Below are 57,068 nucleotides of genomic sequence, written 5' to 3'. Positions count from 1 at the left end.
CTGGCGTATCACTTCAACGACCGTGTACAAGGCCCGTTCCGCCAGCACCTGGGCCGTGAGGTCGGCGACTTCGTGATTCGCCGTCGCGACGGGCTCTATGCTTATCAACTGGCGGTGGTGCTGGACGACGCCTGGCAGGGGGTCACCGATATCGTGCGCGGTGCCGACCTGCTGGACTCCACACCACGTCAGCTGTACCTGCAAGAGCTGCTTGGCTTGCCACAACCGCGCTACCTGCATGTGCCGCTGATCACCCAACCGGACGGACACAAACTCGGCAAGTCCTACCGCTCGCCACCGCTGGCGGCCGATCAGGCCACGCCATTGTTGTTGCGGGCACTGCGCGCGCTGGGCCAACAGCCAGGCCCCGAACGGGTCGACGCCAGCCCCCGGGACCTGCTGGACTGGGGCATTCGCCATTGGGATGCGGGGAAGATACCGCGCACTTTGACCCTGCCAGAGGCGCAAATACGTTGACGGCGCTTGCAGCTTGGCCCCCATCCGTTACCATCGCCGCACGTTTTCGGGCACGCGTTTAAAAAAGAGAGGCCGGGATGTACATCTATCGCTTGGTCCTGCTCCTGGTAGTGGGGATTTATCTGTTCTCCCCGGCCATCATGGATTGGTGGATCGACGCCACGGGTGCCTGGTATCGGCCCTATCTGCTTTGGCTGATCCTGATCGTCGTGACCTTCATCCTGCAGAGCCAAAAAGATGCCGATGAGCTTTAGCCTGACCCAGATGATCCTGATCAGCGCAGCCTACCTGGCAGTGCTGTTCGGCGTCGCCTGGATCAGCGAACGGGGCATGATCCCCCGGGCGATCATCCGCCACCCGCTGACCTACACCCTGTCGCTGGGCGTCTACGCCAGCGCGTGGGCGTTCTATGGCACGGTCGGGCTGGCCTATCAGTACGGCTACGGTTTTCTGTCCAGCTACCTGGGTGTATCGGGGGCATTCCTGCTGGCACCGGTGCTGCTCTACCCGATCCTGAAAATCACCCGCACCTACCAGCTATCATCCCTGGCCGACCTGTTCGCCTTTCGCTTTCGCAGCACCTGGGCCGGCGCGCTGACCACGATTTTCATGCTGGTGGGCGTATTGCCGTTGCTGGCCCTGCAGATCCAGGCGGTGGCCGACTCCATCAGCATCCTCACCCGCGAACCGGTGCAGCACCGGGTCGCACTGAGTTTCTGCGCGCTGATCATTCTCTTCACGATTTTCTTCGGTTCCCGCCACATCGCCACCCGGGAGAAACACGAAGGCCTGGTGTTCGCCATCGCCTTCGAATCGGTGATCAAACTGATCGCCATCGGCGGCGTCGGCCTCTATGCCCTGTACGGCGTATTCGATGGCCCGCAACAACTGGAGCTGTGGCTGCTGCAGAACCAGACCGCCCTCGCCGCCCTGCACACACCCCTGCAGGAAGGGCCGTGGCGCACGCTGTTGCTGGTGTTCTTCGCGTCAGCGATCGTCATGCCGCACATGTACCACATGACCTTTACCGAAAACCTCAACCCGCGCTCGCTGGTGAGCGCGAGCTGGGGCCTGCCGCTGTTCCTGCTGCTGATGAGCCTGGCGGTGCCGCTGATCCTGTGGGCCGGACTGAAGCTGGGAGCCAGCACCAATCCTGAGTATTTCACCCTCGGCATCGGCATCGCCGCCAACAGCAAGGCCCTGGCGTTGCTGGCCTACATCGGTGGCCTGTCGGCGGCCAGTGGCCTGATCATCGTTACCACGCTGGCGCTGTCGGGCATGGCCCTCAACCATCTGGTGCTGCCGCTCTACCAGCCGCCGGCCGAGGGCAATATCTACCGCTGGCTGAAATGGACCCGCCGCGCACTGATCGTCGCCATCATCATGGCCGGCTACGGCTTTTACCTGATGCTGGGCGACGGACAGGACCTGGCCAACCTCGGCATTGTCGCGTTCGTCGCCACCTTGCAGTTCCTGCCCGGCGTACTGTCGGTGCTGTATTGGCCAACAGCCAACCGCCGTGGTTTTATCGCCGGTCTGCTCGCGGGGATCCTGGTGTGGCTGGTCGCCATGCTGTTGCCACTGCTGGGCAACATGCAGGGCTTCTATATCCCGTTGCTGAACATGATCTACGTGCTCGACGACACCAGTTGGCACATGGCGGCCATCGCCTCGCTGGCGGCGAACGTGCTGATGTTCACCCTGATTTCACTGTTCACCAACGCCAGCAGCGAAGAGGCCAGCGCCGCCGAAGCCTGCGCGGTGGACAACGTTCGCCGCCCTCAGCGCCGGGAACTGCACGCCGCCTCACCCCAGGAGTTCGCCACGCAACTGGCCAAGCCCCTGGGCGCCAAGGCCGCGCAAAAAGAAGTCGAACAGGCCCTGCGCGACCTCTACCTGCCCTTCGATGAACGCCGTCCATATGCCCTGCGTCGCCTGCGGGACCGGATCGAAGCCAACCTGTCCGGCCTGATGGGCCCCAGCGTGGCCCAGGACATGGTCGAGACGTTCCTGCCCTACAAGGCCGGCGGCGAGAACTATGTCACTGAAGACATCCACTTCATCGAGAGCCGCCTGGAAGACTACCACTCGCGCCTCACCGGCCTGGCCGCCGAACTGGACGCCTTGCGCCGTTATCACCGCCAGACCTTGCAGGAGCTGCCGATGGGCGTGTGCTCCCTGGCCAAGGACCAGGAAATCCTGATGTGGAACAAGGCCATGGAGGAACTGACTGGAATCGCCGCCCAGCGCGTGGTCGGTTCACGCCTGAGTACCCTGAGTGAGCCGTGGAAAGGCCTGCTGCAAGGCTTCATCGACCTGCCGGATGAGCATTTGCACAAGCAGCACCTGGCCCTCGACGGCCAGACTCGCTGGTTGAACCTGCACAAGGCGGCGATCGACGAGCCGCTGGCGCCGGGTAACAGTGGCCTGGTATTGCTGGTGGAAGACCTCACCGATACTCAGATGCTCGAAGACAAGCTGGTCCACTCCGAACGGTTGGCAAGCATCGGTCGGCTGGCCGCCGGGGTGGCCCACGAAATCGGCAACCCGATCACCGGCATCGCCTGCCTGGCGCAAAACCTGCGCGAAGAGCGCGAGGACGACGGCGAACTGACGGAAATCAGCGGCCAGATCCTCGAACAGACCAAGCGTGTGTCGCGTATCGTCCAGTCACTGATGAGCTTCGCCCATGCCGGCGGCCACCAGCACAACGACGAGCCCGTCTGTCTGGCCGAAGTGGCCCAGGACGCCATTGGTCTGCTGGCCCTGAACCGGCGCAATTTCGAGGTGCAATTCTTCAACCTGTGCGACCCGGATCACTGGGTCGACGGCGATCCCCAGCGGCTCGCCCAGGTACTGATCAACCTGCTCTCCAACGCCCGCGACGCCTCACCTGCGGGCAGCGCGGTGCGGGTCAAGAGCGAAGCCAGCGAACACACGATCGACCTGATCGTCGAAGACGAAGGCAGCGGTATCCCCCAGAACATCATGGACCGATTGTTCGAACCTTTCTTCACCACCAAGGACCCGGGCGAAGGCACCGGTCTGGGCCTTGCACTGGTCTATTCCATCGTTGAAGAGCATTATGGACAAATCACCATCGACAGCCCGGCCGATGTACAAAGCCAACGCGGCACCCGTATACGGGTGACCTTGCCGCGTCATGTCGAAGCGACGTCCGCTGTGAACTGAGACCGTCGAGAGAATCGAATCAATGCCGCACATTTTGATCGTCGAAGACGAAACAATTATCCGCTCCGCCTTGCGCCGCCTGCTGGAACGCAATCAGTACCAGGTCAGCGAAGCCGGTTCAGTGCAGGAAGCACAAGAACGTTTCAGCATTCCAACGTTTGACCTGATCGTCAGCGACCTGCGCTTGCCTGGCGCCCCCGGCACCGAACTGATCAAGCTCGGCCAGGGCACGCCGGTGCTGATCATGACCAGTTACGCCAGCCTGCGCTCGGCGGTGGACTCCATGAAAATGGGCGCGGTGGACTACATCGCCAAGCCGTTTGACCACGACGAGATGCTCCAGGCCGTGGCCCGCATCCTGCGCGACCGACAGACGGCGGCCAGCCATGCGCCGGAACCGGCGAGCAAGGCGACAGCCTCCGCCAAAGGTGGCGCCGGCAACCATAACGGCGAAATCGGCATCATCGGCTCCTGCCCGCCCATGCAGGACTTGTACAGCAAGATCCGCAAAGTGGCGCCCACCGACTCCAATGTCCTGGTCCAGGGCGAGTCCGGCACCGGCAAGGAGCTGGTAGCCCGGGCGCTGCATAACCTGTCCCGACGGGCCAAGGCCCCGATGATTTCGGTGAACTGCGCGGCGATCCCGGAAAGCCTGATCGAGTCCGAACTGTTCGGTCACGAAAAGGGTGCGTTCACGGGTGCCAGCGCCGGGCGCGCCGGGCTGGTGGAAGCGGCGGACGGCGGGACGCTGTTCCTCGATGAAATCGGTGAACTACCCCTTGAAGCCCAGGCACGTTTGCTGCGGGTGCTTCAGGAAGGCGAGATCCGTCGGGTCGGGTCGGTGCAGTCGCAGAAAGTCGACGTGCGCCTGATCGCGGCCACGCACCGCGATCTCAAGAGCCTGGCGAAGATCGGCCAGTTCCGTGAAGACCTGTATTACCGTTTGCACGTCATCGCCTTGAAGCTGCCGGCCCTGCGCGAGCGTGGCGCCGACGTCAACGAAATCGCCAATGCTTTCCTTGCCCGCCAGAGCGCGCGGGTCAACCGCACCGATCTCAAGTTCGCCCCGGATGCCGAACAGGCCATCCGTCACTACGCCTGGCCGGGTAACGTTCGAGAGCTGGAAAACGCGGTAGAGCGAGCAGTGATCCTCTGCGAGAGCCCGGAAATCTCGGCCGACCTGCTAGGCATCGACATCGAGCTCAGTGACCTGGACGATGACGAGTTCATCGGCCTGGCCCCGCAACAGGGTGGTGCCAACAACTCCAGTCACGAGCCTACCGAAGACTTGTCCCTGGAAGATTACTTCCAGCATTTCGTCCTCGAACACCAGGACCACATGACTGAGACCGAACTGGCGCGCAAGCTGGGGGTTAGCCGCAAATGCCTGTGGGAACGCCGCCAGCGCCTGGGTATCCCACGCCGCAAGACCGGGGTCGCCAGCGAAAGCTGAGGTGCGCGGGTAACACCGCCCATTGTGAAAAAACTGTTACCTCAGCTTTTTCACGTAACAGAAGCCGGGGTTTACGGTAACGAAACCCCGGCTTTTTTTCGCCCCGAAAAAACCAGCAACCCCGCCAGCCCCCCGACTTTGCTGGGGTTCGCAAAAGTTGGCACGCACCCTGCTATAGCTTTGGTACAAGAACAATAACAAACCGTGTAAACGACAATAAAAATAAGACGAATCGACTCACGCACAATAAAAACAAGACGGCGAGAGGCGCAGCTAACTGATTCTTTTGGAGAGGCGTTGTATTTGGGGCTTGCCCCACAACCAGGCCGAGAACAATAAAACTGTCCCAAGACAGGTGCCTGAACTGGTTGGATCGATTGATCACTGCAACACAGCGACCAAAGCAATCCGTTTGCTCTTGACTCCCGAATGGGAGTGTCACGCAGGGAAAACCTCGTGGCGCGGGCACTCAACAAAAACAAGAAGCCCGAAATCAATAATAAAAACAGAGCACGCAACTAATTCTGGGGGAGCTTCGGCTCCCCCTGTGGTTTCCGCCATTCCCCTTCCCTTAAAGCCTACAAGGCTTGTCGCTCAAGCTTGCAGCTCAAAACTGCTCCGTCCTACACCATCCCTCGACTAAATGCTAGAATCCCCGCCCATCATGCGGTCACTCTTCGTTTTTGGCCGAATATTCCTTCAAACAGTGCATCCCATGCTGAAGAAGCTGTTCCAGTCATTCCGTTCTCCCTTGCGTCGTACGCAACACATTCGCAGCACGCCTGAAGTGCTCAACAGTGGCCAGCATTCGTTGCAAAAGGCCCAGTTCAGCCGTTACGCGGTGAACATCGTCGAACGCCTGCAGAACGCCGGCTACCAGGCTTATCTGGTGGGCGGATGTGTGCGTGACATGCTGCTCAACATCACGCCCAAGGATTTCGACGTCGCCACCAGCGCCACGCCGGAACAGATCCGCGCCGAATTTCGCAACGCACGGATCATTGGCCGGCGCTTCAAGCTGGTCCACATCCACTTCGGCCGCGAAATCATCGAAGTGGCGACATTTCGCGCCAACCACCCGCAAAACGATGAAGAAGAAGACAGTAGCCAGTCTTCGCGCAACGAGAGCGGGCGCATCCTGCGCGATAACGTCTACGGCACGCTGGAAGAAGACGCGCAACGCCGCGACTTCACCATCAACGCCCTGTATTACGACCCGGTCAGCGAACGCATCCTCGACTACGCCAATGGCGTACACGACATCCGCAATCGCCTGATCCGCCTGATCGGCGACCCCAAGCAGCGTTACCAGGAAGACCCGGTGCGCATGCTGCGAGCCGTGCGTTTCGCCGCCAAGCTGGATTTCGGCATCGAAAAACACAGCGCCACGCCGATCCGCGAATTGGCGCCGATGCTGCGGGAAATCCCGTCGGCCCGTCTGTTCGAGGAAGTGCTCAAGTTGTTCCTGTCGGGCAACGCGGCGGACACCTTTGAAATGCTGGTGGACCTGCAACTGTTCGACCCGCTGTTCCCGGCCAGCGCCGAAGCGCTGGAGCACAACCCGACCTACACCCACACCCTGATCAGCGAAGCGTTGATCAACACCGATCTGCGCATCAAGCAGAACAAACCGGTGACCCCGGCCTTCCTGTTTGCCGCACTGCTCTGGCCTGCCCTCCCGGCCCGGGTGCTGCGCCTGCAGGAGCGCGGCATGCCGCCAATCCCTGCCATGCAGGAAGCCGCCCACGAGCTGATCAGCGAACAGTGCCAGCGCATCGCGATTCCGAAACGCTTCACGATGCCGATCCGCGAAATCTGGGACATGCAGGAACGCCTGCCACGGCGCAGCGGCAAACGTGCCGACCTGCTGCTGGACAACCCGCGTTTCAGGGCTGGCTACGACTTCCTGCTACTGCGTGAAAGCGCCGGCGAACAAACCGATGGCCTCGGTGAATGGTGGACTGACTACCAGGACGCCAACGACAGCGAGCGCCGCGACATGATCCGCGAACTCAGTGGTAAGGACGACGGTGCCAGCGGCCCGCGCAAGCGTCGTCGCAGCAGCGGCGCCAAGCGTAAACGTGCCGGTGTCCCGAGCGCTTCGGACGAGTAATCGATGGAGCGCATCTACATCGGCATGGGCAGCAACCTCGCCGAGCCCGCCGAACAATTGCGCAGCGCTGTCCAGGCGCTGGCGCAACTGCCCGACACGCAACTGGCGGGCGTGTCAGCGTTCTACCAGAGCGACTCCCTGCTGCCCGGCCAGCCACGCTACACCAATGCGGTCGCGGCGCTGGACAGTCGCCTGGCGCCGCTGGACCTGCTCGATGCGCTGCAAGCCATCGAAACCGGGCAAGGTCGCGAACGCCTGGAGCGCTGGGGTCCGCGCACCCTGGACCTGGACATTCTCCTGTTCGGCGATCGCCTGATCGACGAGCCCCGCCTGAAAGTCCCTCACTACCACATGCACGCCCGGGCCTTCGTACTCTATCCCCTCGCAGAACTGGCACCCGCCGACCTGCGCCTGGCCGATGGAAGGCTGCTCAAGGACCTGCTTGCAGCGTGCCCGTTTGTCGGCCTGGAACGCTTGCCCTCCAACTGACGTAGATAGCCTGTGGGAGCGAGCCTGCTCGCGACAGCGGTGATTGAACCAATGCAAATGTCGACTGACACACCGCAACCGCGTGCAGGCTCGCTCCCACAAGATTCGGACCCTACAGTCACTTTCGAGACTCTCCCCCACGCTGAAACGCATCAGTAACCCCGGTAACACCCGGCGGTAACACATCCAATTGACTTCCCGGGTACTCCTCACGACTATAGGCGTCCCGTCGCCGCCAACGCGGCGCTAAAGGGCGCAATCCAGGCCTTACAAGCACCACGCATAGAGGGTGCGCCTGTATAAATGACGAATCATGCGCGTTACTCGCAGTAGTTCAAGGAGGTGTTCTCAGTCAGGGAAACCGATTGAGAACATCCCCTGGCGCCTAATGAGGACTTTTTCATGCCAGCTATTACCCTGACCACGCTGCAAGGTCTCAAGCAAAAAGGTGAAAAAATCACCATGCTGACCTGCTATGACGCAACCTTCGCCCACGCCTGCAATGAGGCCGGTGTCGAAGTGCTGCTGGTGGGCGATTCCCTCGGCATGGTGCTGCAAGGTCACGACAGCACGCTGCCGGTGACCACCGCCGAGATGGCCTATCACGTGGCCGCCGTCAAACGCGGTAACACCGATGCACTGATCCTTGCCGACCTGCCATTCATGGCCTACGCCACCCTCGAACAAACCATGACCAACAGCGCCATGCTGATGCAGGCCGGCGCCCACATGGTGAAAGTAGAAGGCGCGTTGTGGCTGGCCGATTCCATTCGCCTGCTGGCCGAACGCGGCATCCCGGTGTGCGCACACCTGGGCTTGACGCCCCAAGCGGTGAACATCCTCGGTGGCTACAAGGTTCAGGGCCGCAATGAAAACCAGGCCCGTCAGATGCGCGCCGATGCGATCGCGCTGGAGCAGGCGGGTGCCGCGATGTTGCTGCTCGAATGCGTGCCCAGCGAACTGGCGGAGGAAATCACCCAGGCGGTGAAGATCCCGGTCATCGGCATCGGCGCCGGCAGCGCCACCGACGGCCAGGTACTGGTGCTGCATGACATGCTCGGCTTGTCGATCACCGGTCGCGTACCCAAGTTCGTGAAGAACTTCATGGCCGGGCAAGCGACCATCCAGGCCGCCCTGGGCGCCTACGTTACCGAAGTCAAAGCGGCGACCTTCCCTGGCGTCGAGCACGGATTTTCTGCATGAACACCGTCAAAACCGTACGCGAACTGCGGGCCGCCGTGGCCCGCGCCCGCAGCGAAGGCAAACGCATTGCTTTCGTGCCGACCATGGGCAACCTGCACAGCGGCCATATGGCGCTGATCACCAAAGCGGCGCAGCGGGCCGACTTCGTGGTGGCGAGCATTTTCGTCAACCCGCTGCAATTCGGTGCCGGCGAAGACCTGGACAAATACCCGCGCACTTTGGCTGCCGATCAGGAAAAACTGCTCCAGGCCGGCTGCCATCTGCTGTTCGCTCCAACCGTCGAAGAGATGTACCCCGACGGCATGGCCGGACAGACCCGGGTCAGTGTCCCGCAACTGTCCGAAGGCCTGTGCGGCGCCAGCCGTCCGGGGCATTTCGAGGGCGTGGCAACGGTGGTCAGCAAACTGTTCAACATGGTCCAGCCTGACCTTGCGGTGTTCGGCCAGAAGGACTTCCAGCAACTGGCGGTGATCCGCGCGCTGGTCCATGACCTGAACATGCCGATTCAGATCATCGGTGAGCCGACCGTTCGCGCCGAAGATGGTCTGGCGCTGTCGTCACGCAACGGCTTCCTCAGCCCTGAACAACGCGCGGTGGCACCCGTGGTCTATCGCAGCCTGAGCCAGATTGCCGAGGCGATCAGGCTGGGGCGGCGGGATTTCCCGGTGCTGGTGGCCGAGCAGGTCAAGCAACTGGAAACTGCCGGCTTGCGTCCTGATTATCTGGAAGTCCGCCACGCCCGTACCTTGCGTCCGGCCACGGCCGAGGATCGTGATCTGGTGATTCTGGTTGCCGCTTTCCTGGGCACCACCCGGTTGATCGATAACCTGCACCTGGACCTCGACGCACTCGCCTGAACACCCTAGCCCAATGGGGGCCTTGTGGGAGCCAGGCTGAACTGGCCTAATGATTTTGGACACTTCAATCGGGCGCTATGATGGCGCCCAAATCTGAGGTGTTTGGATATGCGCAAATCTTATTCCAGTGAGTTCAAGCTCAAGGCTGCCAGCATGGTGCTGGACGAGGGCCAGTCCGTTCCCGAAGTCTGTGCCAGCCTGGATATTGGCCCTACCGCCTTGCGCCGTTGGGTCGACCAGGTTCGCAAAGAGCGCTTGGGTTCGACCCCCGAGGGGGCTAAGGCGATTACCGCCGATCAGCGAGAGATTCAGCAGCTCAAAGCGTTGCTCAGGCAAAAAGACCTGGACATTGAAATCCTAAAAAAGGCCAGTGCTCTCCTGCTTTTGGACTCCAAAGATCATTCTCGTTGATCAACGAGCTGGACGAGCAGTACGGCGTTAACAATTGCTGTCGGGCGTTTGGGGTCAACCGCAGCAGCTTTTACGCCTGGCGTCAGCGCCAAGGCAAGGTGAAGCCTGAGCGGGAGAAACTCAAAGCCGTGCTGGTCGAGCATCACAAGGAATCCAGAGCATCCGCCGGGTCTCGCACCCTTTCCAAGGAACTGCAAGCAAAGGGGCATCGTGTCGGGCGACATCTGGCTCGCAGTTTGATGCGCGAAGCCGGTGTTGCCAGTCATCAGCGGCGGCGGCACAAGTACAAATCTTCCGGCGTGGAAGCGCTGGTAGCGCCGCATGTGCTCAAGCGCAAGTTTGATGTCACGGCGATCAACCAGGTGTGGTGTGGAGATGTGACGTACATCAAGGTGGGTAAGCGCTGGATGTATTTCGCGGCAGTGTTGGATTTGTTTGCTCGCCGGATCGTGGGGTGGTCGTTTTCAATGATTTCCGATGCCACGCTGACCTGCGAAGCGTTGCGAATGGCGGTTCAATTGCGAGGCTGTCCAAAAGAGGTGCTGTTTCATTCTGACCAAGGTTGCCAATACACCAGCCACAAATTCAGGAATGAGATGCGCAAGCATGGACTCCTGCACAGCATGAGTCGTAAAGGTGAGTGCTGGGACAACGCCCCGATGGAGCGTTTCTTTGGGAGCCTGAAATCAGAGTGGGTGCCAGACGATGGCTACAGCTCGGAGCATGAAGCCCGCGTGGATGTGCAACGTTATGTGATGCGATACAACAACGTCAGGCTCCATAGCTACAACGACTACCGGTCGCCGGTAGCCATGGAGAAACTGGCGGCGTGAAACCTTAACTGGTGTCCAGAATTACTTGACCAGTTCAGGCTTGCTCGCGATAGCAGTCTAAAAGTCGACATATGTGTTGAATTTGACGGCGTCATCGCGAGCAAGCTTTGCTCCCACAGCCTTCGCTTCCACAAGGGATAGACGGTGTTTTACAGACTGCATTCTCACATCTCTTGTGTATTGCTGCCTCCAGAGCCTTCGGGCAAACTGCCCGCCGTTCGGACCCGACCAGAGGAAACATTCATGCACGCCATCATGCTCAAGGCCAAGCTGCACCGCGCCGAAGTCACTCACGCCGTGCTCGACTACGAAGGCTCCTGCGCCATTGATGGTGAGTGGCTGGACCTGTCGGGTATCCGCGAATACGAACAGATCCAGATCTACAACGTCGACAACGGTGAACGCTTCACCACCTATGCAATCCGTGGCGAAGAAGGCTCGCGAATGATTTCGGTCAACGGCGCTGCGGCGCACAAGGCCAAGGTGGGTGACCGGGTGATCATCTGCGCCTACGCCCATTACAGCGAAGCCGAACTGGCCAACTTCAAGCCCCGCATGCTGTACATGGCCCCGGGCAACGAACTGAGCCACACCAGCAATGCCATCCCGGTTCAGGTCGCCTGACCGAACCCTGTGCCGCTCCCTCGGTGTGCAAGCTTGGGGAGCACGCTTAGCTCCCACAGCGGGCATTCCCCAGAATAGGGACTTTGTGCCAGGGAACATCGCCGCGCTTCCGTCTGTCGGACCAATCCCGCCCCTGTTGTATAAAAAAGTACCGGGAAACGGTCTGACAAAGCCAAGACAGATCGCAACGCGAGGTTTACTGTAGTCGCCCTGTGCCCATAGATCGTGTCGACGCAGTTGTCCGGACGCCCCCAGAGGCCATGCCGGAATTTTTAGTGTACAAAAGGTCGTTCAAGTAAAAAGGAAACCCGCAGCGATGGCGTATTACCGAACCCCTCACGACGTGACCGCTCTGCCTGCCTGGCAAGCGCTGAATGACCACCGCAAAGCCATGCAGGATTTCAGCATGCGCGAAGCGTTCCATGCCGATCCGCAGCGTTTCAATCAATTCACTCTGTCGAGCTGCGGCCTGTTTCTCGACTACTCAAAGAACCTGATCAACGCCCAGACCCGTGACCTGCTGGTGTGCCTGGCCAATGAAGTCGACCTCAAGGGCGCGATCAAGGCGCTGTTCGAAGGCGAAATCGTCAATGCCTCCGAGAGCCGCCCGGCCCTGCATACCGCGCTGCGCCGCCCTGTGGGCGATAAACTGCTGGTGAACGGCACCGACGTCATGCCCGACGTACACAAGGTGTTGAACCAGATCACTGATCTGGTGGGGCGCATCCATGACGGCCTGTGGCGCGGCTACACCGAGAAACCGATTACCGACGTGGTGAACATCGGCATCGGTGGCTCTTTCCTCGGCCCGGAACTGGTCTCCGAAGCGCTGCTGTCTTACGCGCAAAAAGGCGTGCGCTGTCACTACCTGGCGAACATCGACGGCAGCGAGTTCCATGAACTGACCATGAAGTTGCGCGCCGAGACCACGCTGTTCATCGTCTCGTCGAAATCCTTCAACACCCTCGAAACCCTGAAGAACGCCCAGGCTGCCCGTGCCTGGTACCTGGCCCAGGGCGGTTCCGAAGCCGAGCTGTACCGCCACTTCATCGCCGTATCGAGCAATAACGCCGCCGCCGTGGCCTTCGGCATCCGCGAAGAAAACATCTTCCCGATGTGGGATTGGGTCGGCGGGCGCTACTCGCTGTGGTCGGCCATCGGCTTGCCGATCGCCCTGGCCATCGGCATGTCGAACTTCAAGGAATTGCTCTCCGGCGCCTATTCCATGGACCAGCATTTCCAGAGCGCGCCGTTCGAACAGAACATGCCGGTACTGCTGGCGCTGCTGGGCGTGTGGTACGGCAACTTCTGGGGCGCGCAAAGCCACGCGATCCTGCCGTACGACCACTACCTGCGCAACATCACCAAGCACTTGCAGCAACTGGACATGGAATCCAACGGCAAGAGTGTGCGCCAGGACGGCACGCCGGTGTCTACCGACACAGGTCCTGTGATCTGGGGCGGCGTCGGTTGCAATGGTCAGCACGCCTACCACCAGTTGCTGCACCAGGGCACCCAATTGATCCCGGCAGACTTCATCGTGCCGATCGTCAGCTTCAACCCGGTTTCCGATCACCACCAGTGGCTGTACGCCAACTGCCTGTCCCAGAGCCAGGCACTGATGCTGGGCAAGACCCGCGCCGAAGCCGAAGCGGAACTGCGTGACAAAGGTGCGAGCGAAGAAGACGTGCAGAAACTGGCCTCCCACAAGGTGATCCCGGGCAACCGTCCGAGCAACACCTTGGTGGTCGAACGCATCAGCCCACGTCGCCTTGGCGCATTGGTAGCGCTGTATGAACATAAAGTGTTCGTGCAAAGCGTGGTCTGGGGTATCAACGCGTTCGACCAATGGGGCGTGGAGCTGGGCAAGGAATTGGGCAAGGGCGTCTACAACCGTCTGGTGGGCAGCGAAGAAAGCGCGGCCGAAGACCCTTCGACCCAGGGCTTGATCAACTACTTCCGCGGGCGTCATCGCGGCTGATCCTCAAGTAGTTATCAAGGCCCGCGTTACCTTTGTGGGAGCGAGCCTGCTCGCGATGGCGGTGGATCAGTTGACACAGATGTTGACTGACACAGCGCCATCGCGAGCAGGCTCGCTCCCACAGTTGATTTGTACATGACTTGAACCCTCCGGCTACTCGGCGCATCTTTATGACTTGTCGCAAAAACAAGAATAAGGAACCGTCATGTTCGATATCAGCCAGTACCCCCAAGCCGATGCCGTCCGCCGGGCTGCGCAACTGAGTCAGGACGAGTACACGCGGCTCTACAAAGAATCCATCGAACATCCCAGCGCTTTCTGGGGCGAGCAGGCCACGCGCTTTCTCGACTGGATGACGCCTTGGCAAACCGTCCAGCGCTATGACCTCAAGATCGGCGACGCCACCTGGTTCGCCGGGGGCAAGCTGAACGTCAGCGCCAACTGCATCGACCGCCACCTGGAGACACGTGGCGACCAGACGGCGATCATCTGGGAAGGCGACAACCCCGCCGAATCGGCAGAAATCACCTACAAAAAACTTCATCACCATGTTTGCCGCCTGGCCAACGTGCTGAAAAGCCGCGGCGTGAAGAAAGGCGATCGGGTCTGCATCTACATGCCGATGATCCCTGAAGCGGCCTACGCCATGCTTGCCTGCACACGGATTGGCGCGGTGCACTCGGTGGTGTTCGGCGGTTTTTCACCGGACTCGCTGCGCGACCGGATTCTCGACGCCGATTGCCGCACCGTGATCACAGCCGACGAAGGCGTGCGCGGCGGACGATTCATACCGCTCAAACGCAACGTCGATAAGGCCCTGGAAAGTTGCCCGAACGTCAGCACCGTGCTGGTGGTCGAGCGCACCCAGGGCGAAGTGGCATGGGTCGAAGGCCGCGACCTGTGGTACCACCAGGCCATGCACGACATGAGCGACGATTGCCCGCCGGAACCGATGGACGCCGAGGACCCGCTGTTCATCCTCTACACCTCCGGCAGCACCGGCAAGCCCAAGGGCGTACTGCACACCACCGGTGGTTATCTGCTGCAAGCGGCGATGACGTTCAAGTACGTGCTCGATTACCGCGACAACGAAGTGTTCTGGTGCACCGCCGACGTCGGCTGGGTCACCGGTCACAGTTACATCGTCTACGGCCCGCTAGCCAACGGCGCCACCACGCTGATCTTCGAAGGCGTACCGAGCTACCCCAGCAGTTCGCGCTTCTGGCAGGTGATCGACAAACATCAAGTCAATATTTTCTACACGGCCCCGACTGCCCTGCGAGCGCTGATGCGCGAAGGTGCCGGACCGTTGCAGGAAACGTCGCGCAAAAGCCTGCGATTGCTCGGCAGCGTCGGTGAGCCGATCAACCCGGAAGCGTGGGAATGGTACTTCAACGTGGTCGGCGAACAGCGCTGCCCGATTGTCGACACCTGGTGGCAGACCGAGACCGGCGGCATCATGCTCAGCCCGCTGGTGAGTGCGCCGCGGCTCAAGCCGGGCTGTGCCACCCGACCGATGTTTGGCGTGCAACCGGTGTTGCTGGATGAAACCGGCAAGGAAATCCATGGCGCCGGCAGCGGTGTGCTGGCGATCAAGGCGAGCTGGCCGGGGCAGATTCGCAGCGTTTATGGCGACCACTCCCGCATGGTCGACACCTATTTCAAGCCCTACCCCGGCTATTACTTCACCGGCGACGGCGCCCGTCGAGACGAAGATGGCGATTACTGGATCACCGGGCGCATCGACGATGTGATCAACGTCTCCGGTCACCGCATCGGCACTGCCGAAATAGAAAGTGCCTTGGTGCTGCACGACAACATCGCCGAAGCGGCAGTGGTCGGTTACCCCCACGACCTCAAAGGCCAGGGCATCTACGCTTTCGTCACGCCGATGGACGGAATCGAGGCCAACGACGCGTTGAAAAAGGAATTGCTGGACCACGTCAGCAAGGAGATCGGCAGCTTCGCCAAACCGGAACTGATCCAGTGGGCGCCGGCACTGCCCAAGACCCGCTCGGGCAAGATCATGCGGCGCATCCTGCGCAAGATTGCCTGCAACGAGCTCGACAGCCTCGGTGATACCTCGACCCTGGCCGATCCAAGCGTGGTGGAGGGGCTGATCGACAAGCGCCTTAATCGCTGAGCGAATGACTCGGTTCCCCTGAGGCATCGAGTCCTTGCGTCGCTGGACTGTGGGAGCACAGCTTGCTCCCACAAATCCCCTCGCCACAGAAACTGCTAAACTCCCGCGCCTCATTTCCTTAAGGCGCGCCCGGCATGTCTTCCTTGAATCAGGCGCTGCGCGCCGCCCTCGATCAGCGTCAGGACCTGCTCAGCCAATTGCACCAGCAAGGCACCGATTGCTATCGCTTGTTCCATGGCAGCCAGGAAGGCGCCCCTGGCCTGACGGTCGACCGCTACGGCCCGCAATTGCTGGTGCAAAGTTTCCATCAGTCACTGGAACGCGATGCCTTGCTGCAATTGCACGGTATCGTCAACGAGTGCCTGGGCCTGGACACCCTGCTGGTCTACAACGATCGCGCCCGGGGCAATTCGCGCGTCGACCGCCAGGACACCGTTTACCAGGCTGACGAAACCGCCCTGCAAGACCTCGTCGGCCATGAATGGGGTCTGAACTACCGCGTGCGCGGGCGCCATGCCGGGCAGGATCCATTGCTGTTTCTCGACCTGCGCAACGCCCGGGGCTGGGTCAAGGAACACAGCCGTCACAAAAGCGTGCTGAACCTGTTCGCCTACACCTGCGGCGTCGGCCTGAGCGCCGCGGCCGGTGGCGCGCGCGAGGTGTGCAACCTGGACTTTGCCGAAGGCAACCTGGCGGTGGGGCGCGAGAACGGTTTGCTCAACCCTGATCTGCCGCCCATGGATTTCGTGCAATCGGATTACTTCCCGGCCATCCGCCAACTGGCCGGCCTGCCCATCAGTCAGCGACGCGGGCAGAAGCTGCCAGGTTATGTGCGCCTGGAGCAACGCCAGTACGACCTGGTGCTGCTCGACCCGCCCGCCTGGGCCAAGAGCGCGTTCGGCACTGTCGACCTCTTGCGCGATTACCAGAGCCTGCTCAAGCCGGCGCTGCTCACCACCGCTGAAAATGGCGTGCTGATCTGTTGCAACAACCTGGCAAAAGTCTCCATGGACGACTGGCGCGAGCAGGTGCTGCGCTGCGCGGAAAAGGCCGGCCGCCCGGTGCGCGAATGGAAAATACTGACACCCGGCAGCGATTTCCCCTCGCGGGACCAGCAGCCGCCACTCAAGACGTTGATCCTTCAGCTCTGAACCAGCGGTTCAACTCCTACGCCGAAAACGGACAAATCTGATAAATCACAGTGGCTTCGGAACCGTAAACGCATGCCATACTCCAAGGCACTCCGAATTCACACCAGATGAAGCCGCACATGCCCAAAGGATTGATTCGCGCTTTCGGCGCCCTGTTGACCGTACTGGCCCTCTACAGCCTGCTGGGTTTTCTGATATTACCCGGTGTCGCCTTGCGGATCGCCAATCAACAACTGGCCGACCATGCAACGGTGCCAGCCCAGATTCAGCGTATCGAGCTCAATCCCTTCAGCCTCGAAGTCACGCTTTGGGGCCTGAATGTCGGCGAACCGGGCAAGGAGCAGGTCGCCTTCGAACGGCTGTACACCAACCTGCAGCTCGACAGCCTCTGGTCCGGCGCCCTGCACCTGACCGATATCGAGCTGGACAAGCCCAAGACCGAGATCATGTTCGCCAAGGACGGTCAGTTGAACCTGTTGGGCCTGTTCAAGCTGCCGGCCAGCGAACCCACCCCGGCCGACCCCGACGCCAAGCCGTTTCCCCTGCGAATCGACCGGATCAAACTGGCCGGCGGTTACCTGCATTTTCAGGACCTGCGTCCCAGCGAGCCCATCGAGTTTCTGTACGACACCCTTGATTTCGAGCTCAAGAACCTCAGCACACTGCCCGATGACAACGCCGACATGACCCTGGTGGCCGTCAGCCCTCAAGGCGGCCGGGTCGACTGGACCGGCAACTTCAGCCTCACGCCGATCGCCTCCGAGGGCAAGATCAAAGTCACCGACGGCCAGATGAAAGTCTGGTGGCCCTACGTACGCGACGCGGTACCGCTGGTGCTGGAAAACGGCGTGCTGAACCTGAGTACCGACTACAAGCTCAACCTGGCCAAGGGCACCGAACTGCTGCTCAACAACGTGGCCGTCAGCGTGGCCCCCTTCTCCATCAAGGCGCCGGATGGCCGTCCATTGGCGAAGCTCGAACGCCTGGATGTGAGTGATACAACCGTCGACCTGGCCAAGCAACAAGTCATCGTCGGCAAGATCCGCAGCCAGAAGCTGGAAACCTGGGCCGCGCGCGAGGCGGATGGGCAACTGGACTGGCAAAAACTCTTCGCCAGTCAGCCGGCCAAACCGCAGGTCAAGGTCGAACCGGCGTCGGCCCCGGCAGCCGCCGATTCGCCCGAGCCTGCCCCCCAGGCACCGAGCAAGCCCTGGCAGGTGCTGTTGAAGGACGTGCAACTGCGCAATTACCAGGTGCACCTGGCCGACCGTCAGGCGCAGCCGGCGGTGGCCCTGGAGGTCGGCCCGCTGAACCTCGACCTGCAGAACTACGACACCCTCAACGGCTCACCCTTTACCCTCAAGCTGGATACCGGGATAGGCAAACAGGGCAAGATCCTGGCTGACGGCGAGGTCAACCTGAACCCGATCACCGCCCGGCTCAAGGTCAAGACCCAGGACATCGACCTGCGGGTCGCCCAGGCCTACATCAACCCGTTCATTCGCCTGGAACTGCGCTCCGGGATGCTCGGCAGCGACCTGGCGGTGGACCTCAAGAGCACCGAGCCACTGGCATTCGCCGTCACCGGTCGCGCCCAGGTCGATCAACTGCACACCCTCGATACCCTCAGGACCCGGGACTTCATCAAGTGGAAACAGTTGGTGCTCGAAGGGCTCAACTATCAGCACGGCGACAGCCTATCGATCGACAAGGTCAACCTGTACCAGCCTTACGCGCGATTCATGATCAACCCAGACCGCACCACCAACGTCGATGACCTGCTGATCCCGCAACCGGCCGACAGTGGTACGAACAACAGCCCGGCAAAACCGGCATCCCAGGAGAAACCGCTGGGCATCCACGTCGGCGGCATTGCCATCAACGATGGCTCGGCCAACTTCGCCGACTTCAGCCTGACGCCGAACTTCGCCACGGCCATCCAGCAGCTCAACGGCCAGATCGGCACCATCGACAGCCGCCAGGCCAAGCCGGCCACCGTGGACATCAACGGCAAGGTCGACCGCTACGCGCCTGTCACCATCAAAGGGGCGCTCAACCCCTTCGACCCGATGGCCAGCCTCGACATCGCCACCAGTTTCAAACGGGTCGAACTGACGACCCTGACACCCTATTCCGGCAAATTCGCCGGCTATCGCATCCGCAAGGGCCGACTCAACCTCGACCTGCACTACCGGATCACCAAAGGCAAGTTGCTGGCCGACAACAAAGTGGTGGTCGAGCAACTGCAGTTGGGGGAAAAGGTCGACAGCCCGGACGCCGTGAGCCTGCCGCTCAAGCTGGCCGTCGCGCTGCTGAAGGATTCCGAAGGCAGGATTTCCATCGAGCTGCCGGTTTCCGGCGACCTCAATGACCCGCAATTCAGCGTGATGCCGATTGTCTGGCAAACCCTGCGCAACCTAGTGGTACGGGCGGCCCAGGCGCCATTCAAACTCATCGGTGGGCTGGTGGCCGGGGGTGCCTCGCAAGACTTGGGCAGCGTGTCATTCGCCCCGGGCTCAAGCGAACTGAACCCGGACAACGAAGGCACGCTGCTCAAGTTGTCCGAAGCCCTCGGTAAACGTCCGGAGTTGCGCCTGGAGATCGAAGGCACCGCCGCCCAAAGCAGCGACGGTCCGCTGCTCGCCGCCCAGCGTCTGGAACGCGAATACCAGTACAACTACTACAAGATGCTGCAGCGCAGAGGCGACAAAGTCCCTGCCAAGGCCTCGCTGCTGGAGGTGCCCGAGGATGAAAAGGCACCGCTGCTCGAAGGCATCTATCGCACCCGTCTCAAGACCCAGCCACCGGTCGAATGGACGCAACTGGATAAAAAGGCGCGCACGGAAAAACTGCGCGAAGGCGTGATCTCGTTCTGGAGTGGCAACGAAGTGCTGTTGCGCCAGCTGGGACAGGAGCGCGCCAGCAGCATCAAGGATTTCCTGGTGGACAAAGGGCAATTGGCCGATGACCGTGTGTATTTCATCGACGCCAGCCTCGGTCAGGCCGAAAGCGACGGGCGCGTGATCACCCCCATGCATCTGGATGCCGAATAAGATGAAACGTCTGTACGGGCTTAGCCTGATCTTGCTGCTCGCCAGCGGCCAGACGTCGGCAGCCGATACATTGCGCTGTGGCAGCCAGTTGATCAGCGTCGGTGACCGCTCCAGCGAAGTCCTGCAAAAATGCGGGCAACCCGCGGCGCGGGATGACCTGGGCTACAAACGCAGCGTCAATCGCCGGGAAGAATACCCGGTGGAAGAATGGACCTACGGCCCCAACAGTGGCATGTACCAGTACCTGCGTTTCGAGGGGAATCGGTTGGTGCAGATCACCAGCAAGCGGGGGCGCTGAGCGGTTCTGTCATTCAGTTGAGATGGCGTGGGATGTGCTGCCGCCAATCGCGAGCAGGCTCCCTCCCACATTCGAACGCATCTTGCCGAAGAAGCTCGTCCACTGTGGGAGCGAGCCTGCTCGCGAAATCGGCCAGTCGATTTCCCAGATGGGTCCCTGAATACTTTTCCATTGCGCAATAGAACAGGCCCCCGGCACGAATGCCGGGGGCCTGTAATGGCCACTTCCGTGTGGCCTTCGCATGAACTCCAAAGCAACGGCAAACGTATGTCTCAGCCCGCTTGCCGTGCCTTCTCCCGGTCCAGGCGAGAAGCCTTGAGTCTTACTCGGATTTCAGGCCGTCAGCCGAAACGTCTCGGACGCCTTTGATTTTCTTGGTAATCGCCACGGCGGTGTCTTTTTGCGCGTCGGTCAGGACAGTAGTCGACGACAGCGACACTACGCCTTTATTGGTTTCTACCTTGATATCGGAACCTGGGATGCCTTTTTCAGTGACCAGATCGGCTTTGACCTTGGTGGTGATCCAGGTATCAGAAACATCTTCTTTGGCTTCTGTCACTTCACCAGCAGCCAGCATCATCGGAGCCTGAGTTGCTTGAGTGGTCTCGGCGAAAGCGCTAGCCATGGTCAGAGTCAGGGCGGTGGCAGCTGCGGCAGTGATAGCGAACTTCTTCATACGAGTAACTCCTGTTTTTCTCAAAAACTGCCGGAGGTGTTTCCCGGCAGGGTTATCAGGAGTAGTGCGAAGGCTGTGCCAGTTTTCACGAATTAATTAATTCTTTTAAAATCAACCAGTTAAGCGAAACGGCAATTTTCACAATCATGCAAAATGCATGGCCTGCTGATTTGGGACATGCAAGTTGCGGCTTTTTCGGCGCTCCCTAAGTTTATGAATTGTTGAGGTTTTCCTGGGCAAGGGGAAAAGCCCCTCGCCACCGGCTCAACCAGACCCAAAATCAGGGTGCAGCGGCCCCCGTGCAACCAGCGGGCAAGAATTCCTGGACGGCCGTCGAAGCGCAGGTCCAGACACCGGCTGCTGAACGGGAAAGGGTGATTGCCTTGCCGAGAACGGGAGCTGGCGCATTCAGCAGGGTGCATGCAATGGTTCCGGTTCCGTCCGCTGCAGTACCTGAAGCGGTCAGGGTGCAATTGCTGGTGGGCGATGTTCCGCCGATGTTGGCTAACGTCGGGTTGGTTCCCTGGTTCATGACGTCCTCGAACGGCACCTTCAACGCGGAGACTTCCGCCAGCCCCGCCGTAGCTTTCGCCCGCGCTTGATACTTGGAATACTGCGGCAACGCAAACGTCGCCAGGATGCCGATGATCGCCACAACGATCAGCAACTCGATCAAGGTAAAACCGTTTTGCTTATTCATAGATAATCTCCAAAGCATGAGGTGGAGTCTCATGACCTGAGGAGGCCATTGCATGGCATGTGCCAACCCTGTCGCGCCCGCAGGCAAGGGACTTCGACCCGCAGCGCCCCTATGTCCTACCCCAACAAGCGCACTATCTGACGTTTTTTGTCACTGCGCCCCGCTGGTTTGGTCTGGATGCTTGACTAGGCTATAAGTCATGAACTGTCCGCGTCCGGGATTCCCATGAATGACATCGCCTTAAGCGGTCTGGCCAAGCAATTGGTGCTGGCCGAACTGATCACCGAGCAAAGTGCGCAGCAGGCGTACCAACAAGCCCAAAGCAGTCGCATGCCCCTGGTCAGTTACCTGGTGCAGAACAAACTGGTCCAGAGTCGCCAGGTGGCGGAAATTGCCTCGGAGCATTTCGGCGTGGCCCTGCTGGACCTCAACAGCCTGGACAAGGAAACCCAACCCACCGGCCTTGTCAGCGAAAAACTGGTGCGCCAGCACCACGCCCTGCCGCTGTGGCGGCGTGGCAACAAGCTGTTCGTGGGCATCTCCGACCCCACCAATCACCAGGCCATCAATGACATTCAGTTCAGCACCGGCTTGACCACCGAAGCCATTCTGGTGGAGGACGACAAGCTCAGCGACGCCATCGAAAAGTTTTTCGAATCCACCAGCACCGGCCTGGAAGGCATGGGCGATGTCGACCTCGACGGCCTGGACATCGAGTCGATCGATGATCACAAGCAAGACTCCATCGCCGGCCAGGACACCGACGATGCGCCGGTGGTGCGGTTCGTCAACAAGATGCTGCTGGACGCGATCAAGGGCGGCTCCTCCGACCTGCACTTTGAACCCTATGAAAAAATCTACCGGGTGCGGGTGCGTACCGACGGCATGCTGCGAGAGGTGGCCCGCCCGCCGATCCAGTTGGCCACCCGCATCGCCGCGCGCCTGAAGGTAATGGCCAGCCTTGATATTTCCGAGCGGCGCAAACCCCAGGACGGGCGCCTGAAAATGCGCCTGTCGAAAAACAAGTCCATCGACTTCCGGGTCAACACCCTGCCGACGCTCTGGGGTGAAAAAGTGGTGATCCGGATCCTCGACCCCTCCAGCGCGCAGATGGGTATCGATGCCCTGGGCTACGAGCCGGACCAGAAAGAGCTGTACATGGCGGCGCTCAAACAACCACAAGGGTTGATTCTGGTGACCGGGCCCACCGGCTCTGGCAAAACCGTGTCGCTCTATACCGGGCTCAATATCCTCAACACTGTGGACATCAATATTTCCACCGCTGAGGATCCGGTGGAAATCAACATGGAAGGCATCAACCAGGTCAACGTGAATCCGCGCCAGGGTCTGGATTTCGCCCAGGCCCTGCGCTCGTTCCTGCGCCAGGACCCGGACGTGATCATGGTGGGCGAGATCCGCGACCTGGAAACCGCCGAAATCGCCATCAAGGCCGCCCAGACCGGACACATGGTGCTCTCCACCCTGCACACCAACAGCGCCGCCGAAACCCTGATCCGCCTGCACAACATGGGCATTCCCGGCTTCAACATCGCCACGGCGGTCCACCTGATCATCGCCCAGCGACTGGCGCGCAAGCTGTGCCCGCATTGCAAAAGGGCCATCGAGATTCCCGAGGAAACCCTGCTCAAGGAAGGCTTCCCCCGGGAACGCATCGGCTCGTTCACGATCTATGAGCCGGTCGGTTGCGAACAGTGCAACAACGGCTACAAGGGGCGCGTGGGGGTTTACGAAGTGGTCAGGAATACGCCCGAGCTGCAACGGCTGATCATGGCCGAGGGCAACTCGTTGGAAATCGACCTGCAAATGCGCAAGGACGGTTTTAATGACCTGCGCGCCTCGGGACTGCTCAAAGTGATGCAAGGCATCACCAGCCTCGAAGAAATCAACCGGGTCACCAAGGATTGAACATGGCGGTCAAGGCAATAAAAACCGACGTTTACACGTGGGAAGGCAAAGACCGCAAAGGCACGAAAATGACCGGCGAACTGACTGGGCAGAGCCCGGCCCTGGTCAAGGCCCAGTTGCGCAAACAAGGCATCAACCCAGGCAAGGTTCGCAAGAAGTCCACCTCGATATTCAGCAAGGGCAAGCGTATCAAGCCATTGGATATCGCCCTGTTCACTCGTCAGATGGCGACCATGCTCAAGGCCGGCGTGCCCTTGTTGCAGGCGTTCGACATCATTGGCGAAGGCTTCGACAACGCCAACATGCGCAAGCTGGTGGACGAGGTGAAACAGGAAGTCGCCGCCGGCAACAGCTTCGCCGCGTCGTTGCGCAAGAGCCCGCAATACTTCGACGAACTGTACTGCAACCTGGTGGACGCCGGTGAACAGGCCGGCGCCCTGGATACGCTGCTGGAGCGCGTCGCGACCTACAAGGAAAAAAGCGAAGCCCTCAAGGCCAAGATCAAGAAGGCCATGACCTACCCGGCGGCCGTGGTGCTCGTCGCCGCCGTGGTCACGGGTATTCTGCTGGTCAAGGTGGTGCCGCAGTTCGAATCGGTATTCTCCGGGTTCGGCGCCCAACTGCCGGCCTTCACGGTGATGGTCATCGGCCTGTCGGAGTTCATGCAGCAGTGGTGGTGGATGCTGCTGGGCGGCGCGGTGGCGGCGTTCTTCGGTGTCAAACATGCACTCAAGCGCTCCCAGGGCTTGCGTGACTGGCGCGATAAATGGCTGCTCAAACTGCCGCTGATCGGCACCCTGATGTACAAATCCGCCGTGGCCCGCTACGCCCGGACCCTGTCCACGACATTCGCGGCCGGCGTGCCGCTGGTGGAAGCCCTGGACTCGGTATCAGGCGCCACCGGTAACGTGGTGTTCAAACGCGCGGTACAACGCATCCGGCAGGATGTCTCGACCGGCATGCAATTGAATTTTTCCATGCGTGCTTCAGGCATATTCCCGAACATGGCGATCCAGATGACCGCCATCGGCGAGGAGTCCGGCGCGCTGGACGACATGCTCGACAAAGTGGCGAGCTTTTATGAAGCCGAGGTGGACAATCTGGTGGACAATCTCACCAGCCTGATGGAACCGTTCATCATGGTGGTCCTGGGGGTGGTCGTCGGCGGCCTGGTGGTTGCCATGTACCTGCCCATCTTTCAACTCGGCTCTGCGATCTGACATGCCCCTGACCGAATTTTTCGCGCTGTATCCCCTGGCCTTTGTGCTCGCCGCTTTACTGCTCGGACTGATCATCGGCAGTTTCCTCAACGTCCTAGTGTGGCGCCTGCCCAAGATGCTCTCGCGCGAATGGCGGCTGCAAGCCCATGACTTGCTGGGCCTGCCCGCCGAAGCCCCTGGCCCGGTCTACAACCTGATGCTGCCGCATTCCCAGTGCCCGCACTGCGGCCACCGCATCCGGGCCTGGGAAAACATTCCGCTATTGAGTTACCTGGCATTGCGCGGTCGTTGCTCCAGTTGTGCCGCGCCCATCGGCCGGCGCTATCCCCTGACCGAACTGGCCTGCGGCATCCTGTCGGCGTTCGTCGCCTGGTATTTCGGCTTTGGCTGGCAGGCCGCAATGGTGATGGTGCTGACCTGGGGCCTACTGGGCATGAGCCTGATCGATGCCGAGCACCAATTGTTGCCCGACACCCTGGTGCTGCCATTGTTGTGGCTGGGCTTGATCGTCAACAGCTTCGGCTTGTTCGTCCCCTTGAATCAGGCGATGTGGGGCGCCGTGGCCGGCTATCTGGCGCTGTGGTCGGTGTTCTGGGTGTTCAAATTGATCACTGGCAAGGAAGGCATGGGCTACGGGGATTTCAAGCTGCTGGCGATGCTGGGCGCCTGGGGCGGCTGGCAGATCCTGCCGCTGACGTTGCTGTTGTCATCGCTGGTGGGCGCCGTTATCGGGGTCATTGTGCTGCGCCTGCGTGATGCTCCGACATCGACGCAAATCCCCTTTGGGCCCTATCTGGCCATTGCCGGCTGGATTGCCTTGCTCTGGGGTGGTCAAATAACCGACTTCTATTGGCAGTCTGTCGGTTCCTAATGTCGATTTTAATGAATAGCCCCGCAGAAAAACCCTGGATTCTCGGCCTGACTGGCGGTATCGGCAGCGGCAAAAGCGCGGCGGCCCAGCACTTTATCGACCTGGGCGTACACGTCGTCGACGCCGATCACGCGGCGCGCTGGGTGGTCGAACCCGGACGCCCGGCGCTGGCCAAGATCGCCGAACATTTTGGCCCCGGCGTATTGCAGGCCGACGGCACACTGGACCGAGCGGCCCTGCGCCAACTGATTTTCGAAGATGCCGAGCAACGCCGCTGGCTCGAGGCGCTGCTACATCCGTTGATCGCCGAGGAAATCGCTCATCATCTGGCCCAGGCACAATCACCCTATGCGATTCTGGTGTCGCCGCTGTTGATCGAGTCCGGCCAGTACGCCATGACCCAGCGGATCCTGGTGATCGATGTGCCGGAACAACTACAGATCGAACGCACCTTGCAGCGCGACAAGACCAGCGAGCAACAGGTCCAGGCGATCCTCAAGGCCCAGTCCAGCCGTCAGGATCGCTTGAGCCATGCCGACGACGTGGTGGTCAATGACCGCGACCTCGCCTGGCTGCACAGCGAGGTCGAGCGCCTGCATCACTTTTACCTTACTTTGCGTGGAGGCCAGTCATGAGCCAAACCCCAACCGTTGATTGCCCAACCTGTGGCGCCCCTGTGGAATGGAGCCCGGAAAACACCTTCCGGCCCTTCTGCTCCGACCGCTGCAAACTGATCGACCTGGGCGCCTGGGCGTCGGAAGAACACAAGATCCCGGTCAGCCCCGATGCCGAGGACGACCTGTTCAGCGAAGAGTTCGAGCCTCGCCACTAGGGAGCCATGAGTTTCCCCACCGCGTTGTCGCTTTAAGGCCGCATGAAACCGTAGTCCTGTTCATCGTCGAGATTCTCCGCCAGGAAACTCAGTTCATCGGCCAGGTCTTCAGCACTGCGCACCGCCTTGCTCTGCTGCACGATCGCACTGAGCAAGGCCCGCAGGCTAAGGCCCGGGTCGAAGCCGATTTCCACTGCCGCGTCCTGGCTGCGCCTGATCTCTTGTCTCGCCCACTCATAAACACTCATGGTTGTGCTCCTGGAATTTTTCCAGAGCATGAAGCGCACCCGGCTGCTCAGCCTTGATGTGAATCAAGGCTTGTCGTCATCCTTCCAGGGGGCCGACAGATAGCGCGTACGGTTAAAAGTCTCCAGCCATTCGGGGCTGAACACCACCAACGCACTGACCACCATGCCGTTGATAAACGCCTCGGGAAAGATGATCAGCCAGAGGTAGCCGATGAAATCTTCCAGCCAGTAAGGCATGGCGAACACCCCGTCGTACCACAGCAGGCCAAGCCCCACTAGCAGGCACAACAACGCCGAAAGCGCGGCGGCGAGAAATCCCGAACAGAAGATGTACACGAACAGATTGCGCGGTTGGGCGCGTTCCACCAGGATCGCGCAGCACTCGGTCACCAGCACCGGCAGCAAAATCAGCAACGCACCGTTGATACCCACCGCCGCCATGTCCTGGCGTCCCAGCAGCACCAGGGCCAGCTGGGCGCAAAGGCCGCCGAGAATCGCCAGCGGCCAGTCCAGCAGCAGTGTCACGGCGGTCATGCCGATGAAGTGATACGAGACGCCGGTATCGAAATCCCGTCGCACCAGCCACAACATGAACACGGCCAGGACCGTGCCGAACAGCAAGTGCTGGCGACGGCTGTCGGTGAACAGCTCCACCCATGGCGCCCGTGCTACGGCCCAGGCCAGCACCGGCACATAAATCAGCCAGCCGACCGTCAACGTCTGCGCAGACAGCAGTTCGGCACCGATCATGGCGCTACTCCTCTGGCTTGTCCTTGCATCAAAGACTCCATGATCACCTCAGGATTCAAGCCAGCAGTCTACACCCCACCCTTAACCGGCCATAAATCAATGCAACGCTTCCAGCTTGTCGCAATTGAACGCTAAGCTTGGGCTCATGGATGATTCCGATTATTTACGCCTGCTGACCATCGCGGCCGAGCAAGCCAACGCTTTTCTGTCCAATGCCCGCAAATGGGAGCGTGAGCGTTGGGTCTGCCAGCGTCTGCTGCAAGGGCTGAACGTGCCCTATCGCGCTGATGAGTTCGCCCCTGCGGGAGAGCCGCCGGACGTATTGTTTCGCGATGCCAACTTCGAGGTGTTTTTTGTCCTCGACGAAGGCCGTCGCCTCAATGACGAATGGCGCGACGAGCTGCAGCGCCGCCGTAGCGCTTTCTCCCTGAGCCAACTGGTGCGCCGCGAAGCCAAGCCCCGACGCATCCCGGCCAATGAATTCCTGCTGCGCCTGGCCCCGACCCTGCGCAAGAAAGCCCACAACTACACCGAACGCGGCATGGATCTGGGGGAGCTGGACATCATCGCCTTCGCCAGCCTCAAGCGTGAAGTGCTGGACCTCAACAGCCATTTCCCGCCGCCGACCGAATACCTGCGCCAGGGTTGGCGCTCGCTGTCGCTGGTGGGGCCGACGTTTGCCCGGGTGCTGTTCGCCCATCCCGATGCGCCGGATTTCCTGCGCAGCAATCTGGGGCGCAGCATCGTGTTCGATGTCGGGATCAGCCTGTGAGCCCACTGCAGGAACTGATTGCCGCCGTGCCCCAGCAAGGCCGCGTACGCTGGATAGGCGTGCGCCCCGAGGGCCATGCACCCATGATTGAGCTCGACGCCGTGGAGGCACGCCTGGAGGCCGGCCTGACGGGCGATCATGCCCGTCCCGGCGTGCGCAATGCCCGGCAAGTCACCTTGATTCAGTGGGAACACCTGGCCGTGATCGGTTCGCTGATGGGCCGCCCGGTGGATCAGCCGGTGTTGCCGCAAGAGCTGCGACGCAACCTGGTGGTCAGCGGTATCAATCTGTTCAGCCTCAAGGGCCGGCGCTTCCGCATCGGCCAGGCCATCTTCGAAACCACCGGCTGGTGCCAGCCGTGCGCGCGACTGGAGCGCAACCTCGGCGAAGGGACGTTCCAGGCCGTGCGCGGCCATGGCGGAATCACCGCCCGGGTGTTAAAAAGTGGAATCATTCGCCTGGACGACAGCTTGAGTGTCGAACCTGTTCCGGCGAGCGGCTACGCTGCTTTCAATGCCGGATAGCCAGACGCTGTAGCGTCTATACCTTTCGCAACGTCTACCTGCCGAGGCCTTTATGACCAGCCGCCTGAACCCGGAAGACCAGAAGCATGTCGAAGAGTACCTGCAACTGTCCCAGCACCGAGTCGAGCGCCGGCCTTTCCGGCCGTGGATGCTCCTGGTGGTGGTACTGGCCATCACCATCGGCCTGGGCCTGTTGAGCCGACTGATCAGTTACCTGACGCTATGAGCCGCTTGATGCTCGCGCGGGTAACGGCACCAATTTCCTTTAGCCTTGCGAGATATCCCCATGACTCATCGTATTGTCATCGTTGGCGGCGGCGCCGGCGGTCTGGAGTTGGCTACCCGTCTGGGTAAGACTCTGGGCAAGCGCGGCACGGCCAGTGTGATGCTGGTCGACGCGAACCTGACCCATATCTGGAAACCGCTGTTGCACGAAGTGGCTGCCGGTTCCCTGAACTCCTCCGAGGACGAACTCAACTACGTCGCCCAGGCAAAATGGAACCATTTCGGGTTCCAGCTGGGGCGCATGAGCGGTCTGGATCGCGAGCGCAAGAGCATCCAGCTGGCCGCCACCTATGACGAGGCGGGCCTGGAACTATTGCCCGCCCGGGAGCTGGGTTACGACACTCTGGTGATCGCCGTCGGCAGCACCACCAATGACTTCGGCACCGAAGGCGCGGCGCAGCATTGCCTGTTCCTCGACACGCGCAAACAGGCCGAGCGTTTCCATCAGCAACTGCTCAACCATTATCTGCGCGCCCATGCCGGGCAAACCGACGTGGTCGAACGCATCAGCGTTGCCATCGTCGGCGCCGGTGCGACGGGGGTTGAACTGGCGGCCGAGCTGCACAACGCCGCCCATGAGCTGGCAGCCTATGGCTTGGACCGGATCAAACCGGAGAACATGCATATCACCCTGATCGAAGCCGGACCGCGGGTCCTGCCGGCCTTGCCGGAGCGCATCGGCGGCCCTGTGCACAAGACCCTGGAGAAACTTGGGGTCAATGTCATGACCAACGCCGCTGTTGGCCAGGTGACAGCCGACAGCCTGATCACCGTCGATGGCAAGGTCATCGACGCGAGCCTGAAAGTCTGGGCCGCCGGGATTCGCGCCCCGGACTTCCTCAAGGAAATCGACGGTCTGGAGACCAACCGGATCAACCAGCTGCAGGTGCTGCCGACGCTGCAGACCACCCGTGACGAGAACATCTTCGCCTTCGGCGATTGCGCCGCCTGCCCGCAACCCGGCAGCGATCGCAACGTTCCGCCCCGTGCCCAGGCCGCGCATCAGCAAGCCTCGCTGCTGGCCAAATCCCTGAAGCTGCGGATCGAAGGCAAGGCCCTGCCGGAATACAAATACACCGACTACGGTTCATTGATTTCGCTGTCGCGCTTCTCAGCGGTGGGTAACTTGATGGGCAACCTGACCGGCAGTGTGATGCTCGAAGGCTGGCTGGCGCGGATGTTCTATGTCTCGCTGTACCGCATGCACCAGATGGCGCTGTACGGCATGTTCCGCACGGCCATGCTGATGCTGGGCAGCAAGATCGGGCGTGGGACCGAGCCTCGGCTGAAGCTGCATTGAGTCAGCAGTACTGACATCGAATGATCCACCGTCATCGCGAGCAAGCTCGCTCCCACAGTTGATCGCGGTCATCCTGTGGGAGCGAGCTTGCTCGCGATGGGGGCGGTACGGTCAATACTTGAGCTCGGGCAGGATCACTGTCCGAGCCATCCATCGATCAAACCTGAAACCGCTGCACCATGGTGCGCAATGAATTCGCCAGTTGCGACAACTCATGGCTGGACGCGCTGGTCTGGTCCGCACCGGTGGCCGAGCGCACCGACAGATCCCGAATGTTCACCAGGTTGCGATCCACCTCCCGAGCCACTTGCGCCTGTTCTTCAGCGGCGCTGGCGATCACCAGATTGCGTTCGTGGATCTCGTTGACCGACGCCGTGATGGTCTGTAGCGCCTCCCCTGCCCGCTCCGCCATTGCCAGAGTGCTGGCGGCGCGACTGGAGCTGGCCTGCATCGAATCCAGCGCCTGGGTGGCGCCGCTGCGCATGCCCTGGACCATCTGCTCGATTTCCTGGGTCGATTGCTGCGTGCGATAAGCCAGCGCCCGCACCTCATCGGCCACCACCGCAAACCCACGACCGCTTTCGCCAGCCCGGGCCGCCTCGATGGCCGCGTTGAGGGCCAGCAGGTTGGTCTGCTCGGCGATGGCCCGGATCACGTCCAGCACCTTGCCGATATCCTGCGATTGGTTGGCCAGGGACTGCACCAGGCCGCCAGTCACCTGCACATCACTGGCCAGGGCGCCGATGGCGTCGACCGTGTCGCTGACCCGCTGCTGCCCAAGGGACGCCGACTCACTGGACTGACGCGTGGCATCGGAGGTGGAAACCGCATTGCGCGCGACTTCCTCCACGGCGGTGGTCATCTCGGTGACGGCGGTGGCGGCCTGTTCAATTTCGTTATTCTGCTGTTGCAGGCTGTGGGTGCTATCGACCGTGACCGCGTTCAGCTCATCGGCGGCGGTCGCCAGTTGGGTAGCTGAGCCGCTGATGCCCTGCAAGGTTTCACGCAGGTTCTGCTGCATGGTCGCCAGCGCCTTGAGCAAGCGGCTGACTTCGTCGCTGCCGTGGGTCTTGATCGGTCGGGTCAGGTCGCCTCGGGCGACGTTTTCGGCGGCATTCAACGCCTCGCCCAAAGGCTTGACGATACTGCGAGTAAGCAGCATGGCCAGGGCCACCGTCGCCAAGGCGGCGAGCACAATGAACAGGCTGACGATCATCCGGGAATTGACGTAGTGTTCCTGGGATTTCTGGCTCTCGATGGAGACTTGTCTGGAGAACAGTTCCGCCAGATCGTTGAGCTGTTTGCCGGAACCGTCCACCACGGTCTTCATGTCCACCAGCAGCAGCTTGATCAACTCGTCCCGACGCCCCTGCTCTGCCAGGGCGAAGGATTGGGCGATGCCCGTGCGGTAAGCGGCAAAGGTTTGCTTGAACTGGTCATAAAGCGCCTTGCCTTCAGGCGTGATGACGAGCTTTTCGTAACTGGCGATTTTTTCGCTCAGTTCTTTGTCGCGGGTGTCCATTTGCCCACGGTACACCGGGATGTTCTTCGGGTCCTGGTCCAGGGCCATGCGCAGGGAAATGGTGCGGATGCGCAACATCAATTCACGGATCTCGTCACCGCCGCGAATACTGGGCAACCACTGGGTTTCTACCGCGACTTCACTGTCACGGATACTCGACATCTGTCCTAGCGCAAACACCCCGAGCAACGCCACCAGCACGGCGATCAAAGCGAAACCCAACGCGGCACGGGGGGCGATATTCAGTTGACGAAGAACCATGGGGAGCGCCTTTTTTATTTTGGCCTGAAGTGGGGCCATGCCCCTGTCGGTGGGTTATCGGCAAGTTGTACGATGACTTAAGGCAATCTGCTTTATCGCAGGCAAAAAAAATCCCCGTATCTTTCGATACGAGGATTTTTAATATGGTCGGGGTAAGGGGATTCGAACTCCTGACATCCTGCTCCCAAAGCAGGCGCGCTACCGGACTGCGCTATACCCCGGTAAAAAAAAGGCGACCTTCGCAAGTCGCCTTCCTCGATCAGCGCTTTTGGCCTCTGATCTTAAGATTCGATTCCAGCGAACTGGTTTCAAAAATGGTGGGTCGTGTGGGATTCGAACCTACGACCAATTGGTTAAAAGCCAACTGCTCTACCAACTGAGCTAACGACCCAAAAATGGTCGGGGTAAGGGGATTCGAACTCCTGACATCCTGCTCCCAAAGCAGGCGCGCTACCGGACTGCGCTATACCCCGATTGAAATGGCTCCGTGACCAGGACTCGAACCTGGGACCCAATGATTAACAGTCATTTGCTCTACCGACTGAGCTATCACGGAACTGATATTTCAAGTTACTGCTATTTGAAGCTAAAACATTGAAGCCAGCTTCAACCTCTTCTACCCGTTCGCATCGCTGCGTTCGTGTGTCTGAGGCGCGCTATTCTACAATCTTAAAAACCTCTGTCAACCCCTTAAATTGCTTTCAAGACAATGATTTGCAACTTATTTCGGGTTGCTTCTCACAGAGAAGTGGCCCTTGGGGGTGACGTACTGCGGGGCGCACTTTACAAGCCTTTTCCTTTGAGTTCAACGGCCTGATGAAAAAAATGGCCTCGCAGTGCGAGGCCATTCCAATCACCCGATCCGCAGGCTTTCAGTTGAAGACGATTTCGTCGTTCTCCACCGTGCCGGTCACGGTTTCGCCCGGCATGAAGCGCCCGGACAGAATCAACTGTGCCAGCGGGTTTTCGATCCAGCGCTGGATGGCACGTTTGAGTGGCCGCGCGCCATAGACCGGGTCGTAACCCACCGCGATCAGCTTATCCAGTGCCTCGTCACTCAATTGCAGCTTCAGCTCGCGCTCGGTCAGACGGCTACGCAGACGTCCCAGCTGGATCTCGGTGATGCCCGCGATCTGATCACGAGCCAGCGGCTCGAAGATCACCACTTCGTCCACCCGGTTGATGAACTCCGGTCGGAAGTGAGTGGAGATTGCATCCATCACCGCCGCGCGTTGCGCCTCGCGATCACCCACCAGCTCCTGGATCTGCGCCGAGCCCAGGTTGGAGGTCATCACGATCACGGTATTGCGGAAGTCCACCGTGCGTCCGTGGCTGTCGGTCAAACGACCATCCTCCAGCACTTGCAGCAGGATGTTGAACACATCCGGGTGGGCCTTCTCGACTTCATCGAGCAGGATCACCGAGTACGGCTTGCGTCGCACAGCCTCGGTCAGGTAACCGCCCTCTTCATAGCCGACATAGCCCGGTGGTGCGCCGATCAGCCGCGCCACGGAATGTTTCTCCATGAACTCGGACATGTCGATGCGCACCATGGCCTCTTCGGTGTCGAAGAGAAACTCGGCCAGCGCCTTACACAGCTCGGTTTTACCGACACCGGTCGGGCCGAGGAACATGAACGAGCCACTCGGACGGTTAGGGTCCGACAGCCCGGCTCGAGACCGGCGCACGGCGTTGGAAACCGCCACTACCGCTTCTTCCTGACCGATCACGCGCTGGTGCAGCAGGCTTTCCATCTTCAGCAGTTTGTCGCGCTCGCCTTCGAGCATTTTCGACACCGGAATGCCGGTCCACTTGGAAACCACTTCGGCAATTTCTTCTTCGGTGACCTTGCTGCGCAGCAACTGGTTTTCGCTCTTGCCGTGCTGGTCGACCATTTGCAGACTGCGCTCCAGATCCGGGATCACCCCATACTGCAGCTCGGCCATGCGGTTGAGGTCGCCTTTACGGCGGGCCGCTTCCAGTTCCTGGCGGGACTGTTCGATCTTTTGCTGGATCTGCGCCGAGCCCTGGACTTCGGCTTTCTCCGAATTCCAGATTTCCTCGAGATCGGAATACTCGCGCTCGTGGCGAACGATCTCTTCCTGCAACCTTTCCAGGCGTTTCTTCGCCGCTTCGTCGCTTTCTTTCTTCAAGGCCTGGGATTCGACCTTGAGTTGAATCAGGCGCCGCTCCAGACGATCCAGCACTTCCGGTTTGGAATCGATTTCCATGCGGATGCGGCTGGCGGCTTCGTCGATCAGGTCAATGGCCTTGTCCGGCAACTGACGGTCGGTGATGTAGCGATGGCTGAGCTTGGCCGCCGCAATGATCGCGCCATCGGTAATCGCCACCTTGTGGTGAACCTCATAGCGTTCTTTAAGGCCACGCAGGATGGCAATGGTGTCTTCTTCGCTGGGCTCTTCCACCAGCACTTTCTGGAAACGCCGCTCCAGCGCCGCGTCCTTCTCTATGTATTGGCGGTACTCGTTGAGCGTTGTCGCACCGACGCAATGCAGCTCGCCACGGGCCAGCGCAGGCTTGAGCATGTTGCCGGCGTCCATCGAGCCTTCGCCCTTGCCCGCACCGACCATGGTGTGCAACTCGTCGATGAACAGAATGATCTGCCCTTCCTGCTTGGACAATTCATTAAGCAAGGCTTTGAGCCGCTCTTCGAACTCGCCGCGGTACTTGGCACCGGCAATCAACGAACCCATGTCCAGGGACAACAGTCGCTTGCCCTTGAGGCCATCCGGCACTTCGCCATTGATGATGCGCTGGGCCAGGCCTTCGGCGATGGCGGTTTTACCCACGCCAGGCTCACCGATCAGCACCGGGTTATTCTTGGTGCGACGCTGCAGCACCTGGATTGTGCGGCGGATTTCGTCGTCACGGCCGATCACCGGGTCAAGCTTGCCTTCCTCGGCACGCTTGGTCAGGTCGACGGTGTATTTGTCCAGCGCCTGGCGGGACTCCTCGTGGTTGGCGTCGTTTACCGCTTCGCCGCCACGCAGGTTGTTGATGGCATTTTCCAGGGCCTTCTTGCTCACGCCCTGGCCGAGCAACAGCTTGCCCAGCTTGCTGTTCTCGTCCATGGCGGCAAGCAGCACCAACTCACTGGAGATGAACTGATCGCCCTTCTGCTGGGCCAGGCGGTCGGCCTGGTTGAGCAGGCGCGCCAGATCCTGGGACATGTTCACGTCCCCTGTCGGATTCTGGATCTTGGGTAGCTGGTCGAGCTCTTTGGCCAGCTCTTTACGCAGGCTGCTCACGTCAAAGCCCACCTGCATCAGCAGTGGCTTGATGGAGCCGCCCTGCTGCTCGAGCATGGCTTGCATCAGATGCGCCGGCTCAATGCCGGGATGGTCCAGGCCGACAGCCAATGACTGGGCATCGGACAGGGCCAATTGCAACTTACTGGTTAAACGGTCAATACGCATGGGTCACCTTCCTTTTGAGCAGGCCGGACCTTAAAAACATCCTGAATGAAGAAACCTGCCAGATACCGCTATAGATGTGGACGATTCTGGAAGATTCAAGCAGTGCGCTATTGATACAGATCAGAGAAGTCTAGCGGTCGAGCCAGATCAGGGAGGCGAAGCGACCGGTACGCGAGTTGCGCCGATAGGAAAAGAAGCGTGGGTCGGTCACCGTGCACTGGCCGCCCCCATAGATCGCCGTGACACCGCGCGCCGCCAGCCGTTGGCGGGCCAGTGCATAAATATCGGCCAGGAACTTGCCGGCAGTGTCGCCAGGCACGAAGGCGTCTGCCGCCCTAGGCAGTTGCGCCATGAACGCTTCACGCACCTCTGGCCCCACTTCAAAGGCTTGCGGACCGATGGCCGGGCCGAGCCAGGCGAGGATTTCGTCGGCCGGGACCTGGAGACTGTCGAGAGTCGCTTCCAGTACGCCGTTGGCCAGCCCGCGCCAACCGGCATGGGCTGCCGCGACGCGGGTGCCGGCACGGTTGCAGAACAGCACCGGCAGGCAGTCCGCCGTCATCGCCGTACAGGCGATACCCGGTGTGGCGGTCCAGCTGGCATCGGCGATGGCCACCTGAGCCGGATCAGCCTCGACCACGGTAATACCGTGGACCTGCTGCAACCAGGCCGGACGAATGGCAAATCGATCGGTGAGGCGGCGACGGTTCTCAGCGACGGCCGTGGGCTCATCGCCCACATGGTCGCCCAGGTTGAGGCTGTCGAACGGCGCCAGGCTGACGCCGCCGGTACGGGTAGTGACGCAGGCCTTTACCCAGGCCGGCGCGGGCCAGTCGGGTATCAGCCAGTCATTCATCCGATGAACGCCTCGCGGTCCTGCTTGAGCAACGTCAGCAGCCAGACGAAGTCATCCGGCAGCGGCGATTCCCAGCTCATGCGCTTGCCGGTGGTCGGATGATCCAGCTCCAGGAAACGTGCATGCAGCGCCTGGCGCGGGAAGTTTTTCAACGACTCGACCATGGTGATACTCGCGGCCGGCGGAATGCGGAAACGTCCGCCATAGGCCGGATCGCCCACCAACGGGAAGTTGATGTGGGCCATGTGCACGCGGATCTGGTGGGTACGACCGGTTTCCAGCTTGACTCGCACATGCGTATGGGAACGAAAACGCTCCAGCACGCGGTAGTGGCTGACCGCCTGCTTGCCGCCTTCCATCACCGCCATGCGCTGGCGCTGCTGGCCGTGACGACCGATGGGGGCGTTGATCTTGCCACCGGCGGTGACCACGCCGATCACGATGCATTCATAAATGCGGCTGACGCTGCGACTTTGCAGCTGTGTGACCAGTTGTGTCTGCGCCTGAATGGTCTTGGCCACCACCATCAGACCGGTGGTGTCCTTGTCCAGGCGGTGCACGATGCCCGCGCGGGGCACGTTGACGATGTCCGGCACGTGGTGCAACAAGGCGTTGAGCAGGGTGCCATCGGCATGACCGGCGGCCGGATGCACCACCAGGCCCGCAGGCTTGTTGATCACCAGGATGTCGTCGTCTTCATAGACGATGTCCAGGGCAATGTCCTGGGCGACCCATTCTCCCTGGGCCTCCTGCTCGGCAGTCAGTTCGAGGATGGCGCCGCCATGGACGATGTCGCGCGGGCGGATCACCGCCCCATCCACAGTCAGGCGGCCGTCCTTGATCCAGGCGGAAAGGCGCGAGCGCGAGTGCTCGGCGAAGAGTTGTGCGGCGACTTGATCGAGGCGTTGGCCGCCCAATTCGGACGGCACCTCTGCGCGAAGTTCTATTTTATCGGACATGCTCGGACTAGGCGTCGGCACAGCCTTTGGTTTCGGCTGCGCGCTTGTGGTTAAATACGGCGTCTTTTGCCCCGAGGCTTCTCAACGGGGCGCTCATCATAACAGGACGGCCCCGCCCAAGACAGCGGCCGTCATAGGGACGCAAGCCGCCATGCAAGTGAAACACCTGCTGCTGATCGCCATCCTCGCATTGACTGCTGCTTGCTCGTCGAAGGAAGTCGTAGACGAAAACCTGAGCGAAGTCGAACTGTACCAACAGGCGCAGACCGACCTGGACAACAACAGCTATACCAGCGCCACGGCCAAGCTCAAGGCCCTGGAGTCGCGGTATCCGTTTGGTCGCTATGCCGATCAGGCCCAGCTGGAGCTGATCTACGCCAACTACAAGAACGCCGAGCCGGAAGCTGCGAAATCCGCCGCCGAGCGCTTCATTCGTCTGCATCCGCAGCACCCGAACGTCGATTACGCTTACTACCTCAAGGGCCTGACCTCCTTCGACCAGGACGTCGGCCTGCTGGCGCGCTTCCTGCCGCTGGACATGACCAAGCGGGACCCGGGCGCCGCGCGCGACTCCTACAACGAGTTCGCCCAGCTGACCAGCCGTTTCCCCGACAGCCGTTATTCGCCGGACGCCAAGCAGCGCATGATCTACCTGCGCAACCTGCTGGCCGCCTACGAAATCCACGTGGCTGACTACTACCTGACCCGTCAGGCCTACGTCGCTGCCGCCAACCGTGGCCGCTACGTGGTGGAAAACTTCCAGGAAACCCCCTCGGTGGGCGACGGCCTGGCAGTGATGACCGAAGCCTACCAGCGCCTGCACCTGGACGACCTGGCCGCCACCAGCCTGGAAACCCTCAAGCTCAACTACCCGGATCACCCGTCCCTGGAGGATGGTCAGTTCACTCCACGAGTTGACGAGGCCGACAACCGTTCGTGGCTGAGCAAGGCGACCCTGGGCCTGATCGAATCCCGTCCACCTCTGCCGCCGGGCGAAACCCGCGCCAACCAGGACGTTCAGCGCCAGTTCCAGGATGCCAAGGAAGCCATTCCAAACGAGCTCAAGCCCAAGGACGAAAATGGCGACGTGCTCGAAGAAGAAGAGCCTGAGAGCGAATCCAGCGATCGCTCCTGGTTCAGCTACATGACCTTCGGCCTGTTCGACTGAGGCCAGGTGTCAGCAAAAGGGAGGCCCGCGGGTCTCCCTTTTTTGTGCCTGGATTTTATAGCGCTGTGCGCCGTTCCTGTCCTTGGCTAAACTGCCTGATCATTAGCCAAAAAGCCGCCCATCATGCTTCGTTTACTGTTCTGGATCGCCCTGATTGCCGCCGCGATATGGTTGTGGCGCAAGTTCAAGGGGACCTCTGCCGCGCCGAACTCCCCTCGGGAACAGGACGCACCACCCATGGTCCGTTGCGCCCATTGCGGCGTGCACCTGCCGCGAGATCGGGCACTGGCCCTCGAACAACAGTGGTATTGCAGCCAGGCTCACCTCGAGCAAGGCCCGGGCACTCGTGACCGCTGAGCAAGCCTCAAGCCCTCGCGTCAAACAGGCGCAGCGCCTGCTGCGTCTCTATCACCTGTACCGTCTAAGCATCGGCATCACCCTGGTGTTGCTGATCTCCAGCAACATGGACAACCGCCTGCTGGAGTTCGCCAACGACGATTTGCTGCGTAGCGGCAGCTGGTTGTACCTGGTGCTGAATATCCTGCTGGTGGTGTTTCTTGAAAATACCCGCCGCCCAGCCCGGCTGTTCGGCCTGGCTCTGACCGACGTGCTGTTGTTGTCGTGGCTGTTCTACGCTGCCGGCGGCGCCCCCAGCGCCATCGGCAACCTGCTCATCGTCTCGGTGGCCATCGGCAATACGTTGTTGCGAGGCCGAATTGGCCTGTTGATTGCCGCTGTCGCTACGCTGGGCATCGTCGGGTCGAGCTTCTTCCTTGACCTCAGCGATTCGAGCCGTCCCAGCAGTTATCTGCAGGCCGGTACCCTGGGGGCCTTGTGTTTTGCCGCCGCGCTGCTGGTGCAAGGCCTGACCCGACGCCTGGAAGCCAGTGAAATCCTCGCCGAACAACGGGCCAGCGAAGTAGTCGGTCTGGAAGCGCTCAACGCACTGATCCTGCAACGCATGCGCACCGGCATCCTGGTGCTCGATCGCCAGCGCCGGGTGCAATTGGCTAACGAAAGCGCATTGAACCTGTTGGGCATGCACGACCTGGTCGGCCAGCGGCTCGACGACTGCTCCGGCGCCCTGGTGGAGCGGCTGCAGCTGTGGTTGAACAACCCCAGCCTGCGTCCGCAAAGCCTGACCATTAACGGCACCGGCCTGACCTTGCAACCGAGTTTCATTGCCCTGGGGCATCACGATCAGCATCAGATCCTGGTCTTCCTCGAAGACCTGGCCCAAGTGGCCCAGCACGCCCAGCAGTTGAAACTCGCCTCCCTGGGGCGCCTCACCGCCGGTATCGCCCATGAAATCCGCAACCCGTTGGGGGCGATCAGCCATGCGGCGCAATTGCTGCGCGAGTCCGAGGAACTGAACGACGCAGATCGGCGTCTGACGCAGATCATCCAGGATCACTCCCAACGAATGAACCGCGTCATTGAAAACGTCCTGCAACTGTCCCGCCGCCAGCAGACCACGCCGCAGCGCCTGGATCTGCGGATCTGGCTCGACCAGTTCGTCCGACAGGCCCGGGAAAACGCGGCTGGGCATCAGCACTTGCACCTGAGCATCGACCCGGGTGACTACCTCACGCTGATGGACCCCGATCAGTTGACCCAGGTGCTCGACAACCTGCTGCGCAACGCCTGGCGTCACAGCGCGATGGCCCATGAAGAGGCCGAGGTCTGGCTGAAGCTGTTCATCGACCCCCACAGCCAGCTGTCCACGCTGGACATTATCGACAACGGCCCCGGCGTGACACCGGACCAGCAAGCGCATTTGTTCGAACCTTTCTTCACCACCAGCAGCCAGGGCACCGGCCTTGGGCTCTATCTGTCCCGTGAGCTGTGCGAAAGCAACCAGGCCCGCCTAGACTTCAAACCACGCCAAGGCGGCGGCTGCTTTCGCATCACTTTTGCTCACGGACGGAAACAGATTTGACTACGCGCTCACGGCAACGAATCCTGATCGTCGATGACGAACCGGACATCCGCGAACTCCTGGACATTACCCTGGGCCGGATGAAACTCGACACCCGCAGCGCCGAGAACCTTGCCCAGGCCCGGGCCCTGCTGGCTGAAGACACCTTTGACCTGTGCCTGACCGACATGCGCCTGCCCGACGGCACTGGCCTGGAGCTGGTGCAACATATCCAGCAACGCTACCCGCAATTGCCCGTGGCAATGATCACCGCCTACGGGAGCCTGGAAACTGCCATCGACGCCCTCAAGGCCGGCGCCTTCGACTTCCTGACCAAACCGGTCGACCTGGGTCGGCTGCGTGAGCTGGTCACCAGCGCATTACGCCTGCCGTCGGTCGCCATCCCGGCGGCGTCCATCGAGCGCTGTCTGCTGGGCGATTCCCCGCCGATGCACAACGTCCGCAAACAGATCGAAAAACTCGCTCGCAGTCAGGCGCCGGTCTACATCAGCGGGGAATCGGGTTGCGGCAAGGAACTGGTCGCCCGGTTGATCCATGAGCAAGGCCCGCGTTCCGCCCAGCGTTTTGTGCCGGTCAACTGTGGGGCGATTCCCACGGAGCTGATGGAAAGCGAGTTTTTCGGCCATCGAAAAGGCAGCTTCAGCGGCGCCATCGAAGACAAACCCGGACTGTTCCAGGCCGCCCACGGCGGGACCTTGTTCCTTGACGAAGTGGCCGACCTGCCCCTGGCGATGCAAGTCAAATTGCTGCGCGCCATCCAGGAAAAAGCCGTGCGGGCCGTTGGTGGCCAGCAGGAAGAAGTGGTGGATGTACGAATTCTTTGCGCCACCCACAAGGACCTGGACGCCGAAGTCACCGCCGGGCGCTTTCGCCAGGACCTGTACTATCGACTCAACGTCATCGAACTGCGCGTCCCGCCGCTGCGCGAACGCCGCGAAGACATCGAATCGCTCGCCAATCACACCCTCCAGCGCCTGGCCGCCAACACCGGCAGCCCCGCGGTCAAGCTCCATCCCCAAGCCCTGGACGCCCTTCGAAACTACCGCTTCCCGGGCAATGTTCGGGAACTGGAAAACATGCTCGAACGCGCCTACACCCTTTGCGAGCACCAGTTGATCGAAGCCCACGACCTGCGCCTGGCCGAGGGCATCAGCACCACCGACGCAGGCAGCCCCGACCTGATGCGGGTCGATAACCTGGAAGACTATCTGGAGGACGTCGAACGCAAACTCATCCTCCAGGCTTTGGAGGAAACCCGCTGGAACCGCACGGCGGCGGCCCAGCGGTTGAAGTTGTCGTTTCGGTCGATGCGGTATCGGTTGAAGAAGTTGGGGTTGGATTGAGGCGCGGTCCTGAAGCCCCCTACTTAACCTGTGGCGAGGGAGCTTGCTCCCTCGCCACAGGTTCGGCGTTCGCCTTGGCTGATTTGCACCCCTTCTCTAGCCCTCCGGCACTGGTACCCGTTCGTCCAGAACACGATTGGCCAGTAATTCACTCAACTCAATCAACTGCTGTACCCCCAAGGCGATATGCCGTCGCGAGCCTTCAAGCTCGAAGGCCAGGTCGCTGACGGTTGCGTTGGCTGAGGCCAGGGTTTCGCTGAGGTTGGCGAGCAGGCATTCGGTGTCGATGCCGTCCACGACGGTGAATAGCTGGTTTGAGGCGGGTTTCTTTTTGGCTTCGGGCTTTGGGCCGAGGTAATAGTCGAGGGCGCGCTTGGCGGCTTCATCAAGCTGTTTTGGGTTAAGGCTGGAGTATGGGGACTCGTTATTGGTTTCTGAAGCGGATGGAGATTTGTCACACATTGCGGTACTCCAAAGGAAGGAATGGATTACCAAGTTTGCGGGCCGCGACGCCCGGTCGCTGAATTGGCAGCGACGGGAAAAGGTTAACGAGAGACCTTCCCACCCGGCAACCGCCAGAACTCGTCGGAAAATTCGGCTCGAATTAGGGGCCTTGTCCGACCATTCCCACAAATTCTGGTTGGCTGTGAAGGCGCTATTGTGAGTGTGTATATCCATTTCTGCGGTAACGGCTACTTAGGGTTCCGCCCTTACGGCGGCTCACTTTTGAACAGCGCAAAAGTAAGCAAAACGCTTCTGCCCCACCACTCGGCACCTCGCTTAGGCTCGGTGTGCCCTCACTCCGGCATTGCTCCGTGGGCCCGCCGCGAAGGGCCATCCATGGCCCAGCGCGGCTATCCCGGCATCCATGCCGGGATGCCCACTCCACAATGCCTGCGTTCGGCCAGCGTGGTTAACGGGGCGCCGAGATCAACGTCCTCCGCGAGGCGGCCTGACAGCCGGCCTGGTTTTGGGCGAACGCGTTTCTCCTGTGGGAGCGAGCCTGCTCGCGATAGCGACACCTCGGTTGCATCGAGGCTGGATGGGCTGACATCGCGAGCAGGCTCGCTCCCACACTGGGATAGGGCTACGCCCGCAAGAGACAGGTCGGCTGTCAGACCGCTTTCGCGAGCAGGCTTTGCTCCCACAGGTCCGGCTCAACATGTCTGATGGGTGTACACCCGCAAAAAACAGGCCGACTGTCAGGCCGCCTCGCGAGCAAGCTTTGCTCCCACAGGTCCGGCTCACAGGTCTGATGGGTGTACACCCGCAAGAACAGGCCGGCTGTCAGGCCGCCTCGCGAGCAAGCTTTGCTCCCACAGGTCCGGCTCACAGGTCTGATGGGTGTACACCCGCAAGAACAGGCCGGCTGTCAGGCCGCCTCGCGAGCAAGCTTTGCTCCCACAGGTCCGGCTCACAGGTCTGATGGGTGTACACCCGCAAGAACAGGCCGGCTGTCAGGCCGCCTCGCTTTTGATTTTGATCTGGGGCGCCCCGTTAACCACGCTGGCCGAACGCAGGTATTGTGGAGTGGGCACCTCGGCATGGATGCCGAGGTAGCCGCGCTGGGCCATGGATGGCCCTTCGCGGCGGGCCCACGGAGCAATGCCGGAGTGAGGGCATGCCGAGCCTAGGCGAGGCACCGAGTGGTGGGGCAAGAGCGTTTTGGTTACTTTTGCGCTCTTCAAAAGTGACCCGCCGTAAGGGCGGAACCATAAGTAGCCGTTACCGCAGAAACGGATATATACCCAACCAACAAAACCCTGGCCGGCTGTCAGGCCGCCTCGTCACCAAGCTCACCCCCAAGCCAAAGCCGAACCCTACAACCGCCCCGCCGGCGCATACGGCGCAGGATCAATCACCGGCTCACGCCCCAACATCACATCAACAAACAACCGACACGACGCCGGAGCCAACACCAACCCATTGCGATAATGCCCACAGTTCAACCACAACCCCGAGAACCCCGGCACTTCACCAATATAGGGAATGCCCTCCGGCGATCCAGGCCGCAAGCCGGCCCAATGCCCGACCACCTCGGCGTCCGCCAGCGCAGGAATCAGCTGCTGCGCCGACGCCTTCAAACTATCGAGCGCAACATCGGTCGGGGTCTTGTCGAAGCCTTCGCGCTCCAGCGTACTGCCCACCAGAATATGCCCGTCGCGACGCGGAATCGCATAACGGCCCTTGGCCAGGACCATGCTCGATAGAAAATCCGACGCACATTTGTACAGAATCATCTGGCCCTTGACCGGCTCGACCGGCAACTTCAGCCCCAGAGTCTTGAGCAATTCACCGCTCCAGGCGCCCGCCGCCAGGACCACCTGATCGCCAAGGATCGGCCCCTCGGAGCTGTTAACCCCCACAATACGCCCACCGTCGCGGATGAACCCGCCGACCTCGCATTGCTCATGCAGCGTGACATTGGGTAGCGCCAGCAACGCAGCCTTGAGGGACTTCACCAACCGGGGATTGCGCACATTGGCCACATCGGCCATGTGGATCGCCCGGGAGAAACCCGCGCCCAGTACTGGCACCGCGTCATGGACAGCCGAGATTTCCACAGCCCGCAACGGGCGCCCTTCCCGCTCGGCCCAGGCCAGTGCTTCGGCCTGATCGTCCAGGTCCAGCCAATACAGACCGGTGACATGCACCTGCGGATCAACCCCCGTGGCCGCGAACAGACGCTGGGCCAGCTGTGGATAAAAGTCCTGCGACCAGTGGGCCAGTGCGGTGACCGCCGGGCTGTAGCGCCAGGGGTACAGCGGCGAAACAATACCGCCGCCGGCCCAGGACGATTCCTGGCCGACACTGGAGCGGTCCAGCAGCACCACGCGCTGCCCTTCGGACGCGAGATTGAACGCCGTCAGCAGGCCAATGACTCCGCCGCCGACAATCACCACTTGCTGTTGCCTGGTCATGTTCTATTTCAACTCACAAGACAAAGGGCGCAGGACAGCGCCCGAAAAAATAAACTCAGCGACCCCAGCAATCCTTGGCAGTCAGCCCGGCAGCAGCGTTGATGATGCTTCGCGCGCCCGTGTTGTTGATGGTGAAATCACCGCACTTGTCGGTGGCCATGGACGAGGCGCTGTTGCGCACGGCAGTCAGGGTGAAACTCTGATCCATGAGCGTCTGGGTAATGGTGTAGAAATCATTACCGCTGCTCAGCCCGGTCGCGTTGGTGTAGACATTGTTCTTGGAGTAATGGCGCTCAAGAATCTGCGCCTGCTCCGATAGCAGCCCGGCGATTTCGGCCCTTCGGCCCTTTTTCATGTATTCGGTCAGGCTCGGATAGCCGACGGTGATCACGATACCGATGATGGCGATCACGATCATGATTTCGATCAAGGTGAAACCCCGGTTGGATCTGCGCATACCTTATCTCTCATTGTATTTGCCGCCACATGATGCGGCGGCTGCCGCCGACGGATTTCCCCAGCAGGTCGGTGATACCGCCACCGGAGTCGTTCACGATCATGTTGGTGGCCCCGTTGGCACTGACGACAGCGCTCAAGGTCGGGATCCCGCCCGTGAAAATCACTCCGCTGGAGACCGTGTCGAGGCTGTTGAGCATGCCGTCACCGTTGGTGTCGAGCACCGCGTAGTTGAGCATCTTACCGTTGAACGCATCCACCTCGATCAGTTTGCCAGTACCAAAGCTGGCGCAGGGATCGGTGGTGTCCACCGCGGCCGTGGTGAAAACCACGCGCCCGAGCACCAGACTGGCCGGGTTGATCACCCGTTCCCCAGTCAATGCGTTGTTGTACACCAAGGGCAGATACCAGCCATTTTTTGCAGGATACGTCACGTCGGTCTGGCTGGTCGTCACGAATTGCCCGGTGCTGCCTGAGAACACCCCGGTGATCGACTGGGCTTGCAGGCTCGAAACCGGGATTTGTCCGGTACCGCCGACGGCGTCCCAGATCGAATAGAACCCCTGCAGATCCTTATTGAGCTTGTCCACCGCTTCGTTGAATTTGCCCGTGCCGAAAAAAACCTGGGTCCCGCCCTGAGGGTTTTCCGCCAGCAACGGCTGGACGGTGATGGGCTGGGTTGCACCACCGGGCGCGGTGAACAACGGCTGCCCGGCAAACGCAACGCCCCAGGCGGTGGGGGAAGTGCCGCTGAGGTCGAATTTCCACATCCGCCCTTTCAAGTCGCCACCGTACGCGGCCTGCACCACGTTCTGGGAATTGACCCGAAGCTTGACCGACGACAGGCCGTTACCCGTCTCGCTGTTATTGACCGTGATTTTCCTGATCAGCGAACCATCTCGGATATCCACCACGTACAGTGCCGCCACGCCGGTGTTGCTGCCATAGCCATTGGCGATGAACGCGGCCCAGCGACCATCGGCCAGGCGCGCGACTTCGGGACGCGCATAGGCGTAGCCCAGGTCATTGAAGGCGTTGGCCGTATTGGCGACGGTCGGTGCGCTGATTTCCCACAACGCCCGGAGCGCATTGCCTGCCGCTGCGTCGAACAATTGCACCGCATAGAACGCTTTGCCCCCGGCTCCGGTCCCGCCCAGGGCAACGGTCTTCCAGGCATTGCCCAATTGCGCATCGAATACGCCGATCTGCCCATCCACCAGGAACTTGTGACTCACGCCGTTGATGTAATTGGTGTCAGCGATGTCCCGCAACGAGGGCAGGACGCTCGAGGGCATATAAGCGTAACGCCGCGTGCCGTTTGCGCTGTTGATGACGCTGAAGAAACCATCGTTGGCATTCACCACGAGATTGGCGTTCATGTTCGCCGCCTTGGTTGCCAGGTAAGTGCTGTAGCTGGTGTCGTTCAGCAGGTCCGAGGCGGTCTGGTCGTTCGGCGAGGCCAGGAGCAGTGGCGAGTTGATAATGTCCCCCAGCAACGCGCTGCGCACCTTCAGCCCGGTTTTATTGACACCTTTGCTCCATTCCACCAGATCGCTGCCGGTGATCCCCGTGGGCAGGCCCTGGCTGAGGCTGGTTTGCTGGGCCGGTGAAAAGTTGCCGTAGGCCAAGGTTACCGGCGTGTTGGTCGCGGTGTTCCAGGACTGATAGGTCGGTGCCGTGGCACCCGGCACGATGCTGGTGTTGGTGGTCCATTGCACGGCCGCCGTATCGACCGTCCCCGCCGAGGTAAAACCGAATGCGCGGATGGTGCCTCGCCAGTCCTTGGGGTCATAGGTGGTCTGGTAATAGCTGGAGGTGGTGGACAACGTTGCACCGTTGGTGGTGCCGCCGCCCCCCGATCCGGCCTTGGAGGTGATGTCACTCAAGGCCGATGACAAGGCCGAGTTCAGGCCTTCGCTGTCGGACGCTGGATAATATTTACCCGCGCCGTAGCGAGCGGCGTCGGACAGCATCGTATTGGTGACGGCAAAACCCACGGTGTAGGTATTGAGGTACTGCCGGGGAAAATCCGTGGCATTCCAGCTCTGGCCGGTAACGTCGGAGCCGGTGGAACGCATGTCGATGTCGAAAGCGAACTTGGCGATATCGTCCAGATAAAGCGTATCGCCCTCAGCGTCACCGTTGCGGTCAGCACCATCGTTGGTACTGATGCCATCCCAGTTCGGCAGACGGGATCCGCCTAACGGATCGTTGGTGGGAAAGGTACGGTCGTAGGTGGGCAAGCCGTCGGTGATCACCACACCGAAATTCTTCTGGCACCGGTACTGGATCGGGCTGGTGTAGGTGCTGGGGCTATTGTTGTGGTACGGCGCCATGCCCCTGAAATAACGGGTGACCTCGTAATAGCTCTCGGCCAATGGCGTATTGGCGACCGCGCCCAGACCGTTGATGGCGTTGATCAGGGCACTGTAGTTGGCGTTGGCCTGGGTCTGGGTCACGCTGCCGCTGACGGGTGACAGATCGCTGACGACACGGGCGATGTAGCCCCCCGGGCCGGAGTTGCTGAAGTTGGGAGGATTGAAGGTGGCAAGCCCGATGCGCAAGGCACGATTGTTGGCGACCAGGTCGTTGGAGACATCCCGTGCCACGTTGATTCGATAGTCCCTGGGGATTGAGCCATTGGTGTAGTCCCGGTTCGAGCCGTTGGCCAGGGTTACCAGATACGCCAGGTACTTGGCGGTGTAGCGGGTATCGCCCCCACCCACCGGGTCTGGCAGCCGCAGACAGATCCGACCAAGGCCGGGCCGGTAGAAACCGTACCAGCCAGACGAGCATCCGCCCCGCAACAGGCTCATTAACAGAATGTTCGAGTCATCCAGATCCAGTTCATACCTATCGTTGCAATTGCTACTGGCGCTGCATGCATAAGTGCGCGTTTGCGTCACCGTCGGATCAAACCCCGACGCCCAAATGATGTTGTTCATACTCCCCGAGTCATCGATCAGCAGCATCACGTTGGGCGTGACTGCGGCGGCACTCAGCAACGGCGAATCCGAAGGCGTGAAAGCATAGGCCGGTGCAGCCAGGTACAGGCTGAGCAGCACACCCCACAACGCCTGCTTCCAATCGCGACGCACCTTAATATTTCGCATAGATGCTCTCCACGACGCTGCGCTGGTTATTTCCCGCCACAGCCACCGCCGTGATCCGGTACAGCGTCGCCGACGTATTGATCGGCACGTTGACCGCCGTCAGCGTGGTGCCCAGATTCTGCACGCCATAGAACCCCCCAGGGACGGCGATCCAGGTCACCCCCGACGATGAATTACGCCCGGCCGTCGTGAGGGTTGCCGATTCAGCCGGGGGTGCACACTGGGTCGCGGTGGTGCACACCGGCAGGGAGTAGGTCTCGGCCTGCACCGCACTTTCACCGACCCGCAGCGCTGCCTCGGCCAATTGGAAGGACTGGTTGCGCAGCATGACGCTACTGGTCATTTTTTCCTGGAGGGTGGCGCTCTGCATCGACGACAGTCCGATCAGCGTCAGGAGCAGCAGGAAAACCAGGCTGACCAGCAATGCCATACCGCGCTGGCGATGCTTGATGGGCGTTGAATTCATCAGTCGCCCTCACAGAAGCCGGTTGCGCAAAGCGGCAACCACGTTGAAGGTCTGCTCACGCACGTTGTTCTTCGGATCAAAGAGCGTGAGGGTCAGGCGCACGCTGCGGATCAGGGCCGGATTGCTCGGGTTGCGGCTGTAGCTCGATGCCGCGATGTCTGTCGCGCTGCTGGCCACCCCAAATGTCACATCGAATGCCCGGACGTTATCCACCAGCACCGCCTGGGTCGGGTTGCCAGCCCCGGTGCCCATCAACAACTGGTTATTGCTGAAACTGTAGACCAGCCGCCGTATCGGAAACGCCATTTGCCCGGCCGCCGGTATCCGCGCCCCGGTATAGGCGGTCGCCGTGTTGCGACAATCCGAGATCACGGTCCAGGTCGGCACGCCGCCGCTGTTGCCGACATCCGTCGTCACCAGGGTCAGCTTCAGATTGGCATTGTCCCAGCTGATCGGCGTGACCTTGCTGGCATTGAAATCCCCCGCCGAGGACGCGTCGAGGACGGTCTCCAGGCAACCGAACATGCCCACCATACGAAGCTCCTGGACCATCTTGCTCAGAGCGAACCGCGCATCCTCCTGCATCACCGCCGCCGCGCCCTGGCTGACGTAGGTCTTTTTGGCGGCGATGAAAATCTGCACCACACCCAGCACGACAATCAGGCTGAGCACCAAAGCGATCATCAGCTCAATCAGGCCGAATCCCCGGCAATGCCTGTTCATGGCGTCGCCCCGGGTGGGTCGACGGCGACGCGACTGGTCAGCACGAAACTGCGGCGAGCCTCGGCGGCGTTGGTCGTGTTGGCGGCCCGGGCGTCGTCCCAAGAGATGGTAATGGTGTAGACCCGCTGGTGCAGCGCAACAGTGCCGGTGGCCGTGGCGCCGCCGAAGCTGACGATGTTGGTCTTGAAATCGTAGAGATCCTGGTCCCGGGCTACGTTGAGATTGGGTGAACTGGGCGGCGTAACCGTGTAATCGGCGCCGGAGTTGGCACGAATGCGGTCGAGCATGTCGTAGGCGATGAAGCTGGCCTGGCTGGTCATGCGCGAGCTGTCGGTATATTTGAGGGCATTGAGCTGAACCATCGCCGCTCCCAGCAAGCCCACGCCAAGAATCAGCACCGCCACCAGCACCTCGATCAGTGTCATGCCATCCTGTGCCTGTTTACTGCAACCCTTCATCCGCAACTTCCACCCAATACGATTCGTCCATTGAGGCAAACACTCAGTGTCCTGCTCTGCGCCCCCCTTACATAATTGAAAGTCACCGGCGTGGCCGGTGCCGACAACCCGCCGAGGTTGTTGAAATCAATGCTGGTCACGTCTGAGGTTAGCGTCAGAGTCGCGCCGCTGCTCATCGCTGGAACAACCCGCAATACATTGGGCTCAGCGCCAGTACTGTCATACACCGTCAGCTCGCTGCTCCATACGCTGCCCTGGACCGTGGGGCGAATCCGTGTGGTGACACCACGGTCGATCGCCGTCATCCGGGCGAAGTTCAGTGCCCGGCGCAGGTCGTCAATATCGGTATCGGCCTTGGTGCCCTGCACCGAACCGGTAAGGGCCGGTACCGCCAGGGTGATCAGGAGCAGCAGCACGCCAAGGGCGACCAGCACCTCAATCAGCGTGAAACCTTTTGTACGAAGATCCATCGATGCCCTCCGTCGCCGTTGGCTATACCTGCTTCTACACGCTAGAACAAACGACTGCCTGTGGCGAGGGAGCTTGCTCCCTCGCCACAACAAGCTCTCCAGGGAGGAGACGTCATGTATCAACAGGGCTTTAGCCTGATCGAACTGCTCATGGGACTGGCGATTGCCGCGATTGTTCTGCCGTGGGCCGGTTCCGGATACAAAGCCCTGGTGGAATCCACTGACCGCGACGACGCCGCACGGCTGCTGGCCAGCGGTCTGCGCAGCGCCCGCAGCGAAGCGATCACGCGCAATCGGACGGTGACGATTCAAGGGATAGACAACGATTGGAGCCTGGGCTGGCAAATCATGCTGGACGGCGATGACCAGCCACTGCTGACGCAGCACAGCCGCCATGCTCGAATCATTGGCAACGGGCCGGTAAAACATTCGGTGAGATTCGCAAGCCAAGGGGAGCCGCTCCTGCCCAGCGGCGCATTTCAGGCGGGAACGTTACACGTTTGTGCACACCATAAGCCGGTCAGTCACCACCAGGTGGTCCTGTCGCGCAGCGGCCGCGTCAGCCTGCGCAGCGAGAAAACCGAGCAGGCCTTGTGCGAAATGGACTCAAAGCAAGGAGCGCACGCGTAGTTCCTTGGGCATGGAGAAGGTGACGTTCTCCTCGCGACCGGACAATTCATCGGCACCGGTTGCCCCCCAGGCCTGCAGTTGCTGGATCACGCCGCGCACCAACACTTCCGGCGCTGAAGCACCGGCGGTAATGCCGATACGCTCGACGCCGTCAAACCAGCTGCGCTGCATGTCTTCAGCGCCGTCGATCAGGTACGCCGGAGTGGACATGCGCTCGGCCAGCTCACGCAGGCGATTGGAGTTGGAGCTGTTCGGGCTACCGACTACCAGCACGACATCACACTCGTCGGCCAGTTGCTTGACCGCATCCTGACGATTCTGGGTGGCGTAGCAGATGTCATCCTTGCGTGGCCCACCGATGGCCGGGAAGCGCGCACGCAGGGCGTCGATCACTCGACTGGTATCGTCCATGGACAGGGTGGTCTGGGTGACAAACGCCAGCTTTTCCGGGTTACGCACCTGAAGGGCGGCGACGTCCTCTTCATCCTCGACCAGGTAGATCGCGCCACCATTGCTGGCGTCGTACTGGCCCATGGTGCCTTCGACTTCCGGATGGCCCTCGTGGCCGATCAGAATGCACTCACGACCGTCACGGCTGTAACGGGCCACTTCGATATGGACCTTGGTCACCAAGGGGCAGGTCGCGTCGAATACCTTCAGGCCACGGCCGGCGGCTTCGGTACGCACTGCCTGGGAAACCCCGTGGGCACTGAAGATCACGATGACGTCGTCTGGCACCTGGTCCAGTTCCTCGACGAAGATCGCCCCGCGGCTACGCAGGTCTTCGACGACAAATTTGTTGTGGACCACTTCATGGCGCACATAGATGGGCGGCCCGAAAACTTCCAGGGCGCGGTTGACGATTTCGATCGCCCGGTCCACGCCGGCGCAGAAGCCACGGGGGTTGGCGAGTTTGATTTGCATGCTGTGCCTCGTGTCTGTGGGAGCGAGCCTGCTCGCGATGCGGCAGAACAGTCAACTCGATGGTGGCTGTGATTCAGCCATCGCGAGCAGGCTCGCTCCCACAGGTATGGTGGGGGCGGTAACTGCCGTTAAATCTCAACTGCCTTGACGTCGATGATTTCCACTTCGAAGTTCAAGGTCTTGCCCGCCAACGGATGGTTGAAGTCCACGGTCACCTGGGCGTCGTCGAACGCCTTCACCACGCCCGGCAGTTCGGTATTGGCCGCATCGTTGAAGATCACCAGCAACCCTTCGGACAGTTCCATGTCCTGGAACTGGGAGCGTGGCATGGTCTGCACGTTTTGCGGGTTGGGCTGACCAAAGGCGTTTTCCGGTGGAACCACCACGGTGCGCTTGTCACCGGCCTTGAAACCGAAGATCGCCGCCTCGAAGCCCGGCAGCAGGTTGCCGTCGCCAACCTTGAACACGGCCGGAGCCTTGTCAAAGGTGCTGTCGACGGTGTCGCCGTTTTCCAGGTGCAGGGCGAAGTGAAGCTTCACTTCAGTGTTTTGAGCGATACGCTGCTCAGTCATGGACGGCTTCTCCGGGTTTCTTGCTCTTGAACATGTCCAGGGCGAGCATTACGGCGCCCACGGTGATGGCGCTGTCGGCAAAGTTGAACGCCGGGAAGTACCAGCGGTTCTGCCAATGCACCAGGATGAAATCGATCACGTGGCCCAAGGCAATCCGGTCATAAAGATTGCCCAGCGCGCCCCCAAGCACCAATGCCAGCGCCACGGCGAGCCAGGTCTCATCGCGACCCAGGCGTTTGAGCCAGACCACCAGCACGCCGCTGACCACGACAGCGATCAGGGCGAACAGCCAGCGCTGCCAGCCCGAACTGTCGGCCAGGAAGCTGAACGCCGCGCCCGTGTTGTAAGCCAGGGTCCAGCTGAAGTAGTCGGGGATGACCACGATCTGCTGGTACATGGTCAGCGAGTTTTCGAAGTGGAACTTGCTGGCCTGGTCAATGACCAGCACCAGCAAGCTCAACCACAGCCAGCTCAGCCGGCCGAAACGGCTCGCCACGTTAGACGCACTAGGCATAGTGACGAACCTCACCAGTGCCGCTGATGTTGTCGACGCAACGGCCGCAGATCTCCGGATGCTCCGGACTCACGCCGACGTCTTCGCGGCAGTGCCAGCAACGGGCGCACTTGGTGTGGTTCGACTTGACGATCTTCAGCTTCAGGCCGCTGACTTCAGTGACGACCGCATCGGCCGGCGCCTGCACCAACGGTGCGACACTGGCGGTGGAAGTGATCAGCACGAAACGCAGCTCGTTGCTCAGCTTGGCCAGATCGGCACTCAGGGCTTCTTCGGCGTAGAGCGTCACTTCGGCCTGCAGGTTGCCACCGACGGCCTTGGCCGCGCGCTGGATCTCCATTTCCTTGTTGACCGCCGCCTTGACCGCCATGATCCGGTCCCAATAGGCACGGTCCAGCTCGAAACCTTGCGGCAGTTCGGTCAGGCCTTCGTACCAGGTGTTGAGCATCACCGACTCGTTGCGCTCGCCCGGCAGGTACTGCCACAGCTCGTCGGCAGTGAACGCCAGGATCGGCGCGATCCAGCGTACCAGCGCTTCGCTGATGTGGAACAGCGCGGTCTGGCACGAACGGCGCGCCTTGCTGTTGGCGCCAGTGGTGTACTGACGGTCCTTGATGATGTCGAGGTAGAAACCACCCAGCTCCTGCACGCAGAAGTTGTGGATCTTGGAGTAGACGTTCCAGAAACGGTACTCACCGTAATGCTCCTGCAATTCGCGTTGCAGCAGCAGGGTACGGTCCACGGCCCAGCGGTCCAGCGCGAGCATTTCTTCGGCCGGCAGCAGGTCGGTGGCCGGGTTGAAACCGGTCAGGTTCGAGAGCAGGAAGCGCGCGGTGTTACGGATCCGCCGGTAGGCGTCCGCGCTGCGCTGCAGGATCTGCTCGGAAACGGCCATCTCGCCGGAATAGTCGGTGGAGGCGACCCACAAGCGCATGATGTCGGCGCCCAGGGTGTCGTTGACCTTCTGCGGGGCGATCACGTTGCCCAGGGACTTGGACATCTTGCGGCCGGACTCATCGACGGTGAAGCCGTGGGTCAGCAACTCGCGGTACGGTGCGTGGTTGTCGATGGCGCAACCGGTCAGCAACGAGGAGTGGAACCAGCCGCGGTGCTGGTCCGAACCTTCCAGGTACAGGTCGGCACGCGGACCGGCTTCATGGCCCATCGGGTGCGAGCCACGCAGCACATGCCAGTGGGTGGTACCGGAATCGAACCAGACGTCCAGGGTGTCGCTGATCTTGTCGTACAGCGGCGCTTCGTCGCCCAACAGTTCGGCGGCGTCCATCTTGAACCAGGCTTCGATGCCTTCGACTTCGACGCGCTTGGCCACCTCTTCCATCAGTTCGACGGTGCGTGGGTGCAGTTCGCCGCTTTCCTTGTTCAGGAAGAACGGGATCGGCACGCCCCAATTGCGCTGGCGGGAGATGCACCAGTCAGGACGGTTGGCGATCATCGAGTGCAGGCGCGCCTGGCCCCAGGCCGGCACGAACTTGGTGTCCTCGATGGCTTTGAGGGAGCGCTGGCGCAGGGTGTCGCCAGTGGTTGGCTGCTTGTCCATGCCGATGAACCACTGCGCGGTGGCGCGGTAGATCAGCGGGGTCTTGTGGCGCCAGCAGTGCATGTAGCTGTGTTCGATGACGGTGGTGTGCAGCAGCGCGCCGACTTCGGTCAGCTTGTCGACGATGGCCGGGTTGGCTTTCCAGATGAACTGGCCGCCAAAGAACTCCAGCGACGGCACGTACACGCCATTGCTCTGTACCGGGTTGAGGATGTCGTCGTTGACCATGCCGTACTTCTTGCAGGTCACGAAGTCGTCAACGCCATAGGCCGGCGCGGAGTGAACCACACCAGTGCCTGCGCCCAGCTCTACGTAGTCGGCCAGGTACACCGGCGACAGGCGGTCATAGAACGGATGACGGAAATTGATCAGTTCCAGCGTCGAACCTGGCGCGGTAGCCAGCACCGAGCCTTCGAGGTTGTAGCGGGCCAGGCAGGACTCGACCAGTTCTTCGGCCAATACCAGCAGCCTGTCGCCAACATCGACCAGGGCGTAGTTGAATTCCGGGTGAACGTTCAACGCCTGGTTGGCCGGGATGGTCCACGGGGTGGTGGTCCAGATCACGATCGACGCCGGTTTGCTCAGCTTGCCCAGGCCGAAAGCGGCGGCGAGCTTGTCTTCATCGGCGATCGGGAACGCGACGTCGATGGTCGACGACTTCTTGTTTTCGTACTCGACTTCCGCCTCGGCCAAGGCCGAACCGCAATCGAAGCACCAGTTCACGGGCTTGAGGCCCTTGAACACAAAGCCGCCCTCGACGATTTTCGCCAAGGCCCGGATTTCGCCGGCTTCGTTTTTGAAGTCCATGGTCTTGTAAGGGTTGGCGAAGTCGCCCAGCACGCCGAGGCGGATGAATTCGGACTTCTGCCCTTCGATCTGCTCGGTGGCGTAGGCACGGCACAATTCGCGGGTCTTGTCCGCGCCCAGGTTCTTGCCGTGGGTCACTTCAACCTTGTGCTCGATCGGCAGGCCATGGCAATCCCAGCCCGGGATATACGGCGCGTCGAAACCCGACAGGGTCTTGGAGCGCACGATCATGTCCTTGAGAATCTTGTTCAGCGCGTGACCGATGTGGATCGTGCCGTTGGCGTACGGAGGGCCGTCGTGCAGGACGAACTTCGGACGATCCTTGCCAATCTCGCGCAACTTTCCGTACAGGCCAATGCTGTCCCAACGCTGCAGAATCTGTGGTTCGCGCTGAGGCAGGCCGGCCTTCATAGGGAAGGCGGTGTCCGGAAGGTTTAGCGTGGCTTTATAGTCGGTCATTTAAGGCTCTTCATTAGCGATTGGCGCTGGTTGCGACAAGGGCACGGGCGGCGGCGATATCTGCATGGATCGCCGTCTTGAGCGCCTCCAGAGAGGCAAAACGCTGCTCTTCACGCAGCTTTTGGTGGAAAACCACCGTCAAACGCCGGTCATACAGATCGCCGGCAAAATCCAGAACATGTACTTCGAGGTGGGCCTTGCCATCCCCCTGGACCGTGGGCCGGACGCCGATATTGGCGACACCGGGCCAGGTCTTGCCGTCGATCTCGACACTCACCAGGAACACCCCGGTCAGCGGTACACGACGACGCTTGAGTTGCACGTTGGCCGTCGGCGTGCCCAGTTGGCGCGCCAGTTTCTGCCCGTGCAGGATCCGTCCGGCAATCCGGTACGGCCGGCCGAGCAAACGCTCGGCCAATTCGAAGTCGGCAGCCGCCAGGGCATTGCGGACCTGGGTACTGCTGACGCGCATGCCATCCATCTCGACGGTCTGCGCCGCTTCGACGGTAAAGCCCCGGGCCTTGCCGGCCTGTTGCAGGTAATCGAAATCCCCTGCCCGGTCGCAGCCGAAACGGAAATCATCACCGACTTCCAGATGTTTTATGTCCAGACCGCCCACCAGGATGGTCTCGACGAATTCGGCGGCACTGAGCTTGCTCAGGCGCTGATTGAAGGCCAGGCACAAGACCCGGTCGACGCCTTCGGCGGCCAGCAGATGCAGCTTGTCCCGCAGCCGGGCCAGACGGGCCGGCGCGGTGTCCGGGGCGAAAAATTCCCGGGGTTGCGGCTCGAAGATCACCACGCAACTGGGCACGCCCAATTCCTGGGCACGCTCGCGCAACCGCGCCAGGATAGCCTGGTGGCCACGGTGAACACCGTCAAAGTTGCCAATAGTGGCGACACAGCCCCGATGCTGGGGGCGCAGGTTGTGGAGGCCTCGAACCAGCTGCATAACGCGCTTCTTGCTCATAAAGTGGCCGATTATAACCACACCCGGCGGCCGACGACAGGCAACACCGTAACCCAAAGTGATCGAGCCGACAAAACCACTGCCCGGCCCGGGATTATCGAGGGTAAACCCTCAGCTCAAGCCCTTGCGGTTGAAGTCGCGCAGGCGAAAGCCCATCAGC

52 protein-coding genes, 4 tRNA genes and 1 pseudogene (2 of these 57 only partly in view) are annotated in these 57,068 nt (G+C 61.0%); 30 read left to right on the top strand and 27 right to left on the bottom strand.

From position 1 onward, the window contains the following. The 16 genes from gluQRS to AC3I65_RS03585 form a co-directional block, all read left to right on the top strand. Window positions 1-477, top strand: the 3' portion of a protein-coding gene (gluQRS, locus tag AC3I65_RS03660) for a tRNA glutamyl-Q(34) synthetase GluQRS (RefSeq protein WP_047229881.1). It extends 414 nt beyond the left edge of the window; the window shows 477 of its 891 coding nt (coding positions 415-891); its start codon lies off the left edge, out of view; it ends in the stop codon at window positions 475-477. A gap of 77 nt (window positions 478-554) precedes the next feature. After that, complete coding sequence (locus tag AC3I65_RS03655; RefSeq protein WP_003176118.1) at window positions 555-731, top strand: hypothetical protein; 177 nt, start codon at window positions 555-557, stop codon at window positions 729-731. Further along, window positions 715-3,669, top strand: coding sequence for a sensor histidine kinase (locus AC3I65_RS03650; protein ID WP_160893587.1), 2,955 nt, complete (start codon window positions 715-717; stop codon window positions 3,667-3,669). The genes AC3I65_RS03655 and AC3I65_RS03650 overlap by 17 nt, the downstream gene beginning before the upstream one ends. A gap of 22 nt (window positions 3,670-3,691) precedes the next feature. Continuing rightward, complete coding sequence (locus tag AC3I65_RS03645; protein WP_047229846.1) at window positions 3,692-5,122, top strand: sigma-54-dependent transcriptional regulator; 1,431 nt, start codon at window positions 3,692-3,694, stop codon at window positions 5,120-5,122. Window positions 5,123-5,837: 715 nt separating this feature from the next. Continuing rightward, entirely contained in the window at window positions 5,838-7,235 is a 1,398-nt protein-coding gene (locus tag AC3I65_RS03640) for a polynucleotide adenylyltransferase PcnB (RefSeq protein ID WP_047229847.1), read from the top strand. Window positions 7,236-7,238: 3 nt separating this feature from the next. Further along, window positions 7,239-7,724, top strand: coding sequence for a 2-amino-4-hydroxy-6-hydroxymethyldihydropteridine diphosphokinase (gene folK / locus AC3I65_RS03635; protein WP_173407392.1), 486 nt, complete (start codon window positions 7,239-7,241; stop codon window positions 7,722-7,724). 402 nt (window positions 7,725-8,126) lie between these two features. Continuing rightward, complete coding sequence (panB, locus tag AC3I65_RS03630; RefSeq protein WP_188252336.1) at window positions 8,127-8,927, top strand: 3-methyl-2-oxobutanoate hydroxymethyltransferase; 801 nt, start codon at window positions 8,127-8,129, stop codon at window positions 8,925-8,927. Then, window positions 8,924-9,784, top strand: coding sequence for a pantoate--beta-alanine ligase (panC, locus tag AC3I65_RS03625; RefSeq protein WP_047229850.1), 861 nt, complete (start codon window positions 8,924-8,926; stop codon window positions 9,782-9,784). Before panB ends, panC begins: the two co-directional genes overlap by 4 nt. A 108-nt stretch (window positions 9,785-9,892) precedes the next feature. Then, entirely contained in the window at window positions 9,893-10,195 is a 303-nt protein-coding gene (locus AC3I65_RS03620; RefSeq protein WP_047230570.1) for an IS3 family transposase, read from the top strand. Next, window positions 10,192-11,028, top strand: a complete 837-nt coding sequence (locus tag AC3I65_RS03615) for an IS3 family transposase (protein ID WP_047230569.1) — start codon at window positions 10,192-10,194, stop codon at window positions 11,026-11,028. Before AC3I65_RS03620 ends, AC3I65_RS03615 begins: the two co-directional genes overlap by 4 nt. Window positions 11,029-11,271: 243 nt before the next feature. Next, window positions 11,272-11,652 carry an aspartate 1-decarboxylase gene (gene panD / locus AC3I65_RS03610; protein WP_047229851.1) on the top strand — a complete coding sequence of 127 codons (381 nt, stop codon included), beginning with the start codon at window positions 11,272-11,274 and terminating at the stop codon, window positions 11,650-11,652. A 316-nt stretch (window positions 11,653-11,968) separates the two neighbouring features. Continuing rightward, on the top strand, window positions 11,969-13,633 hold the full coding sequence (pgi, locus tag AC3I65_RS03605) for a glucose-6-phosphate isomerase (protein ID WP_076386350.1): 1,665 nt from the start codon (window positions 11,969-11,971) through the stop codon (window positions 13,631-13,633). 205 nt (window positions 13,634-13,838) lie between these two features. Next, the gene (acs, locus tag AC3I65_RS03600; RefSeq protein ID WP_047229853.1) at window positions 13,839-15,776 is read left to right on the top strand and encodes an acetate--CoA ligase; all 1,938 of its coding nucleotides are present in this window, start codon (window positions 13,839-13,841) and stop codon (window positions 15,774-15,776) included. Window positions 15,777-15,910: 134 nt separating this feature from the next. After that, window positions 15,911-16,927, top strand: a complete 1,017-nt coding sequence (locus AC3I65_RS03595; RefSeq protein WP_488523460.1) for a class I SAM-dependent rRNA methyltransferase — start codon at window positions 15,911-15,913, stop codon at window positions 16,925-16,927. A gap of 119 nt (window positions 16,928-17,046) precedes the next feature. Then, window positions 17,047-19,980 carry a DUF748 domain-containing protein gene (locus AC3I65_RS03590; RefSeq protein WP_047229855.1) on the top strand — a complete coding sequence of 978 codons (2,934 nt, stop codon included), beginning with the start codon at window positions 17,047-17,049 and terminating at the stop codon, window positions 19,978-19,980. 1 nt (window position 19,981) lies between these two features. Further along, window positions 19,982-20,278, top strand: a complete 297-nt coding sequence (locus AC3I65_RS03585) for a DUF2845 domain-containing protein (protein ID WP_047229856.1) — start codon at window positions 19,982-19,984, stop codon at window positions 20,276-20,278. A 322-nt stretch (window positions 20,279-20,600) separates the two neighbouring features. Here the strand turns inward: AC3I65_RS03585 and AC3I65_RS03580 are convergent, their stop codons facing one another. Next, window positions 20,601-20,954, bottom strand: a complete 354-nt coding sequence (locus tag AC3I65_RS03580) for a BON domain-containing protein (protein ID WP_047229857.1) — start codon at window positions 20,952-20,954, stop codon at window positions 20,601-20,603. Between the two features lie 280 nt (window positions 20,955-21,234). Then, the gene (locus tag AC3I65_RS03575) at window positions 21,235-21,654 is read right to left on the bottom strand and encodes a pilin (RefSeq protein WP_047229858.1); all 420 of its coding nucleotides are present in this window, start codon (window positions 21,652-21,654) and stop codon (window positions 21,235-21,237) included. Window positions 21,655-21,879: 225 nt separating this feature from the next. On the opposite strand from AC3I65_RS03575, the gene pilB reads away from it, so the two are divergent. Genes pilB through yacG form a run of 5 tightly spaced genes read left to right on the top strand, consistent with a single transcriptional unit; the run spans window position 21,880 to window position 26,503 of the window. Next, window positions 21,880-23,580: a type IV-A pilus assembly ATPase PilB gene (gene pilB / locus AC3I65_RS03570; protein WP_047229859.1), complete on the top strand. Its 1,701-nt coding sequence runs from the start codon at window positions 21,880-21,882 to the stop codon at window positions 23,578-23,580. Window positions 23,581-23,582: 2 nt separating this feature from the next. Then, window positions 23,583-24,800: a type II secretion system F family protein gene (locus AC3I65_RS03565; protein ID WP_076386354.1), complete on the top strand. Its 1,218-nt coding sequence runs from the start codon at window positions 23,583-23,585 to the stop codon at window positions 24,798-24,800. 1 nt (window position 24,801) lies between these two features. Then, entirely contained in the window at window positions 24,802-25,671 is an 870-nt protein-coding gene (locus AC3I65_RS03560) for a prepilin peptidase (RefSeq protein WP_047229861.1), read from the top strand. A gap of 11 nt (window positions 25,672-25,682) precedes the next feature. Next, window positions 25,683-26,306 carry a dephospho-CoA kinase gene (coaE, locus tag AC3I65_RS03555; RefSeq protein ID WP_047229862.1) on the top strand — a complete coding sequence of 208 codons (624 nt, stop codon included), beginning with the start codon at window positions 25,683-25,685 and terminating at the stop codon, window positions 26,304-26,306. Then, the gene (gene yacG / locus AC3I65_RS03550) at window positions 26,303-26,503 is read left to right on the top strand and encodes a DNA gyrase inhibitor YacG (protein ID WP_047229863.1); all 201 of its coding nucleotides are present in this window, start codon (window positions 26,303-26,305) and stop codon (window positions 26,501-26,503) included. The genes coaE and yacG overlap by 4 nt, the downstream gene beginning before the upstream one ends. A gap of 32 nt (window positions 26,504-26,535) precedes the next feature. Here yacG and AC3I65_RS03545 read toward each other — a convergent pair whose 3' ends face one another. Both AC3I65_RS03545 and AC3I65_RS03540 read right to left on the bottom strand, forming a co-directional pair. Then, the gene (locus AC3I65_RS03545; protein ID WP_076386357.1) at window positions 26,536-26,751 is read right to left on the bottom strand and encodes a hypothetical protein; all 216 of its coding nucleotides are present in this window, start codon (window positions 26,749-26,751) and stop codon (window positions 26,536-26,538) included. 63 nt (window positions 26,752-26,814) lie between these two features. Next, window positions 26,815-27,501: an energy-coupling factor ABC transporter permease gene (locus AC3I65_RS03540; RefSeq protein ID WP_047229865.1), complete on the bottom strand. Its 687-nt coding sequence runs from the start codon at window positions 27,499-27,501 to the stop codon at window positions 26,815-26,817. A gap of 145 nt (window positions 27,502-27,646) precedes the next feature. Here AC3I65_RS03540 and AC3I65_RS03535 point away from each other — a divergent pair, with 145 nt between their 5' ends. The 4 genes from AC3I65_RS03535 to AC3I65_RS03520 are packed head-to-tail and all read left to right on the top strand — an operon-like array spanning window position 27,647 to window position 30,382. Next, entirely contained in the window at window positions 27,647-28,273 is a 627-nt protein-coding gene (locus tag AC3I65_RS03535; protein ID WP_047229866.1) for a DUF1780 domain-containing protein, read from the top strand. After that, window positions 28,270-28,797: an MOSC domain-containing protein gene (locus AC3I65_RS03530; RefSeq protein ID WP_076386359.1), complete on the top strand. Its 528-nt coding sequence runs from the start codon at window positions 28,270-28,272 to the stop codon at window positions 28,795-28,797. Before AC3I65_RS03535 ends, AC3I65_RS03530 begins: the two co-directional genes overlap by 4 nt. A 52-nt stretch (window positions 28,798-28,849) precedes the next feature. Then, window positions 28,850-29,023: a DUF3094 family protein gene (locus AC3I65_RS03525; protein WP_076386361.1), complete on the top strand. Its 174-nt coding sequence runs from the start codon at window positions 28,850-28,852 to the stop codon at window positions 29,021-29,023. 60 nt (window positions 29,024-29,083) lie between these two features. Further along, window positions 29,084-30,382: an NAD(P)/FAD-dependent oxidoreductase gene (locus tag AC3I65_RS03520; protein ID WP_047229869.1), complete on the top strand. Its 1,299-nt coding sequence runs from the start codon at window positions 29,084-29,086 to the stop codon at window positions 30,380-30,382. Between the two features lie 157 nt (window positions 30,383-30,539). On the opposite strand, the gene AC3I65_RS03515 is transcribed toward AC3I65_RS03520, so the two are convergent. From AC3I65_RS03515 to rluD, 9 genes and pseudogenes are all read right to left on the bottom strand, one after another. Then, window positions 30,540-31,403 (bottom strand): methyl-accepting chemotaxis protein, encoded by an 864-nt coding sequence (locus AC3I65_RS03515; RefSeq protein WP_371517269.1) that lies wholly within the window; start codon window positions 31,401-31,403, stop codon window positions 30,540-30,542. Then, a pseudogene (locus AC3I65_RS03510) lies at window positions 31,395-32,165 on the bottom strand (MCP four helix bundle domain-containing protein); the annotation flags it as partial. The gene AC3I65_RS03515 and the pseudogene AC3I65_RS03510, both read right to left, overlap by 9 nt. 144 nt (window positions 32,166-32,309) lie before the next feature. Beyond that, window positions 32,310-32,386: transfer RNA gene (locus AC3I65_RS03505), tRNA-Pro, on the bottom strand. A 94-nt stretch (window positions 32,387-32,480) separates the two neighbouring features. Then, window positions 32,481-32,556 (bottom strand) — tRNA-Lys (locus tag AC3I65_RS03500). A 5-nt stretch (window positions 32,557-32,561) separates the two neighbouring features. Then, window positions 32,562-32,638, bottom strand: a tRNA-Pro gene (locus tag AC3I65_RS03495). 7 nt (window positions 32,639-32,645) lie between these two features. Beyond that, a tRNA-Asn gene (locus tag AC3I65_RS03490) sits at window positions 32,646-32,721 on the bottom strand. 316 nt (window positions 32,722-33,037) lie between these two features. After that, window positions 33,038-35,602: an ATP-dependent chaperone ClpB gene (clpB, locus tag AC3I65_RS03485; RefSeq protein ID WP_047229871.1), complete on the bottom strand. Its 2,565-nt coding sequence runs from the start codon at window positions 35,600-35,602 to the stop codon at window positions 33,038-33,040. A 130-nt stretch (window positions 35,603-35,732) separates the two neighbouring features. Further along, window positions 35,733-36,458 carry a peptidoglycan editing factor PgeF gene (gene pgeF, locus AC3I65_RS03480; protein ID WP_047229872.1) on the bottom strand — a complete coding sequence of 242 codons (726 nt, stop codon included), beginning with the start codon at window positions 36,456-36,458 and terminating at the stop codon, window positions 35,733-35,735. Further along, window positions 36,455-37,417 carry a 23S rRNA pseudouridine(1911/1915/1917) synthase RluD gene (gene rluD / locus AC3I65_RS03475; RefSeq protein WP_047229873.1) on the bottom strand — a complete coding sequence of 321 codons (963 nt, stop codon included), beginning with the start codon at window positions 37,415-37,417 and terminating at the stop codon, window positions 36,455-36,457. The genes pgeF and rluD overlap by 4 nt, the downstream gene beginning before the upstream one ends. Before the next feature lie 151 nt (window positions 37,418-37,568). Between rluD and AC3I65_RS03470 the strand changes: the two genes are divergently transcribed. The 4 genes from AC3I65_RS03470 to AC3I65_RS03455 all read left to right on the top strand — a co-directional run bounded on the left by AC3I65_RS03470 (window position 37,569) and on the right by AC3I65_RS03455 (window position 41,867). Further along, window positions 37,569-38,585: an outer membrane protein assembly factor BamD gene (locus AC3I65_RS03470; protein WP_488523459.1), complete on the top strand. Its 1,017-nt coding sequence runs from the start codon at window positions 37,569-37,571 to the stop codon at window positions 38,583-38,585. A 123-nt stretch (window positions 38,586-38,708) separates the two neighbouring features. Then, window positions 38,709-38,942: a PP0621 family protein gene (locus AC3I65_RS03465; RefSeq protein ID WP_047229875.1), complete on the top strand. Its 234-nt coding sequence runs from the start codon at window positions 38,709-38,711 to the stop codon at window positions 38,940-38,942. Then, complete coding sequence (locus AC3I65_RS03460; RefSeq protein ID WP_160893595.1) at window positions 38,932-40,524, top strand: two-component system sensor histidine kinase NtrB; 1,593 nt, start codon at window positions 38,932-38,934, stop codon at window positions 40,522-40,524. Before AC3I65_RS03465 ends, AC3I65_RS03460 begins: the two co-directional genes overlap by 11 nt. Then, on the top strand, window positions 40,521-41,867 hold the full coding sequence (locus tag AC3I65_RS03455; RefSeq protein ID WP_076386371.1) for a sigma-54-dependent transcriptional regulator: 1,347 nt from the start codon (window positions 40,521-40,523) through the stop codon (window positions 41,865-41,867). The genes AC3I65_RS03460 and AC3I65_RS03455 overlap by 4 nt, the downstream gene beginning before the upstream one ends. Window positions 41,868-41,963: 96 nt before the next feature. Here the strand turns inward: AC3I65_RS03455 and AC3I65_RS03450 are convergent, their stop codons facing one another. The 8 genes from AC3I65_RS03450 to AC3I65_RS03415 form a co-directional block, all read right to left on the bottom strand. After that, window positions 41,964-42,329 carry a DUF6124 family protein gene (locus tag AC3I65_RS03450; RefSeq protein ID WP_139051190.1) on the bottom strand — a complete coding sequence of 122 codons (366 nt, stop codon included), beginning with the start codon at window positions 42,327-42,329 and terminating at the stop codon, window positions 41,964-41,966. Window positions 42,330-43,687: 1,358 nt separating this feature from the next. After that, the gene (gene thiO / locus AC3I65_RS03445; RefSeq protein ID WP_047230179.1) at window positions 43,688-44,788 is read right to left on the bottom strand and encodes a glycine oxidase ThiO; all 1,101 of its coding nucleotides are present in this window, start codon (window positions 44,786-44,788) and stop codon (window positions 43,688-43,690) included. Window positions 44,789-44,843: 55 nt separating this feature from the next. Further along, window positions 44,844-45,245, bottom strand: a complete 402-nt coding sequence (locus AC3I65_RS03440; protein WP_076386375.1) for a type IV pilin protein — start codon at window positions 45,243-45,245, stop codon at window positions 44,844-44,846. A 10-nt stretch (window positions 45,246-45,255) separates the two neighbouring features. Further along, complete coding sequence (locus tag AC3I65_RS03435; protein WP_488523458.1) at window positions 45,256-48,357, bottom strand: pilus assembly protein; 3,102 nt, start codon at window positions 48,355-48,357, stop codon at window positions 45,256-45,258. Next, on the bottom strand, window positions 48,344-48,823 hold the full coding sequence (locus AC3I65_RS03430) for a pilus assembly PilX family protein (RefSeq protein ID WP_488523457.1): 480 nt from the start codon (window positions 48,821-48,823) through the stop codon (window positions 48,344-48,346). Before AC3I65_RS03430 ends, AC3I65_RS03435 begins: the two co-directional genes overlap by 14 nt. 9 nt (window positions 48,824-48,832) lie before the next feature. After that, window positions 48,833-49,546 (bottom strand): PilW family protein, encoded by a 714-nt coding sequence (locus tag AC3I65_RS03425; protein WP_488523456.1) that lies wholly within the window; start codon window positions 49,544-49,546, stop codon window positions 48,833-48,835. Beyond that, a complete protein-coding gene (gene pilV, locus AC3I65_RS03420) occupies window positions 49,543-50,004 on the bottom strand; it encodes a type IV pilus modification protein PilV (RefSeq protein WP_047230174.1) in 462 nt (153 codons plus the stop codon). The genes AC3I65_RS03425 and pilV overlap by 4 nt, the downstream gene beginning before the upstream one ends. Beyond that, window positions 50,001-50,474, bottom strand: a complete 474-nt coding sequence (locus AC3I65_RS03415) for a GspH/FimT family pseudopilin (protein WP_047230173.1) — start codon at window positions 50,472-50,474, stop codon at window positions 50,001-50,003. The genes pilV and AC3I65_RS03415 overlap by 4 nt, the downstream gene beginning before the upstream one ends. A 114-nt stretch (window positions 50,475-50,588) precedes the next feature. Between AC3I65_RS03415 and AC3I65_RS03410 the strand changes: the two genes are divergently transcribed. Further along, on the top strand, window positions 50,589-51,104 hold the full coding sequence (locus AC3I65_RS03410) for a GspH/FimT family pseudopilin (RefSeq protein WP_076386386.1): 516 nt from the start codon (window positions 50,589-50,591) through the stop codon (window positions 51,102-51,104). Here the strand turns inward: AC3I65_RS03410 and ispH are convergent. The 6 genes from ispH to murJ all read right to left on the bottom strand — a co-directional run. Then, window positions 51,081-52,028 (bottom strand): 4-hydroxy-3-methylbut-2-enyl diphosphate reductase, encoded by a 948-nt coding sequence (ispH, locus tag AC3I65_RS03405; RefSeq protein ID WP_047230171.1) that lies wholly within the window; start codon window positions 52,026-52,028, stop codon window positions 51,081-51,083. The two genes, AC3I65_RS03410 and ispH, sit on opposite strands and share 24 nt — an antisense overlap. A 128-nt stretch (window positions 52,029-52,156) precedes the next feature. Then, complete coding sequence (gene fkpB, locus AC3I65_RS03400; protein WP_047230170.1) at window positions 52,157-52,600, bottom strand: FKBP-type peptidyl-prolyl cis-trans isomerase; 444 nt, start codon at window positions 52,598-52,600, stop codon at window positions 52,157-52,159. Further along, on the bottom strand, window positions 52,593-53,114 hold the full coding sequence (lspA, locus tag AC3I65_RS03395; RefSeq protein WP_047230169.1) for a signal peptidase II: 522 nt from the start codon (window positions 53,112-53,114) through the stop codon (window positions 52,593-52,595). The genes fkpB and lspA overlap by 8 nt, the downstream gene beginning before the upstream one ends. Continuing rightward, a complete protein-coding gene (gene ileS, locus AC3I65_RS03390) occupies window positions 53,107-55,938 on the bottom strand; it encodes an isoleucine--tRNA ligase (protein ID WP_488523455.1) in 2,832 nt (943 codons plus the stop codon). The genes lspA and ileS overlap by 8 nt, the downstream gene beginning before the upstream one ends. A gap of 13 nt (window positions 55,939-55,951) precedes the next feature. Further along, window positions 55,952-56,890, bottom strand: coding sequence for a bifunctional riboflavin kinase/FAD synthetase (ribF, locus tag AC3I65_RS03385; RefSeq protein ID WP_047230167.1), 939 nt, complete (start codon window positions 56,888-56,890; stop codon window positions 55,952-55,954). Between the two features lie 129 nt (window positions 56,891-57,019). Then, window positions 57,020-57,068: the end of a murein biosynthesis integral membrane protein MurJ gene (gene murJ / locus AC3I65_RS03380; protein WP_076386390.1), read on the bottom strand. Its footprint extends 1,490 nt past the window's final position; the window shows 49 of its 1,539 coding nt (coding positions 1,491-1,539); its start codon lies off the right edge, out of view — the gene reads right to left on this strand; it ends in the stop codon at window positions 57,020-57,022.

This window comes from Pseudomonas sp. N-1-13 (genome assembly GCF_057787095.1).
Note: the sequence above shows the minus strand (reverse complement) of the source record. Positions and strands in the feature narration are given on the sequence as shown.

Excerpts from the sequence above, each read along its gene's own strand:
- AC3I65_RS03520 (WP_047229869.1), top strand. The coding sequence starts at position 29,084 with ATGACTCATCGTATTGTCATCGTTGGCGGCGGCGCCGGCGGTCTGGAG.
- AC3I65_RS03440 (WP_076386375.1), bottom strand. The coding sequence starts at position 45,245 with ATGCGCAGATCCAACCGGGGTTTCACCTTGATCGAAATCATGATCGTG.
- fkpB (WP_047230170.1), bottom strand. The coding sequence starts at position 52,600 with ATGACTGAGCAGCGTATCGCTCAAAACACTGAAGTGAAGCTTCACTTC.
- pilB (WP_047229859.1), top strand. The coding sequence starts at position 21,880 with ATGAATGACATCGCCTTAAGCGGTCTGGCCAAGCAATTGGTGCTGGCC.
- pgi (WP_076386350.1), top strand. The coding sequence starts at position 11,969 with ATGGCGTATTACCGAACCCCTCACGACGTGACCGCTCTGCCTGCCTGG.
- AC3I65_RS03545 (WP_076386357.1), bottom strand. The coding sequence starts at position 26,751 with ATGAGTGTTTATGAGTGGGCGAGACAAGAGATCAGGCGCAGCCAGGAC.
- AC3I65_RS03580 (WP_047229857.1), bottom strand. The coding sequence starts at position 20,954 with ATGAAGAAGTTCGCTATCACTGCCGCAGCTGCCACCGCCCTGACTCTG.
- AC3I65_RS03655 (WP_003176118.1), top strand. The coding sequence starts at position 555 with ATGTACATCTATCGCTTGGTCCTGCTCCTGGTAGTGGGGATTTATCTG.
- AC3I65_RS03525 (WP_076386361.1), top strand. The coding sequence starts at position 28,850 with ATGACCAGCCGCCTGAACCCGGAAGACCAGAAGCATGTCGAAGAGTAC.
- rluD (WP_047229873.1), bottom strand. The coding sequence starts at position 37,417 with ATGTCCGATAAAATAGAACTTCGCGCAGAGGTGCCGTCCGAATTGGGC.
- AC3I65_RS03585 (WP_047229856.1), top strand. The coding sequence starts at position 19,982 with ATGAAACGTCTGTACGGGCTTAGCCTGATCTTGCTGCTCGCCAGCGGC.
- AC3I65_RS03565 (WP_076386354.1), top strand. The coding sequence starts at position 23,583 with ATGGCGGTCAAGGCAATAAAAACCGACGTTTACACGTGGGAAGGCAAA.
- thiO (WP_047230179.1), bottom strand. The coding sequence starts at position 44,788 with ATGACCAGGCAACAGCAAGTGGTGATTGTCGGCGGCGGAGTCATTGGC.
- AC3I65_RS03575 (WP_047229858.1), bottom strand. The coding sequence starts at position 21,654 with ATGAATAAGCAAAACGGTTTTACCTTGATCGAGTTGCTGATCGTTGTG.
- AC3I65_RS03450 (WP_139051190.1), bottom strand. The coding sequence starts at position 42,329 with ATGTGTGACAAATCTCCATCCGCTTCAGAAACCAATAACGAGTCCCCA.
- ileS (WP_488523455.1), bottom strand. The coding sequence starts at position 55,938 with ATGACCGACTATAAAGCCACGCTAAACCTTCCGGACACCGCCTTCCCT.
- AC3I65_RS03540 (WP_047229865.1), bottom strand. The coding sequence starts at position 27,501 with ATGATCGGTGCCGAACTGCTGTCTGCGCAGACGTTGACGGTCGGCTGG.
- AC3I65_RS03590 (WP_047229855.1), top strand. The coding sequence starts at position 17,047 with ATGCCCAAAGGATTGATTCGCGCTTTCGGCGCCCTGTTGACCGTACTG.
- pilV (WP_047230174.1), bottom strand. The coding sequence starts at position 50,004 with ATGAAGGGTTGCAGTAAACAGGCACAGGATGGCATGACACTGATCGAG.
- folK (WP_173407392.1), top strand. The coding sequence starts at position 7,239 with ATGGAGCGCATCTACATCGGCATGGGCAGCAACCTCGCCGAGCCCGCC.
- pgeF (WP_047229872.1), bottom strand. The coding sequence starts at position 36,458 with ATGAATGACTGGCTGATACCCGACTGGCCCGCGCCGGCCTGGGTAAAG.
- lspA (WP_047230169.1), bottom strand. The coding sequence starts at position 53,114 with ATGCCTAGTGCGTCTAACGTGGCGAGCCGTTTCGGCCGGCTGAGCTGG.
- panB (WP_188252336.1), top strand. The coding sequence starts at position 8,127 with ATGCCAGCTATTACCCTGACCACGCTGCAAGGTCTCAAGCAAAAAGGT.
- clpB (WP_047229871.1), bottom strand. The coding sequence starts at position 35,602 with ATGCGTATTGACCGTTTAACCAGTAAGTTGCAATTGGCCCTGTCCGAT.
- AC3I65_RS03415 (WP_047230173.1), bottom strand. The coding sequence starts at position 50,474 with ATGGATCTTCGTACAAAAGGTTTCACGCTGATTGAGGTGCTGGTCGCC.
- panD (WP_047229851.1), top strand. The coding sequence starts at position 11,272 with ATGCACGCCATCATGCTCAAGGCCAAGCTGCACCGCGCCGAAGTCACT.
- AC3I65_RS03645 (WP_047229846.1), top strand. The coding sequence starts at position 3,692 with ATGCCGCACATTTTGATCGTCGAAGACGAAACAATTATCCGCTCCGCC.
- AC3I65_RS03535 (WP_047229866.1), top strand. The coding sequence starts at position 27,647 with ATGGATGATTCCGATTATTTACGCCTGCTGACCATCGCGGCCGAGCAA.
- AC3I65_RS03435 (WP_488523458.1), bottom strand. The coding sequence starts at position 48,357 with ATGCGAAATATTAAGGTGCGTCGCGATTGGAAGCAGGCGTTGTGGGGT.
- AC3I65_RS03410 (WP_076386386.1), top strand. The coding sequence starts at position 50,589 with ATGTATCAACAGGGCTTTAGCCTGATCGAACTGCTCATGGGACTGGCG.
- AC3I65_RS03430 (WP_488523457.1), bottom strand. The coding sequence starts at position 48,823 with ATGAATTCAACGCCCATCAAGCATCGCCAGCGCGGTATGGCATTGCTG.
- AC3I65_RS03640 (WP_047229847.1), top strand. The coding sequence starts at position 5,838 with ATGCTGAAGAAGCTGTTCCAGTCATTCCGTTCTCCCTTGCGTCGTACG.
- AC3I65_RS03470 (WP_488523459.1), top strand. The coding sequence starts at position 37,569 with ATGCAAGTGAAACACCTGCTGCTGATCGCCATCCTCGCATTGACTGCT.
- AC3I65_RS03465 (WP_047229875.1), top strand. The coding sequence starts at position 38,709 with ATGCTTCGTTTACTGTTCTGGATCGCCCTGATTGCCGCCGCGATATGG.
- panC (WP_047229850.1), top strand. The coding sequence starts at position 8,924 with ATGAACACCGTCAAAACCGTACGCGAACTGCGGGCCGCCGTGGCCCGC.
- AC3I65_RS03515 (WP_371517269.1), bottom strand. The coding sequence starts at position 31,403 with ATGCAGCAGAACCTGCGTGAAACCTTGCAGGGCATCAGCGGCTCAGCT.
- AC3I65_RS03560 (WP_047229861.1), top strand. The coding sequence starts at position 24,802 with ATGCCCCTGACCGAATTTTTCGCGCTGTATCCCCTGGCCTTTGTGCTC.
- AC3I65_RS03620 (WP_047230570.1), top strand. The coding sequence starts at position 9,893 with ATGCGCAAATCTTATTCCAGTGAGTTCAAGCTCAAGGCTGCCAGCATG.
- AC3I65_RS03425 (WP_488523456.1), bottom strand. The coding sequence starts at position 49,546 with ATGAACAGGCATTGCCGGGGATTCGGCCTGATTGAGCTGATGATCGCT.
- ribF (WP_047230167.1), bottom strand. The coding sequence starts at position 56,890 with ATGCAGCTGGTTCGAGGCCTCCACAACCTGCGCCCCCAGCATCGGGGC.
- ispH (WP_047230171.1), bottom strand. The coding sequence starts at position 52,028 with ATGCAAATCAAACTCGCCAACCCCCGTGGCTTCTGCGCCGGCGTGGAC.
- acs (WP_047229853.1), top strand. The coding sequence starts at position 13,839 with ATGTTCGATATCAGCCAGTACCCCCAAGCCGATGCCGTCCGCCGGGCT.
- AC3I65_RS03595 (WP_488523460.1), top strand. The coding sequence starts at position 15,911 with ATGTCTTCCTTGAATCAGGCGCTGCGCGCCGCCCTCGATCAGCGTCAG.
- AC3I65_RS03650 (WP_160893587.1), top strand. The coding sequence starts at position 715 with ATGCCGATGAGCTTTAGCCTGACCCAGATGATCCTGATCAGCGCAGCC.
- coaE (WP_047229862.1), top strand. The coding sequence starts at position 25,683 with ATGAATAGCCCCGCAGAAAAACCCTGGATTCTCGGCCTGACTGGCGGT.
- yacG (WP_047229863.1), top strand. The coding sequence starts at position 26,303 with ATGAGCCAAACCCCAACCGTTGATTGCCCAACCTGTGGCGCCCCTGTG.